51 protein-coding genes (2 of these 51 running past the window's edge) are annotated in these 56,638 nt (G+C 72.5%); 25 read left to right on the top strand and 26 right to left on the bottom strand.

Annotated elements, in window-relative coordinates; all coding sequences use genetic code 11:
• Positions 1 to 1,318: the 5' portion of a zinc-binding dehydrogenase gene (locus OP04_RS54545; RefSeq protein WP_198153760.1), read on the bottom strand. It extends 623 nt beyond the left edge of the window; the window shows 1,318 of its 1,941 coding nt (coding positions 1-1,318); it begins with the start codon at positions 1,316 to 1,318; the stop codon falls past the left edge of the window.
• Between the two features lie 183 nt (positions 1,319 to 1,501).
• Between OP04_RS54545 and OP04_RS07175 the strand changes: the two genes are divergently transcribed.
• The gene (locus OP04_RS07175; RefSeq protein ID WP_033338743.1) at positions 1,502 to 1,885 is read left to right on the top strand and encodes a Dabb family protein; all 384 of its coding nucleotides are present in this window, start codon (positions 1,502 to 1,504) and stop codon (positions 1,883 to 1,885) included.
• Between the two features lie 53 nt (positions 1,886 to 1,938).
• On the opposite strand, the gene OP04_RS07170 is transcribed toward OP04_RS07175, so the two are convergent.
• Positions 1,939 to 3,702, bottom strand: coding sequence for a multicopper oxidase family protein (locus tag OP04_RS07170; RefSeq protein WP_051797231.1), 1,764 nt, complete (start codon positions 3,700 to 3,702; stop codon positions 1,939 to 1,941).
• 244 nt (positions 3,703 to 3,946) lie between these two features.
• Between OP04_RS07170 and OP04_RS07165 the strand changes: the two genes are divergently transcribed.
• On the top strand, positions 3,947 to 4,963 hold the full coding sequence (locus OP04_RS07165) for a leucine-rich repeat domain-containing protein (protein ID WP_198153759.1): 1,017 nt from the start codon (positions 3,947 to 3,949) through the stop codon (positions 4,961 to 4,963).
• A 1-nt stretch (position 4,964) separates the two neighbouring features.
• On the opposite strand, the gene OP04_RS07160 is transcribed toward OP04_RS07165, so the two are convergent.
• The 8 genes from OP04_RS07160 to OP04_RS07125 form a co-directional block, all read right to left on the bottom strand.
• Positions 4,965 to 5,780, bottom strand: coding sequence for a helix-turn-helix transcriptional regulator (locus OP04_RS07160; protein WP_033338742.1), 816 nt, complete (start codon positions 5,778 to 5,780; stop codon positions 4,965 to 4,967).
• 239 nt (positions 5,781 to 6,019) lie between these two features.
• The gene (locus OP04_RS07155; protein ID WP_157239415.1) at positions 6,020 to 6,451 is read right to left on the bottom strand and encodes a type II toxin-antitoxin system Phd/YefM family antitoxin; all 432 of its coding nucleotides are present in this window, start codon (positions 6,449 to 6,451) and stop codon (positions 6,020 to 6,022) included.
• Positions 6,452 to 6,486: 35 nt separating this feature from the next.
• Positions 6,487 to 7,008 carry a GNAT family N-acetyltransferase gene (locus OP04_RS07150; RefSeq protein ID WP_033338740.1) on the bottom strand — a complete coding sequence of 174 codons (522 nt, stop codon included), beginning with the start codon at positions 7,006 to 7,008 and terminating at the stop codon, positions 6,487 to 6,489.
• 44 nt (positions 7,009 to 7,052) lie between these two features.
• The gene (locus tag OP04_RS07145) at positions 7,053 to 7,757 is read right to left on the bottom strand and encodes an ABC transporter ATP-binding protein (RefSeq protein WP_033338739.1); all 705 of its coding nucleotides are present in this window, start codon (positions 7,755 to 7,757) and stop codon (positions 7,053 to 7,055) included.
• Complete coding sequence (locus OP04_RS07140) at positions 7,750 to 8,472, bottom strand: ABC transporter ATP-binding protein (RefSeq protein WP_033338738.1); 723 nt, start codon at positions 8,470 to 8,472, stop codon at positions 7,750 to 7,752. The genes OP04_RS07145 and OP04_RS07140 overlap by 8 nt, the downstream gene beginning before the upstream one ends.
• Positions 8,469 to 9,416 carry a branched-chain amino acid ABC transporter permease gene (locus OP04_RS07135; RefSeq protein ID WP_033338737.1) on the bottom strand — a complete coding sequence of 316 codons (948 nt, stop codon included), beginning with the start codon at positions 9,414 to 9,416 and terminating at the stop codon, positions 8,469 to 8,471. Before OP04_RS07135 ends, OP04_RS07140 begins: the two co-directional genes overlap by 4 nt.
• A complete protein-coding gene (locus tag OP04_RS07130; protein WP_033338736.1) occupies positions 9,413 to 10,288 on the bottom strand; it encodes a branched-chain amino acid ABC transporter permease in 876 nt (291 codons plus the stop codon). Before OP04_RS07130 ends, OP04_RS07135 begins: the two co-directional genes overlap by 4 nt.
• Complete coding sequence (locus OP04_RS07125; protein WP_085066291.1) at positions 10,288 to 11,550, bottom strand: amino acid ABC transporter substrate-binding protein; 1,263 nt, start codon at positions 11,548 to 11,550, stop codon at positions 10,288 to 10,290. The genes OP04_RS07130 and OP04_RS07125 overlap by 1 nt, the downstream gene beginning before the upstream one ends.
• 143 nt (positions 11,551 to 11,693) lie before the next feature.
• On the opposite strand from OP04_RS07125, the gene OP04_RS07120 reads away from it, so the two are divergent.
• The 3 genes from OP04_RS07120 (at position 11,694) to OP04_RS07110 (ending at position 15,127) form a co-directional block, all read left to right on the top strand.
• Positions 11,694 to 13,598, top strand: coding sequence for an alpha-glucuronidase (locus tag OP04_RS07120; RefSeq protein ID WP_033338734.1), 1,905 nt, complete (start codon positions 11,694 to 11,696; stop codon positions 13,596 to 13,598).
• 76 nt (positions 13,599 to 13,674) lie between these two features.
• Positions 13,675 to 14,178 carry a hypothetical protein gene (locus OP04_RS07115; RefSeq protein ID WP_232323503.1) on the top strand — a complete coding sequence of 168 codons (504 nt, stop codon included), beginning with the start codon at positions 13,675 to 13,677 and terminating at the stop codon, positions 14,176 to 14,178.
• A gap of 43 nt (positions 14,179 to 14,221) precedes the next feature.
• Positions 14,222 to 15,127, top strand: a complete 906-nt coding sequence (locus OP04_RS07110; RefSeq protein WP_051797229.1) for a fructosamine kinase family protein — start codon at positions 14,222 to 14,224, stop codon at positions 15,125 to 15,127.
• Here the strand turns inward: OP04_RS07110 and OP04_RS07105 are convergent.
• Both OP04_RS07105 and OP04_RS07100 read right to left on the bottom strand, forming a co-directional pair.
• Positions 15,077 to 15,853, bottom strand: a complete 777-nt coding sequence (locus OP04_RS07105) for a class I SAM-dependent methyltransferase (RefSeq protein ID WP_051797228.1) — start codon at positions 15,851 to 15,853, stop codon at positions 15,077 to 15,079. The two genes, OP04_RS07110 and OP04_RS07105, sit on opposite strands and share 51 nt — an antisense overlap.
• A gap of 7 nt (positions 15,854 to 15,860) precedes the next feature.
• The gene (locus OP04_RS07100) at positions 15,861 to 17,561 is read right to left on the bottom strand and encodes an AfsR/SARP family transcriptional regulator (protein ID WP_198153758.1); all 1,701 of its coding nucleotides are present in this window, start codon (positions 17,559 to 17,561) and stop codon (positions 15,861 to 15,863) included.
• Between the two features lie 186 nt (positions 17,562 to 17,747).
• Here OP04_RS07100 and OP04_RS07095 point away from each other — a divergent pair, with 186 nt between their 5' ends.
• Positions 17,748 to 18,206: a hypothetical protein gene (locus tag OP04_RS07095; RefSeq protein WP_157239412.1), complete on the top strand. Its 459-nt coding sequence runs from the start codon at positions 17,748 to 17,750 to the stop codon at positions 18,204 to 18,206.
• A 10-nt stretch (positions 18,207 to 18,216) separates the two neighbouring features.
• Here OP04_RS07095 and OP04_RS48380 read toward each other — a convergent pair whose 3' ends face one another.
• The 7 genes from OP04_RS48380 to kdgD are packed head-to-tail and all read right to left on the bottom strand — an operon-like array spanning position 18,217 to position 24,747.
• Positions 18,217 to 19,059 carry a recombinase family protein gene (locus tag OP04_RS48380; RefSeq protein WP_157239410.1) on the bottom strand — a complete coding sequence of 281 codons (843 nt, stop codon included), beginning with the start codon at positions 19,057 to 19,059 and terminating at the stop codon, positions 18,217 to 18,219.
• 56 nt (positions 19,060 to 19,115) lie between these two features.
• On the bottom strand, positions 19,116 to 19,616 hold the full coding sequence (locus tag OP04_RS07080; RefSeq protein ID WP_051797226.1) for a GNAT family N-acetyltransferase: 501 nt from the start codon (positions 19,614 to 19,616) through the stop codon (positions 19,116 to 19,118).
• Between the two features lie 16 nt (positions 19,617 to 19,632).
• The gene (locus OP04_RS07075) at positions 19,633 to 19,995 is read right to left on the bottom strand and encodes a universal stress protein (protein WP_033338730.1); all 363 of its coding nucleotides are present in this window, start codon (positions 19,993 to 19,995) and stop codon (positions 19,633 to 19,635) included.
• Positions 19,992 to 20,915 (bottom strand): 2-hydroxyacid dehydrogenase, encoded by a 924-nt coding sequence (locus tag OP04_RS07070; protein WP_033338729.1) that lies wholly within the window; start codon positions 20,913 to 20,915, stop codon positions 19,992 to 19,994. Before OP04_RS07070 ends, OP04_RS07075 begins: the two co-directional genes overlap by 4 nt.
• A gap of 9 nt (positions 20,916 to 20,924) precedes the next feature.
• Positions 20,925 to 22,253 (bottom strand): enolase C-terminal domain-like protein, encoded by a 1,329-nt coding sequence (locus OP04_RS07065; RefSeq protein ID WP_033338728.1) that lies wholly within the window; start codon positions 22,251 to 22,253, stop codon positions 20,925 to 20,927.
• Positions 22,243 to 23,811 carry an aldehyde dehydrogenase (NADP(+)) gene (locus OP04_RS07060; RefSeq protein ID WP_033338727.1) on the bottom strand — a complete coding sequence of 523 codons (1,569 nt, stop codon included), beginning with the start codon at positions 23,809 to 23,811 and terminating at the stop codon, positions 22,243 to 22,245. Before OP04_RS07060 ends, OP04_RS07065 begins: the two co-directional genes overlap by 11 nt.
• A 3-nt stretch (positions 23,812 to 23,814) precedes the next feature.
• Positions 23,815 to 24,747, bottom strand: a complete 933-nt coding sequence (kdgD, locus tag OP04_RS07055; RefSeq protein WP_033338726.1) for a 5-dehydro-4-deoxyglucarate dehydratase — start codon at positions 24,745 to 24,747, stop codon at positions 23,815 to 23,817.
• Positions 24,748 to 24,861: 114 nt separating this feature from the next.
• Here kdgD and OP04_RS07050 point away from each other — a divergent pair, with 114 nt between their 5' ends.
• From OP04_RS07050 to OP04_RS07020, 7 genes are all read left to right on the top strand, one after another.
• Positions 24,862 to 25,767 carry a LysR family transcriptional regulator gene (locus tag OP04_RS07050; RefSeq protein WP_033338725.1) on the top strand — a complete coding sequence of 302 codons (906 nt, stop codon included), beginning with the start codon at positions 24,862 to 24,864 and terminating at the stop codon, positions 25,765 to 25,767.
• A 103-nt stretch (positions 25,768 to 25,870) separates the two neighbouring features.
• Complete coding sequence (locus OP04_RS07045; protein ID WP_033338724.1) at positions 25,871 to 27,421, top strand: ABC transporter substrate-binding protein; 1,551 nt, start codon at positions 25,871 to 25,873, stop codon at positions 27,419 to 27,421.
• A gap of 7 nt (positions 27,422 to 27,428) precedes the next feature.
• The gene (locus OP04_RS07040; RefSeq protein WP_033338723.1) at positions 27,429 to 28,364 is read left to right on the top strand and encodes an ABC transporter permease; all 936 of its coding nucleotides are present in this window, start codon (positions 27,429 to 27,431) and stop codon (positions 28,362 to 28,364) included.
• Positions 28,361 to 29,299: an ABC transporter permease gene (locus tag OP04_RS07035; protein WP_051797225.1), complete on the top strand. Its 939-nt coding sequence runs from the start codon at positions 28,361 to 28,363 to the stop codon at positions 29,297 to 29,299. The genes OP04_RS07040 and OP04_RS07035 overlap by 4 nt, the downstream gene beginning before the upstream one ends.
• Entirely contained in the window at positions 29,296 to 30,357 is a 1,062-nt protein-coding gene (locus OP04_RS07030; protein ID WP_198153757.1) for an ABC transporter ATP-binding protein, read from the top strand. Before OP04_RS07035 ends, OP04_RS07030 begins: the two co-directional genes overlap by 4 nt.
• Complete coding sequence (locus OP04_RS07025; protein ID WP_033338722.1) at positions 30,347 to 31,315, top strand: ABC transporter ATP-binding protein; 969 nt, start codon at positions 30,347 to 30,349, stop codon at positions 31,313 to 31,315. Before OP04_RS07030 ends, OP04_RS07025 begins: the two co-directional genes overlap by 11 nt.
• A complete protein-coding gene (locus tag OP04_RS07020) occupies positions 31,312 to 32,031 on the top strand; it encodes a sulfite exporter TauE/SafE family protein (RefSeq protein ID WP_033338721.1) in 720 nt (239 codons plus the stop codon). Before OP04_RS07025 ends, OP04_RS07020 begins: the two co-directional genes overlap by 4 nt.
• Positions 32,032 to 32,533: 502 nt before the next feature.
• Here the strand turns inward: OP04_RS07020 and OP04_RS07015 are convergent.
• Both OP04_RS07015 and OP04_RS07010 read right to left on the bottom strand, forming a co-directional pair.
• Entirely contained in the window at positions 32,534 to 33,106 is a 573-nt protein-coding gene (locus OP04_RS07015; protein ID WP_085066289.1) for an RICIN domain-containing protein, read from the bottom strand.
• A 240-nt stretch (positions 33,107 to 33,346) separates the two neighbouring features.
• Positions 33,347 to 34,243 (bottom strand): LysR family transcriptional regulator, encoded by an 897-nt coding sequence (locus OP04_RS07010; protein ID WP_198153756.1) that lies wholly within the window; start codon positions 34,241 to 34,243, stop codon positions 33,347 to 33,349.
• 84 nt (positions 34,244 to 34,327) lie between these two features.
• Between OP04_RS07010 and OP04_RS07005 the strand changes: the two genes are divergently transcribed.
• Positions 34,328 to 35,140 carry an SDR family NAD(P)-dependent oxidoreductase gene (locus OP04_RS07005; RefSeq protein ID WP_033338719.1) on the top strand — a complete coding sequence of 271 codons (813 nt, stop codon included), beginning with the start codon at positions 34,328 to 34,330 and terminating at the stop codon, positions 35,138 to 35,140.
• On the opposite strand, the gene OP04_RS53050 is transcribed toward OP04_RS07005, so the two are convergent.
• Entirely contained in the window at positions 35,122 to 37,965 is a 2,844-nt protein-coding gene (locus tag OP04_RS53050) for an SMI1/KNR4 family protein (RefSeq protein WP_051797222.1), read from the bottom strand. The genes OP04_RS07005 and OP04_RS53050 overlap by 19 nt on opposite strands.
• A 225-nt stretch (positions 37,966 to 38,190) precedes the next feature.
• Here OP04_RS53050 and OP04_RS06990 point away from each other — a divergent pair, with 225 nt between their 5' ends.
• Together OP04_RS06990 and OP04_RS06985 are read left to right on the top strand one after the other, a co-directional pair.
• Positions 38,191 to 39,159, top strand: a complete 969-nt coding sequence (locus OP04_RS06990) for an AraC family transcriptional regulator (protein ID WP_033338718.1) — start codon at positions 38,191 to 38,193, stop codon at positions 39,157 to 39,159.
• 53 nt (positions 39,160 to 39,212) lie between these two features.
• Entirely contained in the window at positions 39,213 to 42,494 is a 3,282-nt protein-coding gene (locus OP04_RS06985) for a S8 family peptidase (protein WP_157239405.1), read from the top strand.
• A gap of 248 nt (positions 42,495 to 42,742) precedes the next feature.
• Here the strand turns inward: OP04_RS06985 and OP04_RS06980 are convergent, their stop codons facing one another.
• Both OP04_RS06980 and OP04_RS06975 read right to left on the bottom strand, forming a co-directional pair.
• Positions 42,743 to 43,372, bottom strand: coding sequence for a lysophospholipid acyltransferase family protein (locus OP04_RS06980; protein WP_033338716.1), 630 nt, complete (start codon positions 43,370 to 43,372; stop codon positions 42,743 to 42,745).
• Positions 43,369 to 43,944 (bottom strand): TetR/AcrR family transcriptional regulator, encoded by a 576-nt coding sequence (locus tag OP04_RS06975; RefSeq protein WP_033338715.1) that lies wholly within the window; start codon positions 43,942 to 43,944, stop codon positions 43,369 to 43,371. Before OP04_RS06975 ends, OP04_RS06980 begins: the two co-directional genes overlap by 4 nt.
• Positions 43,945 to 44,319: 375 nt before the next feature.
• On the opposite strand from OP04_RS06975, the gene OP04_RS06970 reads away from it, so the two are divergent.
• From OP04_RS06970 to OP04_RS06950, 5 genes are read left to right on the top strand one after another with little or no spacing between them, the layout of a single operon-like run.
• Entirely contained in the window at positions 44,320 to 44,994 is a 675-nt protein-coding gene (locus OP04_RS06970) for a DUF4956 domain-containing protein (protein ID WP_085066284.1), read from the top strand.
• Entirely contained in the window at positions 44,991 to 45,731 is a 741-nt protein-coding gene (locus OP04_RS06965; protein ID WP_033338714.1) for a polyphosphate polymerase domain-containing protein, read from the top strand. Before OP04_RS06970 ends, OP04_RS06965 begins: the two co-directional genes overlap by 4 nt.
• On the top strand, positions 45,728 to 47,530 hold the full coding sequence (locus tag OP04_RS06960; protein ID WP_033338713.1) for a carbohydrate-binding domain-containing protein: 1,803 nt from the start codon (positions 45,728 to 45,730) through the stop codon (positions 47,528 to 47,530). Before OP04_RS06965 ends, OP04_RS06960 begins: the two co-directional genes overlap by 4 nt.
• Positions 47,527 to 48,420 carry a phosphodiester glycosidase family protein gene (locus tag OP04_RS06955; protein WP_033338712.1) on the top strand — a complete coding sequence of 298 codons (894 nt, stop codon included), beginning with the start codon at positions 47,527 to 47,529 and terminating at the stop codon, positions 48,418 to 48,420. Before OP04_RS06960 ends, OP04_RS06955 begins: the two co-directional genes overlap by 4 nt.
• Positions 48,420 to 49,502 carry a glycosyltransferase family 2 protein gene (locus tag OP04_RS06950; protein ID WP_033338711.1) on the top strand — a complete coding sequence of 361 codons (1,083 nt, stop codon included), beginning with the start codon at positions 48,420 to 48,422 and terminating at the stop codon, positions 49,500 to 49,502. The genes OP04_RS06955 and OP04_RS06950 overlap by 1 nt, the downstream gene beginning before the upstream one ends.
• Positions 49,503 to 50,371: 869 nt before the next feature.
• On the opposite strand, the gene OP04_RS06945 is transcribed toward OP04_RS06950, so the two are convergent.
• Positions 50,372 to 50,845 carry a hypothetical protein gene (locus tag OP04_RS06945; protein WP_033338710.1) on the bottom strand — a complete coding sequence of 158 codons (474 nt, stop codon included), beginning with the start codon at positions 50,843 to 50,845 and terminating at the stop codon, positions 50,372 to 50,374.
• Positions 50,846 to 50,895: 50 nt separating this feature from the next.
• Between OP04_RS06945 and OP04_RS06940 the strand changes: the two genes are divergently transcribed.
• From OP04_RS06940 to OP04_RS06925, 4 genes are all read left to right on the top strand, one after another.
• A complete protein-coding gene (locus tag OP04_RS06940; RefSeq protein WP_051797220.1) occupies positions 50,896 to 51,711 on the top strand; it encodes a helix-turn-helix domain-containing protein in 816 nt (271 codons plus the stop codon).
• Positions 51,712 to 51,809: 98 nt separating this feature from the next.
• Positions 51,810 to 52,640 carry an ABC transporter ATP-binding protein gene (locus tag OP04_RS06935; RefSeq protein ID WP_033338709.1) on the top strand — a complete coding sequence of 277 codons (831 nt, stop codon included), beginning with the start codon at positions 51,810 to 51,812 and terminating at the stop codon, positions 52,638 to 52,640.
• Complete coding sequence (locus tag OP04_RS06930; protein ID WP_033338708.1) at positions 52,637 to 53,695, top strand: iron-siderophore ABC transporter substrate-binding protein; 1,059 nt, start codon at positions 52,637 to 52,639, stop codon at positions 53,693 to 53,695. Before OP04_RS06935 ends, OP04_RS06930 begins: the two co-directional genes overlap by 4 nt.
• The gene (locus OP04_RS06925; protein ID WP_033338707.1) at positions 53,692 to 55,782 is read left to right on the top strand and encodes an iron ABC transporter permease; all 2,091 of its coding nucleotides are present in this window, start codon (positions 53,692 to 53,694) and stop codon (positions 55,780 to 55,782) included. The genes OP04_RS06930 and OP04_RS06925 overlap by 4 nt, the downstream gene beginning before the upstream one ends.
• 20 nt (positions 55,783 to 55,802) lie before the next feature.
• Here OP04_RS06925 and OP04_RS06920 read toward each other — a convergent pair whose 3' ends face one another.
• Positions 55,803 to 56,638, bottom strand: the 3' portion of a protein-coding gene (locus OP04_RS06920) for a S9 family peptidase (protein ID WP_033338706.1). It continues 1,426 nt past the right edge of the window; the window shows 836 of its 2,262 coding nt (coding positions 1,427-2,262); its start codon lies beyond the right edge, outside the window; the stop codon is at positions 55,803 to 55,805.

Below are 56,638 nucleotides of genomic sequence, written 5' to 3'. Positions count from 1 at the left end.
CGGAGAGGTCCGCGTGGGCCGCCGCGATCCGGTCCCCGGGCGCGAACGTGGTGACGTCGTCGCCGACCGCGGTCACGATGCCGGTCAGCGACGAGCCGAGCCCGAACGTGCCGGTCAGCCCGTAGACCGCGCGTCCCGCCCCGCCGGCCAGGAACAGGTCGACCGGGTCGACGGAGGCCGCGGTGACGCGGACCCGCAGCTCACCGGCGCCGGGCGCGGGGACGTGCACGGTCCTCAGCACCGGGGCGCCGGACTCCGGCTCGGAGACCAGCGCGCGCGTCGTCGCGGTCGGGTCGGGCACCAGTACCACCTTGCCGGCGACCGTGCGCGACTCGGCCAGCACCAGCGCGTCCGCGGCCCGCGAGAGCGGCAGCCGCGCCGCGATCTGCGGCGTGATCACGCCTTCGGCCAGCAGGCGGAGCACCTCGGTGAGGTCCCGGCGCAGGCGCGCGCGGAACGTGTCCCGCTGCTTCAGCCCGTCCCAGAAGTTGTACTGGTAGGCGCTGCGCGGGTTCGGCGAGTAGTGCCACTGCTTGATCCGGGCGTACGCGGCGATGAACGGCAGCTGCGGGTTGCCCTCGTCGTTCTTCGCGGACGCGGCGCCGTACGAGACGAGCGTGCCGTCCCGGCGCAGCATCTGCCACGACTGCTTCAGCCCTGGCCCGCCCACGTGGTCGAAGACCGCGTGCACACCGTCCGGGGCCAGCTGCCGGATCCGGCCGAGCCAGCCGGGATCGGTGTAGTCGACCGGCGTCGCGCCGAGCGCGCGCACGAGGTCGTGGTGACGCGCGGACGCGGTGCCGATCGCGGTGATGCCGGCGTGCCGGGCCAGCTGCAGCAGCGTGGAGCCGACGCCGCCGTTCGCGCCGAGAACCACGATCGTCCCGCCGCTGCGCACCTTCGCGAGGCCGTGCAGCATCTGCCACGCCGTGATGCCGTTGACCAGCACGGTCTCCACGGCCGCGGGATCAAGACCGTCCGGCACGGGTACGAGATCGGCCGCGTCCACCTCGAGGTGGCTGGCCCACCCGCCGATCTTGGTGACCGCGGCGTAGCGCCTGCCGGCCATCGCGGCGTCCACACCCTGACCGGTCTCGACCACGGTGCCGACCACGTCGTAGCCGGGCACGAACGGGAACGCGGGCTGGTCGTAGTACCGCCCCAGCCTCATCTGCTGCTCCGCGAAGGAGACGCCGGTCGCCTCCATCCGCAGCAGCACGTGCCCGGCCGCCGGGGCGGGCAGTTGCCGGTTGACCTGCTGCAACTCGTGCGGTGCGACCTTGCCCGGCAGCACGATCTCCAGGGCGGTGACGGTCATGCGACTACTCCTCGACGACTGTGGAACGCGAGCCCTCACCGTGCCCGCCGGCACACGCGGCCCGCGTCGGTAAGCGATGCCTAGATCCGGCTAGGCATCCGTTGCCGATGCTGCCCGGACCCGGTCCCGACCAGGATCGATCCGTGCGCGACAGCGCACCGTCACCGCCACGAGGAGAGCACGATGATCTACCACAGCATCCGGATGAAGGCCCGGGACGGCGTCACCAGGGCGCAGATCGAGGAGGCGCTGGAGTGCCTGCGTGAGCAGGGCCGGGTCATCCCCGCGGTGCGGTCGTTCGTGGTCGGCCGGGACTTCGGCGGCGATTTCGACTGGACCGGCGTCTTCGTCATCGAGGATCTCGACGGCTACTGGGAGTATCTGGTGCATCCGGCGCACCTGCGTACCGACCGGGTGGGTCTTCCGCTCCTGGAACGGTTCATGCAGTTCGACGTGACCGACGACGAGGACCCGGATTTCGGCGCCCGGATCGCGGAGCTGCACCGCCGCCGCTACGAGGAGGACCCGGAGCTGGCCGCGCTGGTGGCGGGCCTGCTGCCCCGCTGATCCCGCTCGGCAGCCCGCACCTTCCGCGGTGACGGAAGGTGCGGGCTGCCTGCTCACTCGGGCGAATGGTCCGAGGAGTACGGCGTGCTGACCCCCGCGTAGGTCACGTGCATGATCATGCCGTTGGCGCCGTGCGAGAAGTTGTGGCAGTGGTCCATCCAGATTCCCGGATTGTCGGCCGTGAACTCGATCTCGTAGGCCTCTCCGGTGCCGACGTTGAGCGTGTCGGTCCACCATGGACTTCCGGTGGCCGCGACGCCGTTGCGCGACAACACCCGGATGCGGTGCCCGTGCAGGTGGAACGGGTGGTTGACCACGCTCCGGCCGGCGATGGTGACCTTGACCCGATCTCCACGATCAACCTCCAGCGAGGGTACGGCCGGGTAGAGCCGCCCGTTGATCAGGCTGCTGACGTAGCCGAACTGCCCCTGGCTGAACCCGAACCCGTCGTCCAGGCGCAGCGCGAACGTACGCTGGTGGTGCTGCTTCGGCGCCGGCGCGCCCGACCCGTAGGCCAGCGGATCGAACGCGGGCCCGCCGTCCTGCGGCGCGTCGCCGCTCCCGAGCGTGAGCGTGGCGTCCGGACTGCCGTCCACCGCGACCCCGACCGGCGTGGCCGGCATGGTGAACACGACGTCGTACCGGCCACCGGCCGGGAGGAGCAGTCCGGTGCCGGAGGTCAGGTCGGTCGCGCCCTCGATCGGGTTGCCGTCCAGCGCGGCCACCCGGAACGGCGTGCCGCTGACCCGGACCGTCTGCGCCTCCTCCGAGCTGTTGATCAGGCGTACCCGCACGGTCGTGCCCGCGGCCGGCGCGTCCTGCCCTTCCGCCGTCTCCAGCGAGACCGCCTGGGATCCGGGCCAGATGTGGGTGAACGCGGTCCGCTCCACGCCGCTCGCGGCGTCGTCCTCGATGATCAGCGCGCCGAACAGCCCGCGCTGCACGTTGAGCGAGCCGTCGCGGTGCGTGTGGTACCAGAACGTCCCGGCCCGGGTCGGCACGAACCGGTAGACATGCCGCTCACCGGGCATGACCGCGTTCTGCGTGACGCCCGGGACGCCGTCCTCCGCGTTCGGCACGTCCACGCCGTGCCAGTGCACCGTGACGCCCTCGGTCACGTCCGTGTTGACCAGCGTGACCTCGATCAGCCGGCCGCGCTTCGCCCGCAGCTCCGGGCCGGGCGCGGTGCCGTTGAACGTCAGCGCGTCGGCGGACGTGCGGGCCGCCGTCAGGGTGAATCGCACGTCCGGCTCCTGGGTGCGCGGCCCGGTGAGCTGGTCGACGCCGACGGACCCGCCCGCATGCTGGTGATCACCGCCCGCGGACGCGTTCGCCTGCGCCGCCACCCCGAGCGAGGCGGTCGGCACCAGCAGCGCGAAGACGGCGAGCCACGGCAGCCCGGCCGGCCGCGATCCGTTCGCGCGCCCGCGGCCGAGCAGCACGGACACCGCGCCGACCGCACCCAGGATCGCGACGGACCCGCCCAGCACGGCGGCGACGTCCGGCGGCCCGAACGGCAGCAGCAGCCACCAGACCGACAGCAGCGCGCCGGTCGCCGCGACGTGCATGGCGGTCCGGCCCGGCCGCCGGAGTGCCCAGACGATCGGCAGCACCGCCAGCGGCACCTGCACGGTCAGGCGCGAGTCCGCCAGCAGCGGGCTTCCGGTCAGCAACAGACAGGCGACGGCCAGGCGCGCGGCCGCCGTGCCCGCGACGATGTGGAGCCACCGCCGAGAGCCCCGGAGGCCGAGGACCGGCGCGACGATCAGCATGAGTATGGCCAGGGTCAGGTCAGTGAAGATGAGGATTCCGTACACCCCCTCACCGTCGCCGCGACCGCCCGCCCTTCGCGTCGGCAGCACATGCCTAGGTTTGCCGCCGGCCGGGACCATCGCGCCGGCCGGGGTCTGGGGTCGTCCCCGGGCGAGCTCACGCGCCCGCGGGAGCAGCGCTGCCGCACCACGCCGGAACCAAGAGGCAATGTGGGGTTTGGGGTGTTTTTGGACGTCCGGGCGCGGTTACGATGCCGTGTCCGGTCCGGCCATGTGCGACGGGAGTGTCATGCCGCCCTCCGATCACCTCGATGTCTTCGCGGGGCTACCGGTCATCCGGTGGAACGACCCCGCCACCTCGCTCGATCCCGCCAAGGTGGCCTGGCGCCTCGACGACTGGAACGAGGAGTGCACGGACTACGGCGACATGGAGGAGGCCCTTGATGCCATCGTCGCGCGCACCGGCCCTGAGGGACCTGTCGCCGTGGTGGTCGGATTGTGGAGCGATCCCTCCGACACGCCGTTCGATGTCGAGTGGTTCGTGGGCAACGCCCATCGGTTCGGCCGGCTACGGGCGTTGTTCATCGGGGACATGACACAGAGCGACGACCATATCGAGAGCTTTCACATCACGCTGACGGATGTGACGCCACTGCTGGAAGCGGTCCCCACGCTGGAGGTCTTCGGCGTGCACGGTCTCGGCGAAGAGCTGGAGCTGGGCCCGGTGCGCCACGAGAAGCTGCGCACCCTGATCGTGCAGACCGACGACCTGCGGCCGGAAACGGCGCGCACGCTCGGGGCCAGCGATCTTCCCGCACTGATCGACCTCGAACTGCATCTGTCGACGTGGTACGCGGACGAGGGCGTCACACCGGGCGATCTGGACGCGATCCTCGCCGGACGGTCGTTCCCGGCGTTGCGACGTCTCGGCCTGCGCGCCGCCGGTGACACCGACTCGTTCGCGGCGGCGCTCGCGTCGGCGCCGGTCGTCGCGCAGCTCACCGACCTGGACCTGTCCCTGGGAACGCTGGGTGACGAGGGTGTCGAGGCGCTGCTCGCCGGGCAACCGCTCACCCACCTCCGATCGCTGTCCGTGCGGCATCACTACGTGACGCCCGGGGCCGTCCAGCGCCTCGTCGACGGTCTGCCGGGCGTGCACGTGGATGCCTCCGGCAGGCAGGACGCGCAGGGTGGTGAACGCCGTTCCACCCATGACGAGGCGCCGGAGGATCGCGAACTCCGCCAGGAGTGGCGCCGGGAGCGCGCGGCGACGCGAGCGAGGCTGCTGGACGAGGCCCGCGCCTGACCTAGGCGACCGCGGACAGGAGCTGGAGTTTCTCGTAGCTCTCGGTGCCGGGTACGGCCGTGAAGACCAGCAGCGTCTGGGACTGGCCGGGGTCGACGAGGGTCTGGCAGTGGAGTTCGAGCGTGCCGAGTTCCGCGTGGGAGAAGCGTTTCGGGGCGTTGTGGACGCCGGTGACCTCGTGTTCGGCCCAGATGGCGGCGAACTCGGGGCTGATCTCCAGCAGCGCGTCGACGATCTCCGTGGTGCGGGGGAGGCCGTGGCTGTACGCGTGGCGGAACCGGGCGGTGAAGTAGCGGCCGTGCATCGGGTGGTCGTCGGGCGGGTAGATCAGGCGCGAGCGCGGTTCGGTGAACCAGCGGTAGAGGACGGACCGGGACAGGCCGGTCCACCGGCTGTCGTCGCCGAGCAGCGCGATCGCCGGGCGCGTCTGTTTCAGCGTCTCGCCGAGGTGGTTGATGACCTGCGCGGGCGTGTCCTCCAGGCGGTCCAGGATGCGCATCATGCCGGGGGTGATGTGGTCGCCGCGCGGGTGGCGCTGGGGCGTGGGGTGGCCGCCGACGCGGAACAGGTGGTCGCGTTCGTCGAGGGACAGGTGCAGGCCGCGGGCGAGCGCGGCGAGCATCTGCTCGGACGGTTGCGGGCCGCGCTGCTGCTCGATCCGGCCGTAGTAGTCGGCGGACATGCCGGAGAGCGCGGCGACCTCCTCGCGGCGCAGGCCGCCGGTGCGGCGGCGCGGGCCGCGGGGGAGCCCGACGTCCTCCGGCTGCAGCGCTTCGCGGCGGGTACGCAGGAAATCGGCCAGTTGAGCCCGGTCCATGACGTTCAGTGTGCCCGAGCGGCGAACGTGAGATCAGCCGACGTGACCGGAACGTCCCGGGGGCGGGCAGGGCCGGGCCCGATGCCGTCGCCGGTGAGATGCGGGTCGGATGTGTGCATGCCCCATACGGTGCGCCGATCGGCCGGGCGGATGAAGGACCGGAGTATCCAGGGACGGAAACTCCGTGGATACGAGCGACCGGCAACGGGGCGCTGCCCTGTTACCGGTGGCACGAAAGGTCAGGCGGCGGCGCGGCCGTCGTCGGTGAGCAGTGGGCGGTGGGCGGCGCGGAGGTGGTCGACCGCGGCGTCCCGGCCGGGCGGACTGCGCCGGTCCAGCTCGGCCCACACCTCGGCCAGCGCCCTGGTCAGGGCGTCGGCCTCGGCGGCGTGCCGGGACAGCAGCTGGGCCCGCAACCGTTCCAGCCGGGCGGACCAGCCGGCGGAGGACTTCTCCGCGCGGGCGGCGGACGCGGCGGCCTCGGCGGCGCTCTGCGCGGCCTGCACGGGGACGAGCGCGGCGAGCGGGCGGTCGCCGTCCGCGATCACGGTGACGACGTCGGCGGGACCGGTGCGGGCGAGTAGTTGCGCGAGACGCGTGCGCGCGTCGCGTTGCGAAATCACCTGCCGGAAGCGGGGCTGATCGGCAGGGATCGGTGTCAGATGTGCCATGAAAGGCACCATGCCACCGGGGTACGACATTTTTGTCAGCGACGGGTGATGGCGTACTCCACCTCGCCCGATTCGGAGCCCGGAATCGGGTCGTCGAAGTGCGGGAAGAACGTGCGCACGTGCGTCAGGCCGCTCTTCTCCATCACCCGGCGGGAACGCGTGTTGACGGCCATCGTCTGTGCCCAGACCCGCTCCACGCCCAGCTCGTCGAAGGCCTTGGCGATCAGTGCGCGCGATCCCTCGGTGGCCAGTCCGCGCCCCCAGAACTCTTTCCGCAGCCGATAGCCGAGCTCCGCCGCGGACCGATCCCCGGCGATCTCGAACCATCCGGCGAACGCGCCGGTCTCCCGGAGGAACGCGGCGAACACTCCGAGATCCGGATAGTCGCGCATGAATCCGGGAAGAACGCGCTCCTCGATCTCGGCGCGCGGGGTCGGCTTGCCGTTGGTCAGGAACGCCATCACCTCCGGGTCGGCGTCCAGCGCGACGAGCAGCGCGGCGTCGTCGGCGGTGAAGTGGCGCAGCGTCAGGCGGGCGGTCTCCAGGTATGTTCCCACGTGCCGATCCTGGCCCGGCGGAAGCGGCCGTGACCAGCGATTTTCTACAGCCCGAGGTAGGCGGTGCGGACCGCGGGGTCGGTGAGCAGCGCGTCCGCGGTGCCGGTGAGCGCGACGTGACCGGTCTCGATGACGTAGCCGCGGTCGGCGACCTCCAGCGCGCGGGCCAGGTTCTGTTCGACGAGCAGGATGGTGAGGCCGGCCGCGTGCAGCTGGCGGATCGCGGCGAACATCGCGGTGACGACGACCGGGGCCAGGCCGAGGCTGGGCTCGTCCATCATCAGCAGCCGCGGGCGGGACATCAGCGCCCGCCCGATCGCGACCATCTGCTGCTCGCCGCCGGACATGCTGCCGGCCAGCTGGCGGGACCGCTTCTCCAGCACCGGGAACCGGGCGTAGACCTCGGCGAGCGTGGTCGCGCGGCGGGCGCGGGCCGGGCGGGAGTAGGCGCCGAGCTCCAGGTTCTCCCGCACGGTGAGCTGCGGCCACAGGTCGCGGCCCTCCGGGACCAGCGCGATGCCCATGCCGGGCCGCCGGTGGGCCGGGATCGTGTGCAGCGGGGCGCCGTCGAAGCGCAGCTCGCCGCGGGTGACCGGCCGGACGCCCGCGACGGCGCGCAGCGTGGTGGTCTTGCCGGCACCGTTCGCGCCGAGCAGCGTGACCAGCTCGCCCTCGTCCACGGTCAGGCTGACGCCGTGCAGCGCCTGGGCGTCGCCGTAGAACACGTCGATGTCGCGGATCTCAAGCACCGGCCGTCTCCGTTCCCAGGTAGGCCTCGATGACCAGCGGATCGTTGGCGACGTCCGCGGGCAGGCCTTCGGCGATCTTGCGGCCGTGGTCGAGCACGACGACGCGGTCGGAGAGGCTCATCAGCGCGTGCATCACGTGTTCGATCATGATGATGGCGATGCCGCGGTCGCGGATCTGCCGGATCAGGCCGACGAACGCGGCGGCCTCGACCGGGTTGAGCCCGGCCACCACCTCGTCGAGCAGCAGCACGCGCGGGCCGGTGGCGAGCGCGCGGGCCACCTCGAGGCGCTTGCGGCCGGCCAGCGTGAGTTCGCCGGGGAGACGGTCCGTGCTGTCCCCGAGGCCGATGAAGCCGAGGATCTCGCGCGGGTCGCGGCGCGCGTCGCCGGGGCGGCCGTAGTGGTGTCCCACCAGCACGTTCTCCAGCACGGTGAGGCGGGCGAACGGCCGGACGATCTGGTGGGTACGGCAGACGCCGAGATGCACGGCCCGGTGGGCGGACCGGCCGCTGACCGGTACGCCGTCGAGGAGCACCCGTCCGGCGGTGGGTTTGATCGAGCCGGCCGCGACGGAGAACAGCGTGGTCTTCCCGGCGCCGTTGGGCCCGATCAAACCGAGGATCTCGCCCTCGTCGAGGTGGAAGTCGACGTTGTCCACCGCGCGCAGCCCGCCGAAGTGCCGGCTCACGCCCTCGCCGGTCAGCAGCGCGCTCATCGCGTGATCCGGGAGAAGCGAGCGACCCGGGAGAAGCGCGCGAGCCGCGCGGCCAGCCCGGTCAGGCCGAGCGGCTCGAACAGGATGATCAGCACGAGCAGTGCGCCGTAGAGGCCCAGGTAGAACTGCGAGTAGCTGGCCAGCAGGAACTCCTGGATGATCACGAAGACCACGGCGCCCCACAGCGGCCCGAGCGCCACCCCGATGCCGCCGATCACCGCCATCAGGATCAGCGAGATCGACCGGTCGAAGCTGAACATGTCCGACGGGTCGATGAACGCCTGGTAGGAGGCGTAGAAACCGCCGCAGACGCCGACCATCGCGCCGGACAGGAACAGCACCACGTCCTGGTAGAGCACGGGGTTGACGCCCAGGTCGCCGGCGGCCTCCACGTCCTCCTTGATGGCGAGCAGCCCGAGCCCGATCCGCGACCGGCGCAGCCACCACGAGATCGCCACGGCCGCGGCGAGCAGGTAGAGGCCGTACCAGTAGAGCTCGTACTTGGTGGGGTTGCCGTCGAGCGGCAGGGACAGGCCGGACGAGCCGCCGGTGAACCCGGACCAGTAGGTGGCGCCGAGCCGGGTCGCCTCGCCGACGCCGATCGTGGCGATCGAGAAGTAGGGCCCGCGCAGTCGGAGCGTCGGATGCCCCCAGAGCAGCGCGAACACGCCCGCGGCCAGGCCGCCGACGATCCAGGCCAGGCCGAACGGCAGGCCGGTCGCCAGCATCACCCGGGCGGCGACGAACCCGCCGACGCCGAACATCGCGGCGTGGCCGAAGCTGATCTGCCCGACGAAGCCGCCGAGCCAGTTCCAGGCCAGCGCCGCGGCCATGAACATGAACGTCAGGCCGACGATGTGGTGCGTGTACTCGCTGATCGGCAGCACCAGCGGCGAGATCCAGAGCAGCACCAGCGCGGCCAGGAAGCCGCCGGCCCGGATCACCGCAGCACCCGCTGGCCGAACAGGCCGCCGGGCCGCAGCACCAGCACCACCACGAGCAGCACGAACCCGACCGCGGAGGTGAGGTAGGGCGGGACCACGTACACGGCGAAGACCTCGGCGAACGCCAGGACCAGCGCGCCGAGCGCGATGCCGATGATGCTGCCCAGCCCGCCCAGCACGATGATCACGAAGCTCTTCAGGAGCTCGCCCGCGCCGAACGACGGCGTGAACGCGAACAGCGTGGACGCGAGCACGCCGGCCAGCCCGGCGAGCGCGGTGCCCAGCCCGAACGTCAGCAGGTAGACGCGCTCGACGTTGATGCCGGCGAGCGTGCAGCTGTCCGGGTTCTGCGCGACGGCGCGGATCGCCTTGCCGAGGTAGGTGCGGGTGAGCAGCAGGTGCAGGCCGAGCAGCGCCACGATCGCCACGCCGAAGACCGCGATCCGGGTGACCGAGAACCCGCCGCCGAGGATGGTGACGGAGCTGGTCGCGTACGACGTCTGGATGACCTGCTCGTTGCCGGTGAACAGCAGGTACGCGGCATTGCGGATGATCAGCCAGACGCCGAACAGCAGCAGCAGCGACTGCACCGCCCCGGCCGGCCCGCGCGGGATGAACCGGACCAGACCGAGGTAGATCACCACGCCCACGCCGAAGAACACGACCAGCGCGATCGGGATGGCCAGGAACGGGTCGATGCGGAACCGTTCGAACAGCTGCCAGGCCAGGTACGCCGCGGCCATGATGATCCCGCCGTGCGCGAGGTTGACGATCCGCAGCACGCCGTAGATCAGGCCCAGCCCGTACGCCATCGCCGCGTAGAACCCGGCCAGCAGCACCGCCGAGATCGCCAGCGTGGTGAACTCGCCCATCAGCGCTTGCAACCGGGGTTCGGGGCGACGCCGGCGCCGGTCGCGATGTCGGCCGGGTAGATGATCGGCGAGGAGCCGTCCGGCAGGTTCTGCTGCACCACGAACGGGTAGCTGGCCTGGCCACCGCTCGCGGCCGGGTAGCTGAGCTTCCCGCCGGGCAGGATCGAGTCCATGGTCAGCGTCGCGAGCGCGTCCCGGACCTTGGTCCTGTCGACGGAGCCGGCCGTGGAGATCGCGGTGAACAGCGAGCGCGCGGCCTCGTAGCCGAGCGCCTGGTACCACTCCGGATCCGTACCGTGGCGGCTGGTGAATTCTTTGATGAACGCGCTGTTCAGGGCCGTGTTGCCGAGCTGCTTGTTCCACCAGACCGCGGACAGGATGTAGTTGATGCCGTCCTGGCCGAGCGCGGTGCGCGCGTCCGCCTCGCTCCCGCGCGCGCCGTAGGTGATCACCGGCGCGCACATGCCGGAGCTGATGAACTGCCGCTGCATGGTGATGAAGTCCGGCAGGTGCGCGTCCACCATGACCAGGTCGGCGTCGGCGGAGCGGACCGTGCTGAGGATCGCGGAGAAGTCCTTGCCGTCCAGCGCGAACGACTCGTCCACCACCACCTGGTAGTCGGTCGCGTGCGCGCCGGCGAAGCCCTTCACGCCCTCGGCGAAGTCCTCGCCGTGCGAGGTGTTCTCCCAGACCACCGCGACCTTCGCCGGCTTCGGCAGCTTGCCGGCGGCCTGCTGCGCGTTGATCCACTCCATCTCGGTGGTGGCCAGGTTCCGCACCGGGGCGAGCGCGCCGAAGACGTAGGTGAAGCCCTTGCCGTAGATGGAGGTCGCGGCGCCGCCACCGTTCACGTACGGGATCTTGTTCTGCTCCGCGACCGTGCTCTGCGCCTCGATCAGCGCGGTCGAGTAGGTGCCGAGCAGCGCGTGCACGCCGTCCTGGGTGATCAGGCGCTGCGCCAGGTTGATCGCCTTGGCCTGGTCGGTGGTGTCGTCCAGCAGCTTCAGCTCGACCGGCACCTTCGTGCCGCGCACGTCGATGCCGCCGTCCGCGTTCTCCAGCTCGACGGCCAGCTCGTAACCCTGTTTGAACCGGCCGCCGCTCTTGGACTCGGCGCCGGTCAACGGCAACGTCGCACCGATCACGATCTTCTCGGGTACGTCGTCCGCGCCGGACCCGCCGGACTCACGCTGACTCGGGGCGCACCCGGCGACGAGCAGCAACGCGGTCAGCACGGCGAAAGCTCTGGAAGTCGATGTCACGGCCGATCCCTTCCGTCCCCTGTGGAGAGATCGTCATCCTTGCATCAATCGATGAGTCGTGGTGTCTACTGTCTGACGTATCAGTTCGTGGCCACACCGGGTTCTCGGTCGCATCGATCGACGTGCATTGACATAATGCGCGGATGGCGACCGTTCCCGTGCATCCGGCCTGGCTGCCCGACGAGGCCTGGCGGCCGATCGGCTCCCGCCGCGTCCGCGTCGACCTCGACGGCACGGTGCGCGACGAGGTCCGCGACGCGTGTGCCCGGCACGGCGGCACGCTGGTCACGAACGGTCCCGCGGACCTGGTCCTGACGCACGGCGACGGCGACGGCTTCACCGTCACCCGCGAGCCGGGCGTCACCACGGTCGCCGCCGCGACGCACGCCGGCCTGCTGCACGGACTCTTCGCCACGGTACGACTCGGGGAGGCCGCGTTCACGCCCGCGCCGCCGCTGCACAGCGCGCCCGCCCACGCGCGCCGGATGCTCGACCACTGGGACAACATCGACGTCCACCCGGTCATGGGCCAGGTCGAGCGCGGCTACGCCGGCGGCTCACTGTTCTGGAAGGCCGGCGAGCTGCGCCACGACCAGCTGCGGAGGATCCGCGACTACGCCCGGCTGCTGGCCTCGATCGGCATCAACGCGGTCGCGCTCAACAACGTCAACGTGCACGACACCGAGGCGCACCTGCTGACGGACCGGCTCGCCGACATCGCGACCCTGGCCACGATCTTCCGGGGGTACGACATCCGCGTGCACCTCGCGGTCACGTTCGCCGCCCCGATGCTGCTCGGCGGCCTGGACACGGCGGACCCGCTCGACCCGGCCGTCCGCGCCTGGTGGGCGGTCACGGTCGCGCACGTCTACGAACGGATCCCGGACTTCGGCGGCCTGCTGGTCAAGGCCGACTCCGAGGGCCGGCCGGGCCCGTTCGCGTACGGCCGCACGCACGCGGACGGCGCGAACATGCTGGCCGCCGCGCTGGCCCCGCACGGCGGCGTGGTGCACTGGCGCGCGTTCGTCTACAACCACCGCCAGGACTGGCGGGACCGGTCCACGGACCGGGCGCGGGCCGCGTACGACCACTTCACGCCGCTCGACGGCGACTTCGACGACGCCGTGATCCTGCAGGTCAAGCACGGTCCGATGGACTTCCAGGTGCGCGAGCCGGTGTCGCCGGTCCTGCTCGCGATGCCGCAGACCCGGCTGGCGCTGGAGCTGCAGGTCACGCAGGAGTACACCGGCCAGCAGAAGCACGTCTGCTATCTGGCGCCGATGTGGGCGGAGGTGTTCGGCGTCCTGCCGCCGCCCGGGGACGTGGTGGCGGTCGCGAACACCGGCGACGACCCGTTCTGGACCGGGCACCCGCTCGCCCAGGCGAACCTGTACGCGTTCGGCCGGCTCGCCTGGGACCCGGCGCTGGACCCGTCCGCGATCCTGGACGAGTGGCTGAGCCTCACGTTCGACCCCGGGGACGGCCTGCGCGCCGCGTTCCACGCGATCATGGACGAGTCGTGGCGGACGTACGAGCGGTACACGGCGCCGCTCGGGGTCGGCTTCATGGTGCGGCCCGGACATCACTACGGGCCCGACGTGGACGGGTACGAGTACACGCCGTGGGGGACCTACCACTTCGCGGACCGGGAGGGCGTGGGCGTGGACCGCACGGTCGCGAGCGGGACCGGGTTCGCGGGCTGCTATCCGTACCCCTGGAACGATCTTTTCGAGTCCGTCACCGACTGCCCCGACGAGCTGCTGCTGTTCCTGCACCACGTGCCCTACACGCACCGGCTGCGCACCGGCCGCACCGTGATCCAGCACATCTACGACACCCACTTCACCGGCGCCGCCGAGACCGAGCGCATGCGTGACCTGTGGCGCGCCGTGAAGCCGTCCGGCCTGCTCACCCCGGACCTGCACGCCCGCGTAGCCACGCTGCTCGACGAACAGGTCCGTTCCGCCACCGAATGGCGCGACCAGCTCAACACCTACTTCTTCCGCAAATCCGGCATCCCCGACAACCGCGGCCGCCTGATCCACTGACGCTGGCGCATCGGCGACGGTGGAGGGCGGCCTAAACGGCTGGCGGGGTGGGTGGCCCGTGGGTCATCGTGGGGTGGTGATCACAGTCCAGCGAGTACGGGTGCGGTGGGACGCGGCGGCGCGCGGTGCGCAGCACGCCGACCTCCGGCGCGGCCTGAGTCACCCGATGCCGCTGCCGGCCCGCCGGGTCGCCTTCCACGACGTGCTCTACGACGGGACGGACGGCTACACCCGTCAGGAGGACGTGCGCGACGAGGCGGCTCCCGACCTGGGCATGCGGCTCACCGTCCGGGACTCGGCGGTCGTCGTCGACCGGATGCCGGGGCACGCGGCGTACCCCCGTGATTCCGGCAAGACGCGCCTGTTCATCCTCGAACCCGGCCAGACCGGGCGCTACCGGGCGAACTTCCGGTTCACCCGGACCCAGTGCCCGTGCAATCCCAGCTGGTACTACGAGGACTGGCTCGTGCACATCGCCCACGGCGCATCCGAGCCCGACCGTTTCGTCCGCGCCGCGCCGGACCACGACGCGGACCACCGCGTGAACCTCTACGGCGGCCGGGCGATCGCTCACCGATAGGCGGACCAGATGATGAACAGCCAGGACCGGGGATAGCCCGCAGATGGGTCATCCCTTGCGGCAGCCGCCCGTGGTGCGGGAGATCGAGCGGGCGGCCTCCTCACATCTGGGCAGGCCGTGGCGCGTCGCCGGGTTCACCGGCCTGGACGACCGGGCGTCGCACCCCTGCGGCCTCCTGCACGGCGTCTCGCTGTCGGTGTTCGCGAAGATCGGCAGCGAGGAGCAGTTCGCGGCGGAGCTGGCCGGCCTCCGGCTGGTCCGCGACCTGACGGCCGTGGCGACGCCGCCCCCGATCGGCGTGATCCGCACCGAAGCGGGCGCGGTCCTGCTGCTGGAGGCGGTGGCCGAGGTCCCGCCGCACGCGCGGACGAGCGCGCACTGGCGTGCCCTCGGCCACTCGCTCGCCCTCGCGCACCGGACGCACGCCCCGCACTTCGGCCTGGCCGGACACGACGGTTTCTTCGGCCCGCTGCGGCAGGACAACCGGCCGGTGAGCACGGACCGCTGGGCCGACTTCTACGCCGAGCGCCGCCTCCTGCCGCACCTGCGCGAGGCCGTCGACTCCGGCAACCTGCCGCCCGCGCTGCACCGCCACGTCGAGCGGCTGATCACCCGGCTTCCGTCCCTGTGCGGCCCGGAGCCGCGCCCCTCGCTGCTGCACGGCGACGCCCAGCAGAACAACCTGCTCACCACCGCGCACGGCGCGGTCTGGGTCGACGTGGCCCCCTACTTCGGTCACCCCGAGGTCGACCTGGCGCTGCTCGACTACTTCGCGCCGGTGCCGGACGAGGTCTTCCACGCCTACGCGGAGGTCACGCCGATCGACGCGGGATTCGCGCGGCGGAAAGAGCTGTGGCGGCTGTTCGGCTATCTGGCGGTGGTCACCGTGGACGGCGCCTCAGCGTTCGGCCGCCCCTTCCTGGACCGGATCGCCGGTGTCGACGGGTAGCAGGACGGCGGTGTACTCGTACGACTCGGTGAGCAACCGCAGGCCGCCCGGGGCGCGGGAGGTGACCGTGTCCAGGCGCAGGCCGGTGCCCTCCAGCAGCAGGCGCAGGTCGGCGGGGGAGTAGCAGCGCAACACCTGGGTGATCTTCTCGTCCGGCGTGGCCGCGTCCCACCAGGTGTCGTGTGCCGTGCTGGTCGCCGCGTCGAAGTGGATCTCCTGGTGCAGCTCATGGGCGTACCCACGGGAAGGGTCCGGGAATTTGTGGTCCTTCGTGCCGTGCAGGCGCGCCCAGACCAGCGGGTTGAACACGTCGATCAGCGCCACGCCGCCGGGCCGCAGCCACTCCGCGGCGATGCGCCGCAGCAGACGCCGCTGGTCCTGGTCCGTACCGACGCCGAACCCGTTCCAATAGCAGACCACGTCGAAGCGCCCGTCGAGCGTGACGTCGTAGAAGCTGCCCCCGGCCACGGTCAGGCCGGGCATCGCCGGCGTGTGCCGCACCCGGTCGCTGAGCTCCACCGCGGTGACGTCGAAGCCGTCCTCCACGGCCGCGACCGCGGTCATCCCGTAACCCGACCCCAGCTCCAGCACGCGTGCCGGCCCGTCGCCGGCGTGCGCGCGCAGCATCCGCACGCGCGCACGGTCCCGTTCGGACACCCGCGCCTCGGCCGGACCCCACCAGGACCCGGTCCGCGAGTAGAACCCCTCGACCCATTCCAGACCCACCAGCGCATTATCGCCCGAGCTGGGTGGCGTAGGCACGCAGCAGCGTGTGCAACCGGTAGCGGCCGGGCCGGTGCTCGGTCAGCAGGTTGATCCGGGCCAGCTCGGTGAGCAGCGCGCGGGCCCGGTCCGGCTCGACCCCGGCGAGCCCGGCCGTGGCCGCCGCGTCCACGTCCGGCCCGGGGACGTGCCCGAGAAGCCGGAACAGGTGCGCGGCCGGTGTGCTGAGCGCCCGGTAGGACGCGGTGAACGCGGTCCGGACGCAGGCCGCGGCGTCGCCGCCGTCGAACGGGCCGAGGCCGCCGAGGTCGAGCTCCTCGCGGACGTCCGCGAGGCTGTGCCGGACGGCGGCGCGGGCCGCGACGATGCCGAGCGCGAGCGGCAGCCGCCCGCAGCGCGCGATGACGTGGTCCGCGAGCGCGGGTTCGAGCCGTGCGCCGAGCCGGGCGGTGAGGAAGTCGCGCGCCTCGGCCTCGGTGAGCACGTCGAGCGGCAGCAGGTGGGCGTCGTCCGTGACCGCGAGGCCGATCAGCTGGTCGCGGCTGGTGACCAGCACGGTCGTGGTACGCCCGCCGGGCAGCAGCGGCCGGACCTGCTCCGCGTTGCGCGCGTTGTCCAGGATCAGCAGCACGCGGCGTCCGGCCAGCCGGCTGCGGTAGAGCGGCAGCGGGTCGGCCGGGATCCGGGCCTGGTTCACGCCGAGCGCGCGCAGCATGCCGCGCGCGGCGTCGGCCGGGTCGAGCGCGGACGCGGACGGGCTGAAGCCGCGCAGGTCCGCGTAGAGCTGCCCGTCCGGGAACCGGTGCGCGGCCCGGTGCGCCCAGTGCACGGCCAGCGCGGTCTTGCCGACGCCGGGCATGCCGCTGATCGCGACCGGCCCGTGCGCGGTCAGCGCGTCCAGCCGCCGCAGCTCGGGCGCGCGGCCGGTGAACCGGGCCGCGTCGCGGGGCAGCTGCGCGGGCGCGGGCGTGAGGTCGGCGCCGCGCAGCACCTCGTAGTACGCCGCGCGGGCCGCCGGTCCCGGGTCGGTGCCGAGCTCGTCGGCGAGGACCGCGCGCGCCCGGCCGTAGACGTCGAGCGCCTCCGCGGTCCGGCCGGTGGCGGCCAGCGCGCGCATCAGCACCGTGGTCAGCGACTCCATCAGCGGGTGCCGGGCCGCGAGCGCGGTGAGCGGCCGGATGACCGAGGCCGGGTCGCCGGCGCGCAGCTCCGCGTACGCCCAGGCGACGACCGCGTCCAGGTGCTGCTGCCGCCACGACTGCCGGACCTGCTCTGCCCACCCGCCGGGGATGCCGCCGAGCGGGTCGCCCCGCCACAGGCCCATCGCCTGGCGCAGCACGTGCAGGCGGCGGCGATCCGGGCAGTCCGGGTCGCGGGCCTGCCCGAGCAGCAGGTCGAAGCGGTGCAGGTCGACGCGTTCCGGGTCGACGTCGACCTGGTAGCCGCCGCGCAGCCTGGTCAGCCGCACGTCGGCCGGCCCGGCCTCGCGCAGCTGCCGCCGGATCCGGCTGATGTGGATCTGGACGACGCGGCCGGCATGGTCCGGCGCCTCACCGTCCCAGACCCGGTCGATCAGCGTGCCGAGCGGCACCGGACGGCCGGCGTCGACCAGCAGCGCGGTGAGCACCGCGTTCTGCTGCGGTCGTTGCGGCGGCACGATGCGCCCGTCGGCACGCACGTCCACGTTGCCGATCAGTCTGAACTCGATCACGAGCACCCCCGTGTGTGATCCCACGCCAGAATCCGTCGATATCGATGCCGGCACAAGGGTGTTTGCGCATGTGCGACAGCGGCGGCAACACCGCGGCAGCATTCCGGCCTATCGGCGGGCCGCAGTCTGGGCCGGCTCGGGAACCGGAATCCGCCGGTTCCGCGCCGAGACCGAGGAGTGGCTCTGATGTTTGTCAAACGCGCGATGGCCGGTCTGTTCGCGGCCCTTGCGGTGCTGGCGCTCGCCGCCGCACCGGCGGAGGCAGCGCCCGCGGCACCGCAGGACCGGGTGGCGATCGCGCCGGCCGCGCCGGTACGGGCCGCGACCGCGCTGGCGACCTCGCCCTACACGTCGCCGGGGACCACGGCCGGGCACTACGCGCCCGGCGCCACCTACACCTGCCCGGCCGGCAACTTCTGCGCGCTGGTCTGGGACCCGACCGTGGGGCTGTGGGAGCTGTTCCGGCTCTACAACTGCAACCGGTACTACGTGTCCTACTGGAACGACTGGGGCGTGGCGTGGAACAACCAGACCGGTGGCGCGGTGGCGACGGTCTACGACCAGTCCAGCGCGATCGACTGGATCGGCGTCGGCTCCGCGTTCAGCTACTACTGGAACCCGGTCTGGTCGATCCGTAACTGCTGACCGTTCCCGATCAGCGGTGGCCGGGGAAGATCCCGGCCACCGTCTCGGCGATGGCGAGGTGGGCGCCGGTCAGGCCGCGGGTGTCGCGGATGCCGGCGTACGGGTCGTCGCCGTCCGGGCTGACCAGCTCGCCGTGCCGGACCCACACGTCGTCCGGCCGGATCAGGTAGTTCGTGGTGAGCACGGTGGCGCGGTGGGCGAGCAGGAACTCCAGGACCGCGTGCAGGTGGGCGCTGTCGCGGGCGTACCGGCTGAGCGCGGGCACGTGCAGCACGTCGCCGGACGCGGCGCGCCGCAGCAGCCCGCGCAGTTCCTCGTCCGCGAACAGTGGCAGCGGCGGGACCGGTGCGTCCGGCAGGCGCAGGTCGTGCCGGCCGCCGTCGGCGAACACGTCGGTCAGCGCGGTCAGGCACGCCCAGGCGCGCGGGGAGCGCGCGGCCAGGCCGGAGAACGGGCCGGTGCCGGCGGACGGCAGCGGTTCGCGCTGCCGGGCGCCGAGGAAGTGGGACAGCGGCGCGGCCGCGTAGCGCAGCACGGCCGCGACCCCGTACGACGGCGCGCCGTCCCGGCAGGCCCGGTCCAGCAGCGGCTCGTTACGGACCACGAGCGTGACCTTGGCCTTGAGGTCCAGCGGCGCATCGGTGGGCTCGCGGTCGAAGGACTCCTCCACGAACGGCGCGATCAGCACGTCCTGCTCCCGGGGCGGCCGCACGGCCAGCTCCTCGGCGCGGGCGAGCACGGCGACGCCGATCCGCCGGGCGAGGCCGGGCTCGACCTCGCACACGTCGGTCAGCATGCCGGGCAGCGTCTGGTCGCAGTAGGCGACCATGAACCCGGGATCGGGAAGGGTCATCGAGCCGAGAATATTTGCGGGCGCGGGTGCGACGCGGGGAAACGCCCGGATGGGCGTCAGGGGCGGGTCATCGCGAAGCGCAGCGCGCCGTCGACCGCGTCCGGCGTCTGCCGCCGCAGGCCGAGGCGGGTCAGGAGCGCGGCGGAGGCCTCGTTGCCGCGGTCGCAGCCGGCCGTGACGCGGGTCAGGTCCAGCGTGCCGAACACGTAGCCGAGGAACGCGGTCATCGCCTCCCGGCCGTACCCCCGGCGGTGGTGTGCGGGGTGGAACTGGAAGCCGATGTCGCCCTCCTCGGCGGATGCCAGGAAGACGCCGACGTCGCCGATGACCGTGCCGGTCGCGGTGAGCACGACGGCGTAGCCGTGCCAGCGCTTGAGCTCGCGTTCGTCCAGGACCGCCTGGTCGGCGAGGTAGCGGGCGGCCCGCTCCGGGTCCATCGGCTCGCCCGGCATGTACCGGCGGACCAGCGGGTGGGCGTGGTAGGCCGCGAAGTCGTCGTAGTCCTCGGGTGCGAAGCGCCGGATCATCAGTCGCGGCGTGCGCAGTGCCTCGATCATCGCGGCATGGTAGCGGTCAGTCCGCCGCCCCCGCAGGGGGTTTCACCGCGAGCACGGGGCAGTGCGCCTCCAGCAGGATGCGCTGGGCCAGGTCGCCGACCAGCATCTTGCCGATCGGTGAGCGCCGCCGCATGCCGACCACGATCATCTCCACGTCCTCCTGGTAGGAGGCGTCGATGAGGTGCTCGCCGAGGTCGCCGCCCACGGCACCGGTGCTGACCGGCACGCCGTCGGCCACGGACATCAGCCGGGACAGCACCTCGGCGGGCAGGTCACCGACGACGGTCAGGCCGGTGCCGCGCAGCCGGGCCTCCTGCGCGGCGCGGTCCAGCGCGGCCCAGCCCTCGGCGCCGCGGGTCCAGGCGGCCACCACGGTCATGATCCGCTCACCGGTGTCACCAGCGTCCCGTCCGTGAGGAACCGCGCCACGTTGGCCAGCGTCAGGTCGGCCATGGCCCGCCGCGTCTCCTCGGTGCCGCTGCCCAGGTGCGGTGTCAGGACCACACGGTCACAATCGAACAGCGCCGGGGGTACGTGTGGCTCGTCCGCGAACGTGTCGAGCCCGGCGCCGGCGAGCCGCCCCTCGACGAGCGCGGCGACCAGCGCGTCCTCGTCGACGACGGAGCCGCGGGAGACGTTGACCAGGAAGCCGCGCGGCCCGAGCGCGTCCAGGACGTCGGCGGAGACCAGGCCGCGGGTGTGCGCGCCGCCGGACACGGCCACGATCAGCACGTCGACGACCTCGGCCAGCGCCACCGGGCTCGCGACATAGCGGTATGAAACGTCCTTCGGGTTCCTGTTGTGGTACGAGATGTCGCATCCGAAGGCGGTGAGGCGCTGCGCGATCGCCTGGCCGATCCGGCCGAGGCCGAGGATGCCGACCCGGGCGCCACTGACCTTGCGGGCCAGTGGCGGGTTGCCGTGGGCGGGCCAGTCGCCGCGGCGCACGTAGCGGTCGGCGGCGCTGAGCCCGCGCATCACGTCGATGGTCAGGCCGACCGCGGTGTCCGCGACGCAGTCGTCGAGCACGTCCGGCGTGTTGGACACGACGATGCCGCGGCGGGTGGCCTCGGCGACGTCGGTGGTGTCGTACCCGACGCCGAAGTTGATCACGGCGCGGAGCTTGGGCAGCCGGGCCATCAGCGCGGCGTCCACGCCGGTGCGCCCGGACGTGACGGCCACGGTCACGTCGTCGAACGCGCCGTCCGCGAACTCGTCCGGTAGCCTCCGCGCGCCGTGGTCGGCTTCGAGCGCCGCCACGAGAAAGGGCATCAACGGCCCCACCTGCACCACTGTCATGGCATTCTCCTATCGGACCAGCGCGGGGCGCTTCGGGTCGAACGACCAGCCGGGCACCAGATATTGCATCGCGATCGCGTCGTCCCGGCCACCGAGGCCCTGGGACAGGTACAGCTCGTGGGCGGCGCCGAGGCGCTCCTCGTCCAGCGTGACACCGAGGCCGGGCGTGGCGGGCACGTCCACGTACCCTCCGGTGATCGTGAACGGCGCGGTGGTGAGGCGCTGGCCGTCCTGCCAGATCCAGTGCGTGTCGATCGCGGTCACGTCGCCCGGCGCCGCGGCCGCGACGTGCGTGAACATGGCCAGCGAGATGTCGAAGTGGTTGTTCGAGTGCGAGCCCCAGGTCAGCCCCCAGGCGTCGCAGAGCTGCGCGACGCGCACGGACGCCTGCATGCCCCAGAAGTGCGGGTCGGCGAGCGGGATGTCGACCGCGCCGGCCCGGACCGCGTGGCCGAGCTCGCGCCAGTCGGTGGCGATCATGTTGGTGGCGGTCGGCAGTCCGGTGGCGCGCTTGAACTCGGCCATCACCTCGCGCCCGGAGTAGCCGCCCTCGCCGCCGCACGGGTCCTCCGCGTAGGCGACGACGTCGCGCATGGCCCGGCCGTACTCGATGGCGTCTTTCAGCAGCCAGCCGCCGTTCGGGTCGAGCGTGATCCGGGCGTCCGGGAAGCGGCGCTTCAGCGCGGTGACGGCCTCGACCTCGTCCGGGCCGGCCAGCACGCCGCCCTTGAGTTTGAAGTCCTCGAAGCCGTAGCGGGCGTGCGCGGCCTCGGCCAGCGCCACGATCGCGTCCGGCGTGAGCGCGGGCTCGTCGCGCAGCCGCGTCCAGTCGTCCGTGTGGTCGCCGCTGCGATAGGCCAGGCCGGTCTGCCTGCGGTCACCGACGAAGAACAGATATCCGAGGGTACGCACGCGGTCCCGCTGCCGTCCGTCACCGAGCAGATCGCAGACCGGCACGCCGAGGTGCTTGCCGAGCAGGTCCAGCAGCGCGGCCTCGAGCGCGGTCGCCACGTGCACGGTGACGCGCAGGTCGAACGTCTGCGCGCCGCGCCCGCCCGCGTCCCGCCCGGCGAATCGCGCTCGCACCGTTTTCAGTACGGCGAGCCAGTTCCCGACCGACTGACCGACGACCAGCTCCTCCGCCTCGGTCAGCGTGCGGACGATCTTCTCGCCGCCCGGGACCTCGCCGACGCCGGTGCTGCCGTCGGACGCGGTCAGCACCACCACGGTCCGGGTGAAGTACGGCCCGTGCGCGCCGCTGAGGTTGAGCAGCATGCTGTCCTCGCCGGCGACCGGGACCACGCGCATCCCGGTGACGATGGGGGTGCTATCGGCCATCGATCCTCCTCGGCAGGCCCAGCGTGTTCGCGTCGTCCAGGCCCGCGGGCAGCAGCCAGGACGGCAGGTTCTGGTACGCCACCGGCCGCAGGAACCGCTCGATCGCGGCCGTGCCGACCGACGTGGTGCGCGCGTCCGACGTGGCCGGGTACGGCCCGCCGTGCACGATCGCATGCCCGACCTCGACACCGGTCGGCCAGCCGTTGACGACGATCCGCCCGGCCTTGCGCTCCAGCAGCGGCAGCAGCGCCCGTGCCAGCTCCTGATCATCCTCGTCCGCATGCACGGTCAGCGTGAGCTGCCCCTCCAGTCCCTCGACGATCTCGGCCAGCGCGTCCGCGGTCGGCGCGGTGACGATCACGGAGCTGGCGCCGAACACCTCCTCGGTGAGCGCCGGGTCCGCGTCCAGCTCCGCCTTCGTGGTCCGGAACAGGAACGCCTGGCCGGGCGCGGCGATGGAGGCGTCCTCCCGGCCGACCGCGATCGTGACGACACCGGTCGCGTCCTGCAGCCGACCCACACCCTCGGTGAACGCGCGCTGAATGCCGGGGGAGAGCATCGGCGCGGCCGGCACGTCGCGCAGCGCGGCCGCGGCGGCGTCGGACAGCGCGCCCACGCCGGGCCCGTCGACCGTGAGGACCAGGCCGGGGCTGGTGCACAGCTGCCCCTGGCCGACCGTCATAGAGCCGACCAGGCCGCGGCCGATCTCGGCGCCGCGGCTCAGCAGTGCGGCCGGGAGGACCAGCACCGGGTTGATGCTGGACATCTCCGCGTAGACCGGGATCGGCTCCGGGCGGGCCTGCGCGGCCGCGACCAGCGCGAGCCCGCCGGACCGGGATCCGGTGAACCCGACCGCCTTGATCCGCGGGTCGGTGACCAGCGCGATGCCGACCTCGCGGCCGTTGCCGAACAGCATGGAGAACACGCCCTCGGGCAGCCCGTGCTCCGCTACCGCTGCCTGGATCACGCGGCCGACCAGCTCGGACGTGCCCGGGTGCGCGCTGTGCGCCTTCACGATCACCGGTGCGCCGGCCGCGAGCGCGGACGCGGTGTCGCCGCCGGCCACGGAGAACGCGAGCGGGAAGTTGCTGGCCGAGAAGACCGCGACCGGGCCGACCGGGACGTACCGGCGGCGCAGGTCCGGGCGGGGGAGCGGCGTGCGGTCCGGCAGCGCCGGGTCGATGTGCACGCCGAGGAAGCCGCCGTCGCGGACCACGGCCGCGAACAGCCGCAGCTGGTTCGTGGTGCGGGCCAGCTCACCGCCGGCGCGCGCGGCCGGGATGCCGGTCTCCGCGCCGACGCGGGCGATCAGCTCTTCGCCGATCGTGTCGAGCCCGTCCGCGATGGTGGTCAGCAGCGCGGACCGGGTCTCGAGCGGCGTTTCGCGGTAGGCGTCGAACGCCTGCTCTGCGAGCTCGGCCGCGCGTGCGACATCGGCTACGCCGGCCAGGCCGTACGACGGCTCCAGCTTCTCGCCCGTGCGCGGGTCGATCGCGGAGATCTCGCCGTGCGTGCCACGGACCGCGGCAGCGCCTATGAGAAGGTCACCGGTCAGCATCGGTCAGGCCACCCGCGCGATCGAGGGCGTCGCGGCGATCAGCGCGCTCAGCTCGTCCAGCTCGGCCGGGGTGAGGTCGGACAGCGGCGGGCGGACCGGGCCGGCGGAGCGCCCGACCGCGGTCATGCCGGCCTTGACGATCGACACCGAGTATCCGGCGCGCCGGTTGCGGATCGCCAGGTAGGGCAGCACGAAGTCGCGGATCCGCGCGTACACGTCGTCCCGGTCGCGCTTGATCACCGACTGGTAGAAGTCGCTGGCCCACTGCGGCGCGAAGTTGAAGATCGCGGAGGAGTAGGTGGTCGCGCCGAGCTCCAGGTACGGCAGCGCGTACGTCTCCGCGGTCGGCAGCCCGCCCACGTAGACCAGCCGCTGGCCGAGCATGGCGTAGAGGTGCGCGACCACGTCGATGTCGCCGATGCCGTCCTTGAACCCGATCAGGTTCGGCAGCTCCTCGGTGAGCTCGATGAAGCTCTGCGCGGAGAACCGCGCGTTCGCCCGGTGGTAGACGATCACGCCGAGGTCGGTGGCCCGGCAGACCGCGCGCACGTGCTCCTTGAGGCCCTCCTGGTCCAGCTCGGTCAGGTACGGCGGGAGCAGGAAGATGCCGTCCGCGCCCGCGGCCTCGCCGTCGCGCGCCATCTCGACGGCCTGCGCGGTGCCGTACCCGGCCGGCGCGATGACCGGCACGCCGGCCTTGGCCTCGGCGACCGTGGCGCGCACGATCCGGCCGACCTCCGTGGGCGTGTGGCAGAAGAATTCTCCGGTGCCGCCGGAGGCGAAGACCCCGCGGGCGTCGTAGCCGGACAGCCACTGCAGGTGGGACCGGAACGCGGACTCGTCGAAGGCCAGCTCCGAGGTCATGTGCGTGACCGGGAAGCAGAGCAGGCCGGACCCGAGAGTGTCGCGCAGGGCGGTAGGCGAGAACGAGGTCATGGGGGCTCCCGAACCGAGGCGATGAGTACGCCGACCGTAGGCAGATCCCGTGATACCTGTCCAACACGCAAGATGCATGGTTCGATACCGTGAAGGTATAGGAGGGGATGAGCCATGTTCAGTCTGGACCAGTTGCGAGGTTTCGTCGCCGTTGCGGAGGAGGGCAACTTCGGACGTGCGGCCGAACGCCTGCGGATGACCCAGCCGCCGCTGAGCCGTCAGGTCCAGAAGCTGGAGCGCGCGGTCGGCGTCGACCTGCTGATGCGCACGTCGCGCCTGGTCGAGCTCACGCCGGCGGGCCGGGTGTTCCTGGACGAGGCCCGGCGCCTGCTCAGCCTGGCCGCGGCCGCGCCGTTGCTGGCCCAGCGCGCGGCGCACGGCTCGCGCGGCACGCTGCGGGTCGGCTTCACGGCCACGGCCGCGCTCAGCGTGCTCGGCGAGTGGGTGAAGTTCCTGGACGACCGGCTGCCCGAGGTGCACCGGGTGCTGCGCGAGATGATCACCGACCGGCAGATCGAGGCGCTCGCGGCCGAGGAGATCGACGTCGGGCTGCTGCGCGGCGTGCCCCGCGGCGCGGAGCTTTCGCAGCTGCTGGTGCACGCGGAGTCGCTGCTGCTGGCGGTGCCGCGCGGGCATCCGCTGACCCGGCTCGGACGCGCGCCGTCGCTGGCCGACGTGGCCGAGTCGAGCGTGGTGACGTACTCGCCGGTCGAGGCCCGGTACTTCCACGATCTGGTGGTCTCCACGTTCCGCGCGGCCGGCGTGCAGCCGGCCTACAGCCAGCACGTGACCCAGGTCAACAGCGTGCTGGCGCTGGTCGACGCGGGCCTGGGCGTGGCGCTGGTGCCCGCGTCCGCGTCCGTCATCACGCTGCGGAACCTGAGGTTTCTGCAGGTGGAGGAGATCCCGGACGACTGTGTCGAGGTCTACGCGGCGTGGCGCGCGGACAACGACAGTCCGACGCTCGCGGTGCTGCTGGAGCACGTCCGCGTGTTACGGAGCCGTTTCCCGAACCCTTGACGGATCCTTGTGAGCGAAATTACGGTGGCGTTCACCAACGAGGATCGCGTCTTCATATGCAGACAGTCCCTCTCCGGCCGGCTCGTGGAAAGGCCAGCGGATCGTGAACAAGACTCGTACCACCGCCCTCATAGCCGCCTCGGCGGCGCTGTCGGTGATCGCTTCCGGATGTTCGGTCGCCAACTCCGGCGGCAACGGCTCCGGCGCGGCCAGCGGCACGCTGCGCATCGTCCTGCCCCAGGAACCGCCGACGCTCGAGCCGTGCGAGGCGTCGCTCACCGCGACCGGCGTCGTCACCCGCTCCAACATCACCGAGCCGCTCCTGGAGCGGAACCCGACCAGCGGCGCGCTCGAGCCCAAGCTCGCCACCGAGTGGACCCAGACCGAGCCCACGCTCTGGACCTTCAAACTCCGCCCCGGGGTGAAGTTCTCCGACGGCAGCGAGTTCACCAGCGAGGACGCGGTCAAGGCGATCGACCGCACCGCGAACAACACCACGCTCGCCTGCAACGTGCAGGGCTATGTGTTCGGCCAGACCGGGCCGCTGACGCTGGCCGCGCCGGATGCCACCACGGTCACCATCAAGACCCAGGAGGCGGACCCGCTGCTGCCGCTGCGCGTCTCGTTCATCGAGATGACCAAGCGGGACATCAGCACCACGGAGAAGGTCCGCGAGCCGATCGGCACCGGGCCGTTCAAGATCGCGTCCTGGACCGCCGGGCAGAAGCTCACGCTGAGCAGCTGGGACGGCTACTGGGGCGCCAAGCCCGCCTACACCACGGCCGAGTACCAGTGGCGTGAGGAGGGCACGGTCCGGGCCGCGATGGTGGTCAACGGCGAGGCCGACGTGGCGACCAACCTCGGTGCGGACGACGGCGCCGGCGACACCGCGGTGCAGTACCCGAACAACGAGACCACGGCGCTGCGCTTCACCAACGACCAGGCGCCGCTCAACGACATCCGCGTCCGTCAGGCGATCGACATGCTGATCGACCGCGACGGCATCATCACGTCGCTCTTCGGCGGCCTCGGCAAGCCGGCCAGCCAGCTGATCGGCCCCGGCGTGATCGGCTACAACGAGGCGATGACCCCGACGAAGTACGACCCGGCCGCCGCGAAGGCGCTGGTCGACGCCGCCAAGGCGGACGGCGTACCGGTCGGCACGCAGTTCCGGATCATCGGGCGCACCTCGCAGTTCCCGAAGATCGCGGAGAGCATCGAGCTGATGCAGAGCGCGTTCGCCCAGGCCGGCCTGAACGCCAAGATCGAGATGATGGACACCTCGGCCCAGCTGAAGTACCAGCTGCGCCCGTTCGTCCCGGACGCCGGGCCGATCGCGCTGATGGTCATGCACGGCAACCAGGCCGGTGACGCCGCGTTCACCGTCGGGCAGTACTTCGCCACCGACGGCGCGCAGAGCACCGGCGGCACCCCGGACCTGGACGCGAAGATCAAGGCGGCGGCACCGCTGACCGACGCCGCACGTCAGGCCGCCTACGCGGACGTCTTCAAGACCCAGACCGACGCGGTACGCGGCTTCGCGTTCCTGGCGAACATGGAGGCGGTGCTGGCCCGCGCCAAGACCGTCGACTACACCCCGGACGCGGCCACCGGCGACGAGATGCGCCTCGCCGACTTCAAGCCGAAGGCCTGATTCACCGATGCTGACGTTCCTGCGCCGACGCGCGCTGACAAGCCTCCTGCCGCTGCTGGCGGTCGTGCTGGGCGTGTTCGTGCTCGCCCGCCTGACCGGCAACCCGGCTGCGCTGTACCTGCCGGAGAACGCCACCGCCGAGGCGCGGGAGCAGTTCAGCGCGGCCAACGGATTCGACAAGCCCATCTGGGCCCAACTGATCGACTACTTCGCCGGTGTGGCGCGACTGGACTTCGGTACGTCGCTCCGCACCGGCGAGGACGCCGCCACCATGGCGCTGCGCGCGTTCCCTGCGACGCTGCAGCTGGCGGTCGTCACCATGGTCCTGGCGATCGCGGTCGCGATCGTGGTCGGCTGCTGGGCCGCGCTCCGGCCCAACGGCCTGGCCGACAGGGTCTCCGGCATGCTCAGCATGACCGCGGCCAGCGTGCCGGACTTCTGGCTCGCCATCCTCGGCATCTGGGTCTTCGCCATCATCCTCGGCGTGCTGCCCACCTCCGGCGTCGACGCCGGAGGCGCCAGCTGGGTGCTGCCCATCGCGGTGCTGATGGTCAGGCCGGCCGGCGTGCTCACCCAGGTCGTGCGCGGCGCGATGATCTCCGCGCTCGGCTCGCCCTACGTGAAGGTCGCCCGCGCCAAGGGCGCGAGCGAGGGCCGGGTGGTCGCCCGGCACGCGCTGAAGAACGCGGCCCCGCCCGCGCTCACGGTCGCCGGTGACCTCGCGGTCGGCCTGATCAACGGCGCGGTCGTGGTCGAGTCGATCTTCGGCTGGCCCGGCATCGGCAAACTCATGATCGACGCGATCCTGCAGCGTGACTTCGCGGTGCTGCAGGCCGCGGTCGCGCTCACCGCGATCAGCATCTTCGTGCTCAACATCGCCATCGACATCGGGTACGCGCTGCTGGACGCCCGGGTCCGGAACAAGGCAGGAGCGGCGGCATGACCTCACCGGCGGACACCGAAGAGGCCGCGACAAAGCCCAACTACCTCAAGATGCTGCTGGCCGACCCGCTCGCGTTCATCGCCGCGATCGTGCTCCTCGTCGTCGCGTTCATCGCGGTCTTCGGCCGGCAACTCGCCGGGCCGACCGCCACCCAGGGCGACCTGGCCCTCTCCCGGCTCGCGCCGTTCAGCACGGACCACGGCTGGCAGTACTTCCTCGGCGGCGACCTGCTCGGCCGCAGCCTGCTCGGCCGGCTCATGGTCGCCACCCAGACCACCATGAGCGTGTCCGTCCCGGTCGTGCTCATCTCGCTGGTCATCGGCGCCAGCGTCGGCATGTGGGCCGGCTACCACCGCGGCTGGCGGGAGACGCTCGCCATGCGCATCGCGGACGTGGTGCTCAGCTTCCCGTCACTGCTGATGGCCGTCGTCGTGCTCTACATCTTCTCGCCGAGCATCGCCAGCATCATCGCGATCCTGGCCGTGACCCGCATCCCGGTCTACCTGCGCACCGCCCGCGCCGAATCGGCCGAGCTGCAGTCGCGGGTCTTCGTCGACGCGGCGCGCACGTTCGGCACGCCGAGCGGTGCGATCATCCGCCGGCACATCTTCCCGATCGTGCTGCCCACGCTGCTCACCGTCGCCACGCTGGACTTCTGCTACGTGATGCTGGCCGAGTCGTCGCTCAGCTTCCTCGGCATCGGCGTGCAACCGCCGGACGTCAGCTGGGGGCTCATGGTCGCCCAGGGGCGCGACCAGCTGCGTACCCAGTGGTGGTTGTCGGTTCTTCCGGGCCTGGCCATCGTCATCACCACGGTCTCGGCAAACCTTCTGGCCTCATGGGTACGCCTCGCGACCGACCCGGGCCAGCGCTGGCGCCTCACCACTCCCCGCCGCCGGCGTCGCCGTCGCGCGGTTCCCGTCCTGGAGGCATGAGTGAGCTCATCGGCTCAGCGCCACGACCCACAGAGCGGCAGCAGGAAGGGAACCCCGGCACCATGACCGACATCGGCATGAAGGTCGACGGCCTCACGGTCGACCTGCACACGCCCCGCGGCACGGTCCGCGCGGTCGACGGCGTCAGCTTCACCGCGCACCGCGGGCGCACGCTGGCGCTGCTCGGCGAGTCCGGCTGCGGCAAGAGCATGACCGCGCAGGCCGTCGTCGGACTGCTCGAGCCGATCGCGGAGGTCACCGGCGGCAGCATCGACATCGACGGCGAGGACCTGCTCACCGTGTCCCGCAAACGCCGCCGCCAGCTCGCCGGCCCGGCGCTGTCCATCGTCTTCCAGGACGCGCTCACCGCGCTCAACCCGGTCGTCAAGGTCGGCGTGCAGCTCGCCGAGCCGTACCGGATCCACCGCAAGATGTCCGCCAAGGCCGCGCGCGCCGAGGCCATCGAGCTCATGCGGCACGTCGGAATCCCGGAGCCGGAGTCGCGCGCCGACTCGTACCCCCATCAATTCTCCGGGGGTATGCGACAGCGGCTCCTGATCGCGATGGCCGTGGCGTTGTCGCCCAAGGTGCTGATCGCGGACGAGCCGACGACCGCACTGGACGTGACCGTGCAGGCGCAGATCCTGGCGCTGCTCGCCCGGCTCCGCAAGGAGCACGACATGGCCGTCATCCTGATCACGCACGACCTGTCCGTGGTCGCGGAGGAGGCGGACACGGTCGCGGTCATGTACTCCGGCCGGATCGTCGAAACCGGCCCGGTCGACCAGGTCTTCGAGGACCCGCGCCACCCGTACACCCGTGGGCTCCTGGAATCCGTGCCGGTCGACGCGGAGCGCGGCGCCGACCTCAGCTCCATCCCCGGCTCGCCGCCGGACCTGTTCTCGATCCCGCCGGGCTGCCCCTACCAGGCACGATGCCCGCTGGTCATGGACGTCTGCCGGACGTCACGGCCTGCCCTGGTCAAGACCGGTGACCGGGCCGTCGCCTGCCACGCCGCCTCCGCATCCGGCTCCGAGGGAGTGTCACATGCTGCTTGACGTGCACGGGATCACCAAGAGCTTCGCGGTCCCGAAGGGCCGGCTGCGCGCGCTGGACGGCATCGACCTGCACCTGGAGAAGGGCGAGACGCTCGGGCTCGTCGGCGAGTCCGGCTGCGGCAAGTCCACGCTCGCCCGCACGCTGATGCTGCTCGAACGCCCGGACGCCGGCACGGTCCGGTTCGGCGGCGTCGACCCGTTCGCGCTGCGCAAGACCGACCTGCAGCGGCACCGGCGGCGCGTGCAGATGGTGTTCCAGGACCCCTACGCCTCGCTCAACCCCCGGCTCACCGCGGCGGAGATCATCGCGGAGCCGTGGCGTACCCACAAGGATCTTTTCAAGACCGCGCGTGAGCGCGCCGCCCGCGTCCGGGAACTGCTGCACCTGGTCGGGCTGCGGCCCAGCGACGCCAACCGGTACCCGCAGGAGTTCTCCGGCGGGCAGCGGCAGCGGCTCGGCATCGCCCGCGCGCTCGCGCTCGGCCCGGACGTGGTCATCTGCGACGAACCGGTCTCCGCGCTCGACCTGTCCGTGCAGGCCCAGGTGCTGAACCTCCTCAACGAGCTGCAGAAACAGCTGTCCGTGTCGTACCTGTTCATCTCGCACGACCTGTCCGTGGTCAAGCACGTCGCGGACCGGGTCGCGGTCATGTACCTCGGCCGGATCGTCGAGACCGGCACCACCGCCGAGGTCTTCGAGAACCCGCGGCACCCGTACACGAAGGCGCTGCTGTCCGCCGCGCCGTCGCTGCGCCGCGCGGACCGGGAGAAGAAGGAGAAGATCCTGCTCACCGGCGAGCTGCCGTCACCGATCGACCCGCCGTCCGGCTGCCGGTTCCGCACCCGCTGCTGGAAGGCCACCGACCAGTGCGCCACGCCGCCACCCGCGACCGCGGACCCCGCCACCCCCGGCCACATCGCGGAGTGCCACTTCCCGCTCTCGCTCACCGCCGTATGAGTCCCTGGGCCTTCGCCCTGATCTCGGTCGCGGTCGTGGTGGCCGGCGCGCTTCAGGGCTCGATCGGCTTCGGCATGGGCATGGTCGCCGCCCCGATCGTCGCCGTCATCGACCCGGACCTGCTCCCCGGCATGCTGATCATGCTGGCCGCCGCCCTGACCCTGATCATCACCATCCGCGAACGCGCCGCCGTCAACCTCAGCGGCGCCGGCTGGGCACTCTTCGGCCGCATACCCGGCACGGTCGCCGGCGTCCTCCTGGTCGCGCTGCTCCCGCACCGCTGGCTGGCGCTGCTGCTCGGCGGCGTCGTCGTGCTCGGCGTCATCTCCGCCATCGGCGGCTGGTCCCCGGAACCCACGCGACGCGCCACCGTCCTGGCCGGCGCCGCCTCCGGCATGCTCGGCACCGCGACGTCCATCGGCGGGCCGCCGATGGCACTGATCTGGCAGGGGTCGTCCGGCGCGCGCCTGCGGGGCACCATGTCCACGTTCTTCCTGATCGGCTCCATGATGTCGCTGACCGGCCTGCTCATCGCCGGCCAGATCGGCACCGGCACGCTGCGCACCACGCTCTGGTTCCTGCCCGCGACGCTGGCCGGCTACTTCCTGTCCCGCTACGTCAACCGCTTCATGAGCCGCCCCCGCCTCCGCGCCACCGCCATCATCGCCTCCCTGGCCGGCGCCACCGCCCTCATCATCGACCAACTCATCGCCTGAGCGCGCCCGCGGCCGACACCTGAGCCTTCCCGGGGGCGACCCCAGGCCCCACTTGAACCTCCCTGGGGGCGACCCCAGACCCCGATTCCGCCGGCACGATGGCCCGGCGCCGTGCCTCGCCGCCGGGATGCTCGCCGGCCAGGAGGCGACAACCCAGATCAAGATCTAATTCATTTCCCGCTTCCGGCGTGGTCCGGCAGCGTTGCTCCCGCGGGCAAACCTCGCGTCGGGCTCCGCTGGCGCTCCGCACGACGCGAGGAGCCAGTCCCGCCGTGCTCCGGCAAACCCGCGGTAGTTCCTTGCCCATTCGTGTCGGTGCCGACCGGATGCAGACCGGGCGGGCGCTCCGCACCCGAAATTTCGAGATATTGGGGACCGTCGGATGCGTGCGATCCCGGCGCTCACCGAGCTGGAGACCGCGGGCACGCCTCGTGATCGAGATGACACCCCGAGAGGCGGCCGTCGCACGGGGAGGCGTGCGACGGCCGCGTTCAGGCCGGGCTCAGTACCAGGTGAACAGGCCGTTCCGGTAGTAGGGAGCGGGGTAGTACGGCTGGCATCGGAACAGGATCATCGGGTTGCCGTTCGCCGTCGTACCGCCGGAGCTGTTGAGGCAGTAGCCGACGTGCCGTGGCATGAGGTAGCGGTACTGGCGGTAGACGCCGTCGGCGGCGTAGTCCCACTTGTACTCGTAGCCCTGCCACTGCGCGTTCTCCTGGAGCGTGCAGTCGTACTGGATGACCCTGGCCATCTCCTCGGCGCTGCCGCCCTCCACGTTGAGGCACTTGCCGGTGGCCACGTTGCGGATCTGGGCGTACCCGTTGTCCGTCCAGTCGAAGTACCAGCGCTGGTTGCTGCCGCCGTTGCACTCCCACTGCACGACCTGGAGGTTGTTCGCGGGGTTCCCGAACGGTACGTCCAGACACAGACCGGGGAGGTTGAGCTCGATCTGGTAGGGGCCGGCGGACGCCGCCCGTGCAGGGCCGGCCACGGCGAACGCGCCCATCAACGCGACTGCCACGGCCATCAGCAGCGTGAGTACCCGCCGCCTCGCGGTCCTCTGATCGTGTTTCATGGTCCCCTCCGTGTGGTGTGACGTCCGGCGCCGGACGCGGCGCGGTGACGGAGGAGATTGCGCCACGCCGGGGGCCGGACGTCGAGGAGTCCGCGCGGATCGGCTGCGCAACCGCGCAATTGCAGCGGACTGCGCACATGAGCAATGAGCCGGCGCACGGGGGTGGCGCGGCACCGTCCATCCGCCGGTCAGGCCCGGTGAGCCGGTCGGCGTCCGCGGATCCTGTTTCTGAGTGCAGACTCAGCGGGCGGCCAAGGTCCGGGCCTCGGTGATCAGCGCGGCCCGGACCGCGGCCGCCGGCGCCGTGAGCGCGCCGACCCGGGCCAGCCCCAGCGCGCGCCCGGTCCAGGACGGGTCGTCCACCTCGATGCAGACGACGTCGCCGGGCAGCACGCCCACGCCCAGGCTCGGGACGGTGGTGATGCCGAGCCCGGCCGCGACGAAGCCGAGCCGGGCCGACCAGTCGCCCAGCTCGGTGACCACGCGCGGATCCCGCAGCGTCGGCCACGCGCCGAACTGCGGCTCGGACCGCGCGCCCCGCCCGGCGATCCAGTCCTCGCCGGCCAGCTCCCCGACCGGGACGCGTTCGGCACGGGCCAGCCGGTGGCGGCGGCCGACCACGACCAGCAGCGGGCCGGCCGGCAGCCGGTCGACCTCGATGCCGGTCAGGTCGTACCCGGGCAGGCCCTCACCGGTGGCGATGACCGCGAGGTCCAGGCGCCCGGCCCGCAGCCGCCGGATCTGCACCGCGGTCGAGGACTCCAGGAAGCCGATCTCGATGGACGGATGTTCCGCGCGGACCCGGGCGATCGTGCGCGGCACCAGGCTCATCGCGGTCGCCGGGAAGCCGCCGAGCGTCAGCCGGCCGCCGAGCGGCGCGGACAGGTCGTCCAGCTCGCGGGCGGCGGCGTCGAGCTGGTCCAGGATCGTGGCGGCGCGGGCCGCCAGCCGGGTGCCCGCCTCGGTCGGCTCCACGCCGCGCGGGCCGCGCCGGACCAGCGGCGTGCCGGCCGCGGCCTCGAGCGCGCTGATCTGCTTGGACAGCGCGGACTGCGTGAAGCCGAGCCGTTCCGAGGCCGCGGTGAGCGAGCCGGTGTCGATCACGGTCCGCAGCGCCCGCAGCAACTGAGGATGCACGTTCAAGCTCATATGCCATTATGGAATACCTGCCATGAAGAACATTCGCTGGTGGCATACTGCCGCACTGGGCAGACTCGACGCATGAGCAAAATCTGGTTCATCACCGGTACGTCCAACGGACTCGGCCGCCTCTGGGCCGAGGCCGCCCTCGAGCGCGGTGACCGCGTCGTCGCCACCGCCCGGAAGGCGGAGAGCCTGGACGCGCTCGTCGCCCGCTTCGGCGACGCGGTCCTGCCGCTGGAGCTCGACGTCACCGACCGGGAGGGCGTGTTCGCGGCCGTCGCCCACGCGGTCGCGCGCTTCGGCCGGCTCGACGTCGTCGTCAACAACGCCGGCTACGGCCACGTCGGCATGGTCGAGGAGGTGACCGAGCGCGAGCTGCGCGAGCAGCTGGAGACGAACTTCTTCGGCGCGGTCTGGGTCACCCAGGCCGTCCTGCCGGTCCTGCGCCGCCAGCGCGGCGGCCACCTGCTGCAGGTCACCAGCGAGGGCGGCGTGCGCGCCTACCCCGGCTTCGGCGCCTACCACGCCTCGAAGTGGGCGGTCGAGGGGCTGACCGAGGCGCTCGCGCTGGAGACCGCCGGGTTCGGCTTCCACATCACGTCGGTCGAGCCCGGCCCGTACGCGACCGGCTTCTCCACCGCGATCCGGCAGAGCGCGGAGCTGCCCGACTACGCGCAGGCGCACATCGACACCGCGGTGGACTTCCGGCTCGGCGACCCGTCCGCCACCACGGCGGCCGTGCTCACGCTGGTCGACGCGGAGCGTCCGCCACGGCGGCTCGTCCTGGGCGACGTCCTCCCGGAGATCGAGGCGATCTACCAGGACCGCCTCGCGACGTGGCGCGAATGGAGCACTGTCTCGCTGGACGCGTTTCAGTCCCAGACCAGGTAGCCGTCCTCGACCGTCGTCCGCAGCCCGCCGCCGGTCTGCCCGGTCTCCAGCGCGGTGGCGGTCTGCTCCAGCAGCTCCACCAGGGTCGCGGGCCAGCGCGCGAAGTTGAGCCCCTCCTCGTGGAAGAACTCGCCGACCCGGCCGTGGTTGCCCGGCCGCTGGTCGACGACCAGGTGATCGCCGTTGCCGGCGGCGGCGAACGGGACGAGACCCTCGTCCCACCACTGGCCCTGAACGTCCGGATTGTCGGAGACGATCTCGCACAGCATCTGCCAGGTCTCGATGCTCTCCGCGACCGTCATCGGGCTGAAACCGGGCGGCAGGCGGAAGTCCTCCGCGCCGTCGTGACGCTGCAGCGACGCGACCAGGTCCGGCGGGAACACCACCGACATCCGTCGCTGCGCCGCGTCGATCTCCGCGATCGCGGCCGGTGGCCGTAGCGTGCGGCTGCTGGCCGGCGCGTTCGCCGCCAGCCAGGTCTCGATGCGCGTCCAGGCGGCGTCGACCCGGCTCGTCATCGCCGCGTCCGGCCGGGTGGGTGCGGCGGTGAGCGGCCTCAGGAGACACACGTTCTGCCGTGGCCACGGGGTCGGCGCCTCCTCGGGCTCCTCCGGCCAGTCCGGTTCCTCCGGCCAGTCCGGCGCGAACGCCGGCTCCTGCCCCGCCCCGGGGTCGGCCGGCGTCCGATTGCAGTAGGCAAGACCGACCGCGCTCACCGACATGATCACAAAGATCATCAGCACCAGGAGTACGGCTCGTCCCGGCCCGGTCCGGGACGAGCCGCCCTTCGACGGTTCGTAGGACCGCGTGAACGGCGGCATCGGCGGGACGGTCGCGGGCGAGGCGTGCAGCATCGGGTGCAGAAACTCACGGGCGGCGTCCGCCTCCAACTCCCGGGTACCGGCCGGAATCCGCCCCGCCGGCACCACCGCAGTCTCACCGGCCGTAACCGGTCCGGGTGCATCGACCGCGCCGGGCGCCGGGATCTCACCGGCTGCCGGGGCCGGTCCGGCTTCGTCGAGCGCTGGGACCTCGCCGACGGCGACGGCCGTCGGAACCGGTCCGGGTTCGTAGACCGTGCCGGGTGCCGGGACGTCGTCGGTCGTGAGGGCTGCCGGGGCCGGTCCGGGTTCGTCGATCGCGGCAGGTGTCGGGACCTTGCCGGTCGTGGCGTCCTCTGGGGCTGGTCCGGGTTCGTCGGCCGTGTCGGGCGTCGTGATCTCGCCGGTGGTGATGGCCGTCGGGGCTGGTCCGGGTTCGTCGGCCGGGACCTCGTCGGTGGTGAGGGCCGCCGGTCCGCGTCCGTCGGCCGTGCCGTCTACCGGGACCTCACCGACCGTGACGACGGCCGCGGTCAGTCCGCGTTCGTCGATCGCGCCGAGCATCGGGCCCACGTCACCGGCGCCGGTGACCACGACGACCGGGGCGCCGAGCGCGGCCGCCACGTCGAGAAGCGCCCGGCCGTCAACCCCGACGATCAACACCAACTCGTGGGTACGGGCGAGCGCCCGCACGACCGTGGCCGCGTCCTGCTGCCGCAGCGGGTCGATCTCGCCGTCGCGCAGCGCGATCCAGGTCGCCAGGTGGGCGGCGATCGGCGCGGCGGGTGCCCCGGCAGTGCCGATCGAGACCCCCGCGACCCGGGCCGTGGATGCCGCCGCGATCGCCGCGACCGCCACCTGCCAGTCCACGGTCGCGGAGGCCGGCACGACGACCCACGGCCCGCCGCTCGGCCACCGGTCACTCCCCATCGGATCGGACCCGGTCCGGTCCGCCGACGCGGAACCCGCCTGATCCGCCCGCGCGGACGACGACCCGGCGGCCGGTGGAAATCGTTGCCGTGCCGCCGAAACAGACCCGGACCGGCCCACCGGCGCGGAAGCCGCCCCGGCAGCCGCTGCCGTCCCTGGCCCGGCCGACGCGGACTCCGGCGCGGCCCTTGGCCTGGCCTCGGTGCCCGGTGGCGTTCCGGCCGGTGAGCCCGGCGGCCTCCCGGTCGTAGTGCCCGGTGGCGTTCCGGCCGCGGAGCCTGGCGGGCTTTCGGCCGGTGAGCCCGGCGGCCTCCCGCTCGCGGTGCCCGGCGGCGTTCCAGCCGCGGAACCCGGCGGCGTTCCTGTCCCTGAACCCGGCGGCGCTCCGGCCGCGGAACCCGGCGGCCGTTCGGCCGGGAAGCCAGGCGGCCTCCCCGGCCCTGTGCCCGGCGGTGTTCCGGCTGCGGTGCCCGGCGGCGCCCCCGCCCCTGTGCCCGGCGGCGCTCCGGCCGCGGCGTGCAGCATCGGGTCCAGGAAGCTGCGGGCGGTCTCCGCGTCCGGCGTGCCCGCGCCCGCCGGAATGCGCCCGGACGGCTCCGCCGGGAGCGACTCCGGCGCCGAGCCGACCGTGACCAGGGCGGATGTCAGGCCGCGGGCCTCCAGTGCTTCCACGGTCGTGTAGTTCACGGCGCGCGGGTCCGCGCCGACGACCACCACGACCGGCGCGCCGAGCGCCGCGGCCAGGCCCGACATGGTCCAGCCGGTGCGCGCGAGCGGCACCAGGAGACCGCCGGGGCCGGCGACCAGTACCAGGCCGTGGGTGTGCGCGAGTGCGTCGACGACGCGGAGCACGTCGGCGAGGCGTACCGGGTCGCGGGCGCCGTCGTGCAGCTCGGCCCAGGTGGCGACGTGGGCGAGCAGGCGAGGGTCGGGCGGGACGGTGACGCCGGCGGCCACTGCGGCCACCCTGGTGGAGGCGGCCGCGGCGAGCGTGGCCGCGGCCAGTGCCCAGTCCGCGCCGGCGGACGTGGGGACGACGACCCAGGCGCCGCTCTCCGGCCATTTCCTGCCCACGTGATCTCACGTTACGTGATGGCGCGCTCCCCGGCCGCACCCCCGGGATTTGATCTTGATTTTGATCTGGCGGCGGGCGCGCTCGGCAGGTGTTTCGCGCGGCGAGCACAAAGGACGGAAGTTCGCTTTACGGAAGCATTCCCTCAGGTCGGCGCGGCTCACCCGCGCGAGTGCGTATCCAACGCCTTGCCGGGCGTTAACGTGGGAGGGACCGGAAGGAGCGGCGTGCACCAGTCAGTGCGCACGGACGACCTCGACCATGCGCGATCGGTCGTCGTGGACAGCTATTACGGCTCGCGGCTCGACGTTCTCGGACGGGCGACCGCGGTCGGGGCCTCGTTCGACCTGCTGCAGAGCCCCGCACTGACCGTCGGCGCGCTGCGGTTCGGCGTGGACGTCCGGACGATCACGCCGGAGCTGGGCTCCTATCACGTGAACCTGCCGGTCGGTGACGGGTTCATGGCGTGGGAGCAGCCGCACACCGGGCCGATGGTCGCCGGCGGGAAGGAGGCCGCGGTGTTCCGCCCGGAGGGCCTCACCACCGTCAGCCGGTGGGAGGCGGGGTGCACGCTGCTCGCGGTGAAGGTGGACCGGCAGGTCATGGAGCGTGCGCTGCGCCGCATCATCGGACGCCCGGTCGACGGTCCGCTGCTGCTCGGCCCGACCATGGACGTCACGTCCGGCCCGGGGCGCACCTGGGCGGGGCTGATCCGGCTGCTCGCCGCCGAGGCCCGCAACCCGGACGGGCTCGCCTCGCACCCCATCCTCGGCCCGCCGCTCGCGGAGAACGTGGTGCGCGCGCTGCTGCTCTCCGTCGACCACCAGTACGCGGACCTGCTGCGCGAGCCCGCCGTGCGCGCGGCCTCGTCCGTGTCGATCCAGCGCGCGCTGAACGCGATCCACGACGCGCCGGAACGGCCGTGGACGCTCGGCGACCTGGCCCGCATCGGCCAGGTCAGCGTGCGCGCGCTGCAGATGGGCTTCCGGCGGCACTGCGGCGCCACCCCGACCGAATATCTGCGCGACGTCCGCCTGACCCGCGCGCACCTGGACCTGTCCGTCTCCGACCCGGCCGCGGCCGGCGTGGCGGAGATCGCCAACCGGTGGGGGTTCGTCCACCTGGGCCGGTTCGCCGCGCGGTACCGCGACCGGTACGGCTGCCATCCCTCGGACACGTTGCAGGGGCTGTGTTAAAGGTTCCCTACATCTATTGACCCATTCGCATGTAGAGCTTCATGATCGCGCTCGTGCCGATTCGTACCCGCGCAGGATTGTGCCTGCTCTCGCTCGCCTCGGTGTGCGCCGTGGCGCCTGCCGCCGCCTCACCGCCGTCGGATCCCGTGCAGGCCGGCCCGCACACGGTCACGCTGATCACCGGGGACCGGTTCGCGGTCGGTGCGGACGGCGCCTCCGTCGTCAAGCTGCCCTCGCCCGGACGCGAGGACATGCAATACCTGACCCGGCGGTACGCGGGGCGCCTCGAAGTCGTGCCGGTGGACGCGCTGCCGCTGCTCGGGGACGGGCTTCTCGACCCGCGGCTGTTCGACGTGACCACGCTGATCGAGTCAGGCTACGACGACGCGCACGGCGACCTGCCGCTGATCGTGTCGTACGCCGGCGGTGACGCGGGTGCTCTCCGTTCGAGGGTCGATGCCGCCGCCTCTTCGTCGGAGGTCGTGGCGGACCTGACCGCGGTCGACGGGCTCGCGGTCACGCAGGACCGTGGCGGGGCCGCTGAGCTGTGGGACGCGCTGACGACGCCGGGCGCCGATGCGACGCCGGGCGGGCGCGCGCCGGAGCGGGCGCTGCGGCCCGAGCGTGCGCTGCGGCCCGAGGTGCGCAAGGTGTGGCTCGACGGCAAGCGGGAGCTGCAGCTGGCGGACAGCGTGCCGTTGATCGGTGCGCCCGAGGCCTGGGCGGCCGGGTTCACCGGCGCCGGCGTCGCGGTCGGCGTGATCGACAGCGGCGTGGACGTCACCCACCCGGACCTGGCCGGCCGCGTCGAGGCCCGCGACTTCACCGGCACCGGCCTCGCGGACTCCACCGGCCACGCCACGCACGTGGCCTCGACCGTGGCCGCCGTCGCCCCGGACGCGCGGATCTACAGCGGCAAGGTGTGCCCGAGCCGGTCCTGCACCGAGTCCGCCATGATCGAGGCGATGCGCTGGATGGCCGCCGACCTGCGGCTGCGCGTGGTCAACATCAGCATCGGCGGCCCGGACGAGGAGGGCGCGGACCAGCTGGAGGAGGCCGTCGACACGCTCAGCGCCGAGTACGGCACGCTCTTCGTCATCTCGGCCGGCAACAGCGGCGCGAACGCACCCGTCAGCTCCCCGGCCAGCGCGTCCGCCGCGCTCGCGGTCGCGGCCACGAACAAGGACGACACGCTCGCCGACTACTCCAGCGGCGGCCCGCGCGCGGACGCGGGCGTGCTCAAGCCCGACCTGGCCGCGCCCGGCACGGACATCACCGCGGCCGCGCCCGGCGGCGGACACGCCACGCTGAGCGGCACCTCGATGGCCGCGCCACACGTGGCCGGCGCCGCCGCGATCCTCGCCCAGCAGCATCCGTCGTGGTCGTCGTCGCAGCTCAAGGCCGTGCTGACCGCGTCGAGCGCGCCGCTGGCCTCGGCCGTGTCGCCCTACGGGCAGGGTGCCGGCCGGCTGGACGCGGGCCGCGCGGTGACCCAGACGATCACCACGTCGCCGGCGAGCGTGCAGGTCGACGACCTCTCCGAGGTCGGCGCCGCGACGGTCCGCACGGTGACCTACCACAATGCAGGCGCCGCCACCGTACGGCTGCGGCTTGCCCTTGATGGTCTGACCACGCTCGGGCATGCCGCGCCCGACGGGATGTTCCGCCTCGGTGCCGGCACGCTCGTGGTCCCGGCGGGCGGATCCGCGAGCGTGGACGTGACCGTGGACGCCGCACCGGCGCGCGGACCCGGCGCGTTCGGCGGCGTGCTGACCGCAACCGGCGACGGCGTGAGCGTGCGGACCGCGATCGGACTCGACCGGCAGCCGACCGTGACGCTCACGCTGGCCCACACCAACCGGGACGGCGTCGCGACGAACCGGGCGCGCATCGTCGTCGCGGGCTTGGACAGCCGATTCGTCTACTACGCGACCGAGCTGCGCAGCGGGACCGTGGCGCTGCGGCTGCCCGCGGGGCGGTACCTGGTGTCGTCGACCGTGATGACGCTGACCGCGACGGACCGGACCGTGACGATGCTGACCGATCCGTCACTCGCGCTCTCCGCGGACACGACGCTCGCCATGGACGCGCGGCTCGGGAAGCCGGTCTCGGTGACCACGGACCGGGCCGGCGCGGTCCAGCCGGCGGGCTTCCTCAATGTTGCCGCCACGGTGGGCGCGGGGGAGCTGCTCGGGCTGGGGATCGGCGGCCCGTTCGACCGGGTCTTCAGCGCACGCCTCGGAGCCGGTACGTCGTCACACGTGCAGACGCGGATCAGTGCGGGCTTCGCCGACCCGGGCGACGACGGCCGCGGGAAGAACAGCCCGTGGACGCTGAACGCCACGCTCGTCACGCCGGGCGTGGTCGACGGGTACGCCGGTGTGGTGCCGGTGGCCGGGTCGGCGGTGGTCCGGCAGGAGCTGGCGTCCGCGGTGGACGGTTCGACGGTGACGCTGTTCAACCTGCCGGTCTGGGCGGACCACGGGTACGACGAGTTCGCGTTCTCGGCGGAGCATGCGCTGCCCGGCGTGCGGACGGACCATTTCGTGAGCGCGCCCGGGGTGCGATGGGAGACGCGGTTCTGGCACAACGTGCTGGGCATGTCGGACTTCCCGCCGGGAACGGCGACGTATGCGAACAGCTGGACCGGGGCCGCGTCGCGGTATCTTGCGGGTCGTTCCTATACGCAGCGGTGGAACCGAGGGGTGTTCGGGCCGGCGTTCCCGCCGGGGGAGGCGCCGCTGGCACGTGACGGGGATCTGATCACCGGCGTGCCGAACCTCTACAGCGACGATCAGGGGCGCTACGGCAGCGCGATCGTGACCGGGACCGTGCTGCGGCTCGAACGCGACGGGGTGCCGGTGGTGACGCAGTCGTATCCGGCCCTGAACGCCACGGTCGCGGCGGACAAGGGGACGTATCGGCTGTCGGTGGCGACCGGGCGGCGTCCGGTGGTCGGGCTGTCGACCGAGAACCTGGTGGCGTGGACGTTCGTATCCGCGCGGACCGCCTCGGCCACGCCGTTGCCGCTGTCGGTGATGCGCTTCCAGCCGGTGGTGGACGATCGCAACACGGTGCTGGGCGGGAGCCACTACCTGCTGCCGTTCCACCCGCAGTCACAGGCGGGCGCTCCGGCGATCACGACGGTCTCGCTGGAGGTGTCGCACGACCGAGGCCGCACCTGGACCAAGCCCGAGACCCTCCAGTTCGCCGGCACCGGCCTGGCCGTGATCCCCCGCCCCACAGGTTCCGGCACCGTCTCCGTCCGCAGCACCGCCACCGACCGCTCGGGCGGCACGGTCCAGCAGACGATCATGGACGCGTTCCGCTTCTGAGGCGTTTCGGACGTCGGTCGTATCGCGGGGAGCCTGTCCGGCCGGCTCCCCGCGCTCGGACAAAGGTAGCGGCCGTGGCCGGTCAGCGCGGCCGATGCTCGGCGCACGGGCCCAGGCCGCTGACTGCCGGCTCACCAGCCAGCCCAGCGCGTGTTCCTCCACGTGGTGGACGGCTCCCGCACGAGCCGGTCCTCGACCAGCGCGATCGCGCGCTCCCTCGTGATCACGGGCGGAAGCATCGCACCCGGTCAGGGGTGGGCGTAGCGCGGGACGTACTCCTGATCGGTCATGGTTTGGATCGTGGTCATCAGGGTGTCGGTGAGGCGGCGGATGTCGGCGTGGGTGGACACCTCGACCGGGACCGGCGGGGCGAACGTGATGGTGATCGGGTGCGGGCGGGGGAAGCGGGAGCCGCGCAGGCGGTCGGTGCCGCGGATGCCGACCGGGACGATCGGGACGCAGGCCCGGTCGGCCAGGCGGACCACGCCGGTACGGCCGCGGTAGAGGCGGCCGTCGGGGGAGCGGGTGCCCTCGGGGAAGACCGCGACCAGGCCACCCGCGCGCAGGACCGGGATGGCGGCGTCGAAGGCGGTCAGGGCGGCGCGGCCGCCGGCGCGCTCGACCGGGATCGCGCCCAGGCCGGTGACGATGTGCCTGGTCGGGCCGGGGGAGCGGAAGTACTCGGACTTGGCCCAGAACGCGATGTGCCGCGGGGTGACGACGGCGAGGAACAGCTGGTCCGCGATCGAGTGGTGGTTGGCGGCCAGGATCGCGCCGCCGTCGGCGGGCAGGTGTTCGAGGCCCTCGACAGTGGGACGCCAGGTGCGGCGCAGGTAGGCGCCGAGCGTGTGCTGGGCCAGCGCATACAGCCGGGTCATGCGACGGGGCCGAGGTGCGCGGTGAGCGCGGCGCCGAGCAGCGCCTCGGGGCCGGTGGCGTCGGTGGCGAGCGCGAGGCTGCCCCAGTGCCAGAGCTGGGCGATGCCGTGCAGGTTCGCCCAGAGCGCGCCCGCGACGATCCGGGGTGCGGCGTGGTCCGGGCGGGCCTGCGCGACCAGCGCGGTGAGCAGCTGGAAGAGCGGCAGGCTGGTGTCGCGCAGGCCGAGGTGGCCGCTGGCCAGGATGTCGTGGCGGAACATCAGCTCGTAGCGGCCACGCCGGGTGGCGGCAAAGTCAAGATAGACCCGCGCGAGTACGCCGATGCGGTCGCGTGCGTCGCCGGTCGCGCCGGCCAGTGCGGTGTCGGTGCGGGCGGTGAGGTCGAGGAAGCCCTCGCGGGCGATCGCGGAGAGCAGCTCGAGGTGCGTGGGGAAGTGGCGGCGTGGCGCGCCGTGCGAGACGCCGGCGTGCCGGGCGATCTCCCGTAGCGACACCGCGGCCAGGCCGTCCCGGTCGAGCAGCTCCCCGCCGACGCGGATCAGCCGGGCGCGAAGGGTCTCCTCATCGTGCATAGACACTGTCTACCATGCGGGCGTAGACAGTGTCTACGGGAGTGGAGGTGGCGTCTGGTGGGCTGTCCACCAACGTTCGACGGGTGCCGTGCCTCCAAGATCAGGGCGTCCCTCACGTCGTTCTAACGACGTGAGGGACGCCCTGATCACCGGCAGGTGCCGGTAAACGCTCGTGCACAGCCCACTGGCGCCCGGTGCCGATGGCCACGGGGTCTGCGGTCGCGGCCAAGCGCAGGAGCGGGCACGGCCGCTCCCGCAGGAACCGCGGTGAACGCGACCCGCGGACTCATCGGTGGCGCACTGGCAGTCCACAGCCGGCTCCGAGATTCGACGGCCTAAATGAACGAGTCGTGAATCCGAGCTTAAGGACAGGCCGTGCAGCAATTGACCGTCATCGTCGCGGATCTCGTCGCGATCTCAGTGCTGATCTTCGGGATCTACTTCCCGCGCCACCACCGCCGGGACCTGGTCACCGCGTTCCTCGGGGTGAACATCGGCGTCCTCGCGGTCTCCGTGGTGCTCGCCTCGTCGACCGTCGGCGTCGGGCTCGGGCTGGGCCTGTTCGGCGTGCTGTCGATCATCCGCCTGCGCTCGGACGAGATCGCGCAGCACGAGGTCGCCTACTACTTCGCCGCGCTCGCGCTCGGCCTGCTGGCCGGCCTCGGCGGCAGCATCACGCCGCTGACCGGCGCGCTGATGACGCTGATCGTGGCCGCGCTCTTCATCGGCGACCACCCCGCGCTGTTCCGCCGGCACCGCTCGCAGACGCTGCGGCTCGACAGCGCGCACACGGACGAGACCGCGCTGCGCGCCCACCTGGAGACGCTGCTCGGCACGCGCGTCCTGAGCGTCTCGATCAAGAGCGTCGACCTGGTCAACGACACCACGCTCGCGGACGTCCGCTACCTCACCCCACGCCACCCCACGACCCCCGCCCGCGGCGGCCCGGCGGCGGAGACACCCGCCCGCGGCCCGGCGGCACCTTCACCCGCCCGCGGCCCGGCGATCGAGCAGATCCACGAGGTCATGCGGATCGAGACCGGACGATGAGGCCCATCTCGCTGGACGAGCTGGTCGCCCGCGCCGCGCTCCTGCACCGCGTCGACCGCAAGTACATCCTTCCCGCCGCCTGCCTCCCACGCTTCCTCGACGGCCTCGGCGCGGACACCGGCGTGCTGGAGATCGACGGCCTGCGCACGTTCCACTACCGCTCCGACTACCTGGACACGCCCGCGCTCGCCAGTTACCTCGGTGCGGCCCGCCGGCGCCGGCACAGATTCAAGATCAGATTTCGGCGGTACGAGGAGAGCGGCGCCCGCTTCATCGAGGTCAAGACGCGCGGCCGTCGCGGCGGCACCGTCAAGCAGCGCACCCCGCACGACGCCCCGGCGCTCACCGGCACCGGCCTCGCCTACGTCACCTCCGTTCTCTCCGACGCCGGCATCACCGCCGCCGGCCTGCACCTGGAACCCGTGCTCACCACCCGCTATCGCCGCACCACGCTCTTCCTCCCCGGTTCCGGCGCCCGCGTCACCATCGACGAGGGCCTGACCTGGGAACGCCCGGACGGCGACACCCGCCACGTGCCGGACAGCGTCGTGGTCGAGACGAAGTCGCCGGCCGGCGCATCCGAGGCGGACCGCCTGCTCTGGTCGCTCGGACGCCGACCGGCCCCGGTCTCGAAGTACGCCACCGGCATGGCCGCGCTCCACCCGGGCCTGCCCGCGAACCGCTGGCTGCCGGTCCTGCGCAGCCTCGCCCCCACCCCGAAAGGCGCCCGCTCATGAAGATCTCCCGTAAGAAGCTGCTGGCCTCCGTCTCCTCCCTGGTCCTGGCCGCGGCGATGCTGACCGGCTGCTCCACGTCCGAAGCGACGACGACCGCCGCCGCCGACACCGCGTCCTACGTGGACGGATCGATGACCGCGGAGGCCGTGCTCGCCGCGAACAAGGCGGTCCACACCACGAACACCACCACCGACGCCGAAACCGCCGGCATCACGCTCACCGGCGACACCGCCACCATCGACGGCCCCGGCGCCACGGTCGACGGGCAAACGGTCACGATCACGGCCGCCGGCACGTACCGGATCAGCGGCACGCTCACCGACGGCCAGGTCGTCGTCGACGCGGACGGTGCCACGGTCACGCTGATCCTGGACGGCGCCACCATCTCCAGCAGCACCACGGCCGCGATCGCGGTCACCGCGGCCGAACAGGCCGTCATCGTGCTCGCGGACGGCACCACCAGCACGCTCTCGGACGCGAACACCTACGCCGACGACGCCGAGGTCAACGCGGCCCTGTTCAGCGCCGCGGACCTGACCATCGCCGGCACCGGCGCGCTGACCGTCCACGGCAACGGCAACGACGGCATCACCGGCAAGGACGGACTGCTGATCACGGGCGGCACGGTCACGGTCGAGGCGGCCGACGACGGCGTCCGCGGCAAGGACTACCTGTCGATCACCGGCGGCGCGATCACGGTCACGGCCGGCGGCGACGGGCTCAAGGCGGACAACGACACCGACGGGGACTCCGGATACATAGTGATCAGTGCCGGAACGGTCACGATCACCGCGGGCGGTGACGGCGCCGACGCGGTCACCGACCTGGTCGTCACCGGCGGCACGCTCACGGTCGCGTCCGGCGGCGGTCACGGCACCCAGGTCGCGGACGACGCCTCCGCCAAGGGCCTCAAGTCCGGCGTGGTCACGGTGCTCGCGGCCGGCACGATCACGGCCGACGCGGCCGAGGACGCGGTGCACAGCGACGGCTCGGTGCATCTTGCCGGTGCCACGCTGCGCCTGGCGTCCGGCGACGACGGCGTACACGCGGAGAACGCCCTTGTCGTTGATGGCGGCACGGTGGAGGTCACCGCGTCCTACGAGGGCCTCGAAGCCGCGGACATCACGGTCAACGCCGGGAGCGTGCACGTCGTGTCCAGCGACGACGGCCTCAACGCGGCCGGCGGGTCGAGCGCCGGCACCGGCGGCGGCCCCGGCGGAGGCGGCGAGATGGAGGCCGGCGACTATTCCGTCACGGTCACCGGCGGCACGCTGATCATCGACGCGGACGGCGACGGTCTGGACTCCAACGGCAGCGCCACGATCAGCGGCGGCACGGTCGTGGTCAACGGACCCGCGGGCCAGGGTAACGGCGCGCTCGACGTCAACGGCACGCTCACGGTCACCGGCGGCGTGCTGCTCGCGGCCGGCAGCTCCGGCATGGCCGTGGCCCCGACCGCGGACTCCGCGCAGGGCTGGGTGTCCGTCACGTTCGACGCCACGATCGCGGCCGGCACCACGCTGCACGTCGTCTCCTCGGACGGGACCGTGCTCGCCACGTTCACCACGTCGAAACAGATCCAGAACCTGGTCTACTCCGCGCCCGCGATCGTGTCCGGCGAGGCCTACACCGTCTACCGCGGAGGGTCCGCGTCCGGCGCGAACACGGGCGGCCTCGCGGAGTCGGGCGACCCGGGCGCGGCAACGCAGATCGCGACGGCCACCGCGGGCGAGGCGCCGGCCGGCGGCTTCGGCGGCGGCCCCGGCGGTGGCGGCAACCGCGGCGGGCAGCGCAAATGAGCCGCTTCTCCCGACGGGCCCTGCTCGGCGGCGGTCTTCTCGCCGTGGCCGGTGGCACGAGCGCGTGGGCGCTGGACCGATACGTCATCGACCACGTCGAGGTCGCCAACGCGTCCCAGCTCACCGAGCTGGCCGACGTGTCCGGCACCGGCACGGCCACCGCGACCGGCTACACCAGCGGCACCGCCGCCGTCACGATCGAGACGGTCGACACCGGCGACGTGACCTACGTCGTCGCGGACGTCACGCTCACCGACGCCACGATCCTCCGCTCCGCGTTCGCGAACGACCAGTTCGGCGCGAACATCATCGCGAACCCGTCCGAGATCGCGTCCGGTGTCGGCGCGGTCCTCACCATCAACGGTGACTACTACGGTTTCCGCGACACCGGCATCGTGATCCGCAACGGCGTCACGTTCCGCGACCGCGGCGCCCGCCAGGGCCTGGCGATCCTCAGGAACGGCACCGCCCGCCTCTACGACGAGACCGCCACGACCGCGGCCGCGCTGATCGACGAGGGCGTCTGGCACACGCTGTCGTTCGGCCCCGGGCTGGTCAGCGACGGCCGCGTGCTGGACGGCATCGACGCCGTCGAGATCGACACCAACGTCGGCAACCACTCCGTGCAGGGCAACCAGCCGCGCACCGGAATCGGCCTGATCGACACGAACCACTGGCTGCTCGTGGTCGTCGACGGCCGCAGCGACAAGAGCGCCGGCGTCACCATGAGCGGCCTCGCCCGGATCTTCGCCGACCGGGGCGCCTCCGTCGCCTACAACCTGGACGGCGGCGGCTCCTCCACCATGATCTTCAACGGCGCGCTGGTCAACGACCCGCTCGGTCGTGGCAAGGAACGCGGCACCAGCGACATCCTCTACGTGGCCGGCTGATGATCGTCCTGATCCCGGCCTACGAGCCGGACACGCAGCTCATCGACCTGATCATCGCGCTCGCCGGCCACGACGTGGTGGTGGTCGACGACGGCAGCGGCCCCCGGTTCGCCGCCGTCTTCGCCGAGGCCCGCGCGCGGGGCGCCGACGTGTTGACGCACGACCGCAACCGGGGAAAAGGCGCCGCGCTCAAGACCGGTTTCGCGCACATCGCCGCGCACCGTCCCGGTCGCGACGTGGTCTGCGCGGACAGCGACGGCCAGCACCGCCCCGCCGACATCGTGGCCGTCGCCGCGCGCCTCGCGTCCGGCCGGGCCGACCTGGTGCTCGGCGCGCGCCACTTCACCGGCGTGGTGCCGCCGCGCAGCCGCTTCGGCAACGCGGCGACCCGGCTCGTGTTCCGCCTGGCCACCGACCGCGCGCTGACCGACACCCAGACCGGCCTGCGCGCCTACCCGGCCCGCCACCTGCCGTGGCTGTGCACGGTCCCGGGCGCGCGCTTCGAGTACGAACAGCGCCTGCTCCTGCGCGCCGTCCGCGCACGCTGGACCATCGACGAACACCCCATCGCCACCGTCTACCTCGCCGCCAACGCCTCGTCCCACTTCCGCCCGCTGCACGACTCGCTCCGCGTCCTCGGCCCGCTGCTCGCCTACGCGGCGTCGTCCGTGCTCGCCTACGCGGCGTCGTCCCTGCTCGCCTTCACGGTCGACACGGCCCTGTTCCTGCTGCTGGCGACGCTCACCGGCAGCGTGACCGTCCCGGCCGTGACCGCCCGGCTGATCAGCGCCTCCATCAACTTCACCGTCAACCGCCGGTGTGTCTTCGGTCGCGCAGCCCCGCTCGGCCGCGCCCTCCGCCGCTACACGCTGCTCGCCGCCACCACGCTCGCCGCGAACGTGGCCCTGCTGACCACGCTCACCGCCGTCATCCCGTCCGTCCCCACCGCGAAGTTCCTCACCGAGGCACTGCTGCTCACCGCCACCTTCCTCCTCCAGCGCCACCTCGTCTTCACGCCCGCCCCGCCCCCGGGGCCGTCCGCCGAGCGCCCCCGGGACCTGGCCGACGCCGGCATCCGCTGACCGCACCCGACGCTTCGTTCCTGAAGATCAAGATCCAATTCATTGTCCCGCTTCCGATGTGGTGCGGCAGCGTTGCTCCCGCGGGCGCTTGAGCTCGCCTGGGACGGCCCCAGACCCCGACCCTGACGCTCAAGCATGGGGTGACGCGCCGCCCGCTTCACGAAGATCAAGATCCAGGTCATCTTCCCGCTTCCGGCGTGATGCGGCAGCGCTGCTCCCGCGGGCCAACCTCGCCGTGCGCCAAGACTCCGCTGGCGCTCCGCTTGCCTCCCGGCGTCGGAGCCGGTTCCGTCGTGGTCGGGGAAGGCACGCGAGTCACGTCGTGCGCGTGCCGGCCGGGGCGCGTCCCGCGCCCGCGGCCGTACGGTGCCCGCTGCGGTAACTCCTTCAGTGATCGGGGCGTCATCATGTCGTTCCAACGACCGGAGTGACGCCCCCGGCCACGGGACTGGCCCGCCGGACGTGCGTGGACGCCCCGCCCGCCCGCAGGTGCTCGCGTCTCGCGTCTCGCGTGTCGCGTGTCGCGTGTCGCGTGTCGCGTGGCGTCGCGTCTTGTGGCGCGCTCGGCGGTGGTGGTGAGCGCGCGGGCAGGTTTTTGGTGGAAGCCGGTGTGGCGCGGGAGTGGGAGGGAGGAGCGCCAGCGACGACCGGTGCCCGCGGGAGCATGCGGACCGCAACCACCGCGAAGTGGGAAAATCCGCTTTTAAGGCTTTTGGCCTTTGATCTTCCGGATCATGACAAAGCAGCTGGTGGCAAGGCTTGTCCGGAGGCGATCGACTTCTCAGGCGGGGCGCGTGGCGGCCGATGAGGCGACGTCGATCGTGGGGAGGTGGCGGTGTGCCCGGTAGGGGATGGCCGGACGCGCTCGGTCACATGCCTTCGTAGCCTTCGGTGCTCAGCGTGCCGGTGCGCATGACGTGGGGGCGGGTGCCGGGGCGGCGGCGGCCGACCCGCACGCCGTCGTCGCTGACCCGGACGACCAGGCCGGCCACGAAGATCCCGAAGCCGAGCGAGCCGCCCAGGACCGGCCAGCCGTCGAAGCCGTCGATCCGCTGGAACAGCAGCACCGTCGAGACGACCGAGAGTGTGATCCCGGACAGCGCCACCGCCAGCCAGATCCGGCGGCGCCGCACGGTGGAGTGCGCCGACGAGATCCGGTAGGAGATCGTCTCGCCGCAGGTCTCGCAGACGATCTCGCCGGGCGCGGGCGGCTGGCCGCGGCCGGGGCGCACGGCCCGGAACGGCTGCCGCCGGTACTCGCGCTCGACCGAGTTGATGCCGCTCCACCGGGATCGCACGTGGTGCAGCATCTCGCCCGTGACCCGGTTGGTGATCCCGCCCATCCGCACATGGTGTCGGTCGCCCGTGGAATCGGCAACGCTAGGCTCCCGGCATGAGTGCGCCGGACCGTGACGATCTGGGGCTCGGCACGTGGCGGCGGGACTCGGGCACGGTGGTGCGGCGCGGCGGGTCGTGGCCGGTGGGGGATCCGGCGCCGCTGGCGATCGTGTCCGAGTCGGAGCGGCACGCGGTGCCGACGGAGTGGACGCCGCACACGCATCCGATGCACGAGCTGGTGTGGGCGCGCGGCGGCACGCTGACCTCGCGGATCGGGAATCAGATCTTCACCGTGCCGCCCGGGTACGGCATGTGGCTGCCGGCCGGCATCGTGCACGGCGGCCGGGTGACCGCCGACACGGAGCTGTTCTTCGCGTTCTTCGCGCCGGAGCGGACGCCGACCGAGTTCTCCGGGCCGACGCCGATCACGATCACCCCGTTGCTGGACTCGCTGCTGGTCCGGCTGGCGGGCACGGGCCTGGACGACGGCGCGCGGGCGCGGACCGAGGCGGTCGTGTTCGACGTGCTGGAGGCCGCGGACCGCCGGTTCGCGCTGGAGCTGCCGGGGGACCGGCGGATCGACGTGATCGCGGAGGCGCTGCTGGACGACCCGTCGGACGCGCGCGGCCTGACGGAGTGGGCGGCGCAGCTGCGGGTGAGCGACCGGACGATCACCCGGGCGTTCCGGGAGTCGACCGGGTTGTCGTTCGCGCAGTGGCGGCAGGCGTTGCGCATCCATGAGGCGGTGGCGCTGCTGTCCGCGGGCGCGGACGTGCAGGGCGTGTCGGCGCGGCTCGGGTACGCGCATCCGAGCACGTTCATCGCGGCGTTCCGGCGGGTCATGAAGGTGACGCCGGGCAGCCTGTCCTGAATCCTCTATCGGCTGTCCGGAGTACGGGATTGTCGACAATTTGATCATGACTTACCCTCCGTTAGGCAAGGCAATCCTTACTTAGACGGAGCCGACCGATGCCCACCTCAGTCCTGCGCGGCGACCAGCTGGTGCTCCGCTACGGCAGAACCACCGTGGTCCACGGCGTCTCCGCGGTGCTCACGCCCGGCCGGGTGACCGCGCTGGTCGGGCCGAACGGCAGCGGGAAGTCCACGCTGCTGCGCGCGCTCGCCCGCCTGCACCACGTCGACGGCGGCGGCGTGCACCTGGGCGAACGGCCGGTGTCGTCGCTGACCGTGCGCCAGTTCGCGCGCGAGGTCACGCTGTTCACCCAGGCGCGCCAGGCCCCGCACGGGCTGACCGTGAACGAGGTCGTCTGGTTCGGCCGCCACCCGCACCGGCGCCGCTTCGCCGGGCCGTCCACCGAGGACCGGGGCGCGATCGACCGCGCGATGCGGGCCACCGGCATCGAGGACAAGGCCGAGCGGCCGGTCGGCGAGCTGTCCGGCGGCGAGATGCAGCGCGTGTGGCTCGCCGCCTGCCTCGCCCAGGAGACCGGCGTCGTGCTCCTCGACGAACCCACCAACCACCTCGACCTGCGCTACCAGATCGAGACGCTCGACCTGGTCCGCGACCTCGCCGGCGAACGCGGCGCCGCGGTCGGGATCGTGCTGCACGACCTCGACCACGCCGCCCGGGTCGCCGACACGGTCGTGCTCCTGCACCGGGGGCGCATCCACGCCGCAGGCGACCCGCTCGACGTGCTCACGGCCGGGAACCTCAGCGAGGTGTACGGCCTGCGCGTCGACGTCGGGACCGACCCCCGGACCGGGCGCCTGCGCATCGACCCCGTCGGACGGCATCCCGTCCGGAACCTCCACACCACCCCGAAAGAGAAGATCGCATGATGTTCGTCCATCGCCGCGCGGCCGGCGCCGCCACGCTCGCCGCCATCGCCCTGGCGCTCACGGCCTGCGGCACCACGGACGTCGACGACGTCGCCGCCGCCCCGTCCGCCCCCACGTCCCAGTCCTGCGCCGAGGACACCACGACCACCTCGACCGGCCCGGTGTCGATGACGGACGGCATCGGCCGGAAGATCGAGCTCGCCAAGCCGGCCCAGCGCGTCGCCACGCTGGAGTGGCAGCAGACCGAGGATCTGCTCACGCTGTGCCTGAGCCCGGTCGCGGTCGCCGACCCCGCCGGCTACACCCAGTACGTGGCCGCGGAGAAGCTGCCCGCGGGCACGGCCGGCGCCGGCGACCGCGGTGAGCCGGACCTCGACGCGCTCTTCGCCACGAACCCGGACCTGATCATCATGGAGGTCTACCAGAAGGACGACGAGCTGCTGGCCAAGCTGGAGCAGCGCGGCGTGCCGGTGCTGGCCACGGTCGGGGCCGACGCGTCGGGGCAGATCGACAACATGAAGAACGTCTTCTCCATGATCGGTACGGCCACCGGGCGCACCGAGCGGGCGGACCTGGTGCTGAAGCACTTCGACGAGGCGTTCGCGGCCGGGAAGAAGAAGATCGCGGACGCCGGCGTACCCGCGACGACGTTCCTGTTCTTCGACGGCTGGATCGAGGGCGGCAACGTGGTGATCCGCCCCTACGGCAAGGGCGCGCTGTTCACCGAGATCGGCGAGCAGCTCGGCATGACCTCGGCCTGGACCGACGAGATCAACACGGCCTACGGCAGCGGCGGCGTCGACCCCTCGTACGGCCTCGCGCAGACCGACATCGAGGGACTGACCGCGGTCGGCGGCGCGACGCTGTTCTACGCCAACGACGGCACCGCGGACAACTACCTCACGGAGCTGACCAAGAGCCCGATCTGGAACGCGCTGCCGGCCGTCAAGGAGGGCCGCGCGCACTCGTTCCCGAACAGCGTCTGGGGCGCCGGCGGCCCGAAGTCCAACGAACAGGCGATCGACGCCTACGTGAACATCCTGACCTCGAAGTGAGCGACACCCCCGCACCGCGGCCGCTGCCCTCGATCGGGCTCGGCCGCGGCGCGAGCGGGGCGGCCGTGCTGGTCGTCCTGCTCGCCGTCGTCACCGTGACCGGGCTGTGGCACCTGACCCAGGGCACCTCCGGCGTCGGCTTCCGGGACCTGCTGCGGTACCTGCTCGGCGCGCGCGAACAGGTCGGCGGCGTCCCCGTCGAGGACGTGCTCACCGGCTCCCGCCTGCCCCGCGTGCTCGCCGGCGTCGCGGTCGGCGTGGCGCTCGGCACGGCCGGCGCGCTGCTCCAGTCGATCACCCGCAACCCGCTGGCCTCGCCGGACACGCTCGCGGTCACGGCCGGCGCCTACCTCGCGCTGACCGCGTTCGCCGCGGCCGGCATCGCGATCCCGCTGTGGGCGTCCGGCGCCGTGGCCTTCGCCGGCGGCCTGCTCGCGGCCGGACTCGTGCTCGGCCTGGTCGGCGCCGCCTCCGGTGCCGCCTCGACCCGGCTCATCCTGGCCGGCTCCGCGGTCGCGATGGCGCTCGACGCCGCGACCGCGATGACCCTGATCCTGTTCAAGGAGGGTACGACCGGCCTGTACGCCTGGGGCAGCGGCTCGCTCGCCCAGCTCAACCTGGACGCCGCCACCCGCGCCGCCCCGGTCATCGCGCTCGGCCTCGTCGTCGCACTGCTGCTGGCCCGGCGGCTCGACGTGCTCGGGCTCGGTGACGACGCGGCCGCCTCACTCGGCGTACCGGTGCGGGCCACCAGGATCCTGACCGTGCTCGCCGCCGTCACGCTCACCGCGATCTCGGTGACGCTCGCCGGCCCGCTCGCGTTCGTCGGACTCGCCGCGCCCGTGGCCGTCCGCCTCGCGGCCGGACGGATCGGCGTGCTGAGCCGGCACGCGTTCCTGATCCCGGCCTGCGGCCTCGCCGGCGCGCTCCTGGTGCTGCTGGCCGACGTGGTGCTCCGGGCGGTCCTGGGCGCGCAGGCCGCCGCCTCGATCCCCACCGGCATCCCGACCTCGCTGCTCGGCGCCGTGGTCATCGTGATCCTCGCGTTGCGCCTGCGGGACCTGGGCACGGCGCCGCGCGCTCAGGTCGCGGTCCGGTCGTACCCCCGGTTCCTCGCGGTGGTGATCGTCGCCGCCGTCCTGCTCGCCGCCACCGTACTGGTCGGCCTGCTGGCCGGCAGCCTGTGGCTGCGTACCGGCGACCTCGCGCTCTGGCTCCAGGGCACCGCCCCGGACCTGATCGCCCGTGCGCTCGACGACCGCGCACCACGCGTCGCCGCGGCCGTCACCGCCGGCGCCGCGCTCGCGCTCGCCGGCACCGTCGTGCAGGGCACCGTGCGCAACCCGCTGGCCGAGCCCGGCATCCTCGGCATCACCGCCGGTGCCGGGCTCGGCGCCGTGATCGTGGTGACCTCCGGCCTGCCCCTGCCCCTGCTCGTGGTGGCGGCCGTCGTCACCGGCCTCGCCACGTTCGCGCTGATCGCGTTGCTGTCCTGCCGCGGGGGCTTCCTTCCCGACCGGTTCCTGCTGATCGGCATCGGGTGCGGATACGCGCTCAGCAGCACCAGCACGTTCCTGCTGCTGCGCGCGGACCCGTACGACACGCCACGCATCTTCACCTGGCTCTCCGGCACCACCTACGGCCGCACGTTCGACGACGTGCTGCCCGTCGCGATCGTGCTCCTGATCGCGACCCCGTGCGTCGCCGCGATGCGCCGGCAACTCGACCTGCTCGCCGTCGACGAGGACACACCCCAGATCTTCGGGGTACGCCGCGAGCGCACCCGCCTGCTCCTGCTGACCATCGCCGCCACGCTGGCCGCGGTCAGCGTCATCGCGGTCGGCGTGGTCAGCTTCGTCGGCCTCGTCGCCCCGCACCTGGCCCGCGCGCTCACCGGCGTCCGCCACGCCCGCGTCATCCCGGCCGCCATGCTCCTCGGCGCCCTGCTCGTCGCCGCCGCCGACACCCTGGGCCGGACCCTCATCGCCCCGTCCCAGATTCCCGCCGGCCTGATGATGGCCCTGCTCGGCGCCCCCTACTTCATCTGGCTCCTCCACCGCTCCCGCACCTCCGCCGGCGGCCGTTGACCGCGGGGCAGGGAACGAGGTCAGGCGAAGAGTTCGCTCAGCAGGTCGGGGTCGATGGGGACGGGGGAGGGGCGGTAGGCCGGCGGGTCGATGCCCAGGAGGTGGCGGACCAGGAAGTCCCAGGCGCGGGCGCGGACGTAGGGGATGGAGGTGATGAAGAGGTGCTCGGCGCCGGGCACGATGAGCAGGTCGAAGTCCTTGCCGGCGGCGATCAGGCGGTCGGCGAGCCGGAGCGTCTGGTCGGGGTGCACGGTGTCGTCCAGACCGCCGTGGATGAGCAACAGCCTGCCGGACAAGCGATCCGCCAGGTCCAGATTGGACGAGCGCGCCCACGCGGCCGGATCGCCCGCACCGTCGTAGGCCTCCACGAAGTCCAGGGAGAACGTCGGCGCGTCGTGGGAGCCGGCCATGGCCACGCCGACGGTGTAGACCTCGGGGAAGTCGAGCATCGCCCGCACGGTGGCGAAGCCGCCGCCGGAGTGCCCGAACGCGGCGACCCGTCCCAGGTCCATCCACGGCCGCGTCCCGGCCAGCTGCCGCAGCGCGGCCACGTGGTCGTCCAGTCCGCCGGCGGCGGCCAGCACCGTGTCGTGGAACGCCTTGCTGCGGCCCGGTGTGCCGCGCCCGTCGACCGCGATGACCACGAAACCCAGCGCTGCCAGCGGCTCCGCGTCCAGGCCCATGCCGCCGGCGTCGAAGGTGGGCGCGACGCGGTTGACCTGCGGGCCGGGATAGAGCGTGTCCACGACGGGATAGCGCTGCGCGGGGTCGAAGCCGTGCGGCCGGTACAGCACGCCGTAGATGTCGGTCACGCCGTCCGCGGCCTTGACACAGAAGCGTTCCGGCGGCGTCCATC

Origin of the sequence: Catenuloplanes japonicus, assembly GCF_000717135.1 — a bacterium.
GTDB classification, from domain to species: Bacteria; Actinomycetota; Actinomycetes; order Mycobacteriales; family Micromonosporaceae; genus Catenuloplanes; species Catenuloplanes japonicus.
The sequence above is the reverse complement of the archived record's forward strand: the minus strand, read 5'-3'. Positions and strand labels throughout refer to the sequence as shown.

What these genes read in the sequence shown, in the direction of transcription:
- OP04_RS07175 (WP_033338743.1), top strand. Translation starts at nt 1,502, where the DNA reads ATGATCTACCACAGCATCCGGATGAAGGCCCGGGACGGCGTCACCAGG.
- OP04_RS07165 (WP_198153759.1), top strand. Translation starts at nt 3,947, where the DNA reads ATGCCGCCCTCCGATCACCTCGATGTCTTCGCGGGGCTACCGGTCATC.
- OP04_RS07160 (WP_033338742.1), bottom strand. Translation starts at nt 5,780, where the DNA reads ATGGACCGGGCTCAACTGGCCGATTTCCTGCGTACCCGCCGCGAAGCG.
- OP04_RS07155 (WP_157239415.1), bottom strand. Translation starts at nt 6,451, where the DNA reads ATGGCACATCTGACACCGATCCCTGCCGATCAGCCCCGCTTCCGGCAG.
- OP04_RS07140 (WP_033338738.1), bottom strand. Translation starts at nt 8,472, where the DNA reads ATGAGCGCGCTGCTGACCGGCGAGGGCGTGAGCCGGCACTTCGGCGGG.
- OP04_RS07130 (WP_033338736.1), bottom strand. Translation starts at nt 10,288, where the DNA reads ATGGGCGAGTTCACCACGCTGGCGATCTCGGCGGTGCTGCTGGCCGGG.
- OP04_RS07120 (WP_033338734.1), top strand. Translation starts at nt 11,694, where the DNA reads ATGGCGACCGTTCCCGTGCATCCGGCCTGGCTGCCCGACGAGGCCTGG.
- OP04_RS07110 (WP_051797229.1), top strand. Translation starts at nt 14,222, where the DNA reads ATGGGTCATCCCTTGCGGCAGCCGCCCGTGGTGCGGGAGATCGAGCGG.
- OP04_RS07095 (WP_157239412.1), top strand. Translation starts at nt 17,748, where the DNA reads ATGTTTGTCAAACGCGCGATGGCCGGTCTGTTCGCGGCCCTTGCGGTG.
- OP04_RS48380 (WP_157239410.1), bottom strand. Translation starts at nt 19,059, where the DNA reads ATGACCCTTCCCGATCCCGGGTTCATGGTCGCCTACTGCGACCAGACG.
- OP04_RS07080 (WP_051797226.1), bottom strand. Translation starts at nt 19,616, where the DNA reads ATGATCGAGGCACTGCGCACGCCGCGACTGATGATCCGGCGCTTCGCA.
- OP04_RS07075 (WP_033338730.1), bottom strand. Translation starts at nt 19,995, where the DNA reads ATGACCGTGGTGGCCGCCTGGACCCGCGGCGCCGAGGGCTGGGCCGCG.
- OP04_RS07070 (WP_033338729.1), bottom strand. Translation starts at nt 20,915, where the DNA reads ATGACAGTGGTGCAGGTGGGGCCGTTGATGCCCTTTCTCGTGGCGGCG.
- OP04_RS07065 (WP_033338728.1), bottom strand. Translation starts at nt 22,253, where the DNA reads ATGGCCGATAGCACCCCCATCGTCACCGGGATGCGCGTGGTCCCGGTC.
- OP04_RS07060 (WP_033338727.1), bottom strand. Translation starts at nt 23,811, where the DNA reads ATGCTGACCGGTGACCTTCTCATAGGCGCTGCCGCGGTCCGTGGCACG.
- kdgD (WP_033338726.1), bottom strand. Translation starts at nt 24,747, where the DNA reads ATGACCTCGTTCTCGCCTACCGCCCTGCGCGACACTCTCGGGTCCGGC.
- OP04_RS07050 (WP_033338725.1), top strand. Translation starts at nt 24,862, where the DNA reads ATGTTCAGTCTGGACCAGTTGCGAGGTTTCGTCGCCGTTGCGGAGGAG.
- OP04_RS07040 (WP_033338723.1), top strand. Translation starts at nt 27,429, where the DNA reads ATGCTGACGTTCCTGCGCCGACGCGCGCTGACAAGCCTCCTGCCGCTG.
- OP04_RS07035 (WP_051797225.1), top strand. Translation starts at nt 28,361, where the DNA reads ATGACCTCACCGGCGGACACCGAAGAGGCCGCGACAAAGCCCAACTAC.
- OP04_RS07030 (WP_198153757.1), top strand. Translation starts at nt 29,296, where the DNA reads ATGAGTGAGCTCATCGGCTCAGCGCCACGACCCACAGAGCGGCAGCAG.
- OP04_RS07025 (WP_033338722.1), top strand. Translation starts at nt 30,347, where the DNA reads ATGCTGCTTGACGTGCACGGGATCACCAAGAGCTTCGCGGTCCCGAAG.
- OP04_RS07020 (WP_033338721.1), top strand. Translation starts at nt 31,312, where the DNA reads ATGAGTCCCTGGGCCTTCGCCCTGATCTCGGTCGCGGTCGTGGTGGCC.
- OP04_RS07015 (WP_085066289.1), bottom strand. Translation starts at nt 33,106, where the DNA reads ATGAAACACGATCAGAGGACCGCGAGGCGGCGGGTACTCACGCTGCTG.
- OP04_RS07005 (WP_033338719.1), top strand. Translation starts at nt 34,328, where the DNA reads ATGAGCAAAATCTGGTTCATCACCGGTACGTCCAACGGACTCGGCCGC.
- OP04_RS06980 (WP_033338716.1), bottom strand. Translation starts at nt 43,372, where the DNA reads ATGACCCGGCTGTATGCGCTGGCCCAGCACACGCTCGGCGCCTACCTG.
- OP04_RS06975 (WP_033338715.1), bottom strand. Translation starts at nt 43,944, where the DNA reads ATGCACGATGAGGAGACCCTTCGCGCCCGGCTGATCCGCGTCGGCGGG.
- OP04_RS06965 (WP_033338714.1), top strand. Translation starts at nt 44,991, where the DNA reads ATGAGGCCCATCTCGCTGGACGAGCTGGTCGCCCGCGCCGCGCTCCTG.
- OP04_RS06960 (WP_033338713.1), top strand. Translation starts at nt 45,728, where the DNA reads ATGAAGATCTCCCGTAAGAAGCTGCTGGCCTCCGTCTCCTCCCTGGTC.
- OP04_RS06955 (WP_033338712.1), top strand. Translation starts at nt 47,527, where the DNA reads ATGAGCCGCTTCTCCCGACGGGCCCTGCTCGGCGGCGGTCTTCTCGCC.
- OP04_RS06950 (WP_033338711.1), top strand. Translation starts at nt 48,420, where the DNA reads ATGATCGTCCTGATCCCGGCCTACGAGCCGGACACGCAGCTCATCGAC.
- OP04_RS06945 (WP_033338710.1), bottom strand. Translation starts at nt 50,845, where the DNA reads ATGGGCGGGATCACCAACCGGGTCACGGGCGAGATGCTGCACCACGTG.
- OP04_RS06940 (WP_051797220.1), top strand. Translation starts at nt 50,896, where the DNA reads ATGAGTGCGCCGGACCGTGACGATCTGGGGCTCGGCACGTGGCGGCGG.
- OP04_RS06935 (WP_033338709.1), top strand. Translation starts at nt 51,810, where the DNA reads ATGCCCACCTCAGTCCTGCGCGGCGACCAGCTGGTGCTCCGCTACGGC.
- OP04_RS06930 (WP_033338708.1), top strand. Translation starts at nt 52,637, where the DNA reads ATGATGTTCGTCCATCGCCGCGCGGCCGGCGCCGCCACGCTCGCCGCC.